This window comes from Pseudomonas arsenicoxydans (genome assembly GCF_006438915.1).
GTDB classification, from domain to species: Bacteria; Pseudomonadota; Gammaproteobacteria; order Pseudomonadales; family Pseudomonadaceae; genus Aquipseudomonas; species Aquipseudomonas arsenicoxydans_A.
The window spans coordinates 395016-452686 of the sequence record NZ_RCZE01000005.1 but is presented as its reverse complement, the minus strand read 5'-3'; the positions used below and the strand labels follow the sequence as shown (position 1 = coordinate 452686).

Genomic DNA, 57671 nt, shown 5'->3' with positions numbered 1-57671 from the left:
CGCCATTCTGGCAGACGCGGCGGCAATGGCCGGATGCTGAGGTGGCCCATGCCGAAGCGGATTTCGCAGCGTTGAGGATTGAGCGGGCGCCGGTGCTGCGGGATGGTTTCGTGGATGAGGCCGAAGTGGTGATCACGACGGATCAGCCGTTGGGCATCTGGCATGTGCAAGGGGTTGAGGTGGCGCCGTTGGTGCGGCGGTTGCGTACTGAGCTGGCTGAGCAGGTGCTGGCGGGGTTGACGGTGGAGCAGGGGCGGGTGGTTCGGGGTTGGTTGTTGGCCCAGGGTTTCAAACCCTGAAATCTATAGTGGCTGGTCTGGAGCCTTCGCGAGCAAGCCCGCTCCCACATTGGTTCTGTGGCGATCACAAATCAAATGTGGGAGCGGGCTTGCTCGCGAAGGCGACCTAAAAAGCGCCGCAAATCAGAGCTTGATCAATACCGACTTCAACTCGGTGTAATGCTCAATCGCCGCATACCCCATCTCCCGCCCAACCCCCGACATCTTGTACCCACCAAACGGCAGCGCCGGGTCCAGGGCGCTGTGGCAGTTTACCCACACCGACCCCGATTTGATCCGCGGAATCATCCGGTGCACCGCCGCCAGATCATTCGACCAGATACTTGCCCCGAGCCCATAAGGACTGTCATTGGCCATGCGCAACGCATCGGCCTCGTCATCGAACGGAATCGCCACCAGCACCGGACCAAAAATCTCTTCCTGCACCAGCGAATGCTTCTGATCGACGTCGACAATCACGGTTGGCTTGACGAAAAAGCCCGGGCCGAATTGCTCGCCACCGCAGGCGATGGTCGCGCCACTTTCCCGGCCCTTTTCGATATACCCGTACACCCGTTCCTGCTGCCGCGCCGAAATCAACGGCCCCATCTCGACGCTCGGGTCCAGGCCGTTGCCGAGTTTCATGGCGTTGGCGATGCCCGCAATATCCGCCACCACATTGTCGAAATGCTTGCGCTGCACATACAGCCGCGAACCTGCGCAGCAGACCTGGCCCTGGTTGAAGAAAATCGCGCTGGCAGCTCCAGCGGCGGCGCTCGGCAGGTCGGCGTCGGCCATGACGATGGTCGGTGATTTTCCGCCCAGTTCCAGAGTCACGCGGGTCATGGAGTCCATGGCGATCTTGCCGATCTGCTTGCCCACGGCGGTCGAGCCGGTGAAGGTCAGCTTGTCCACCAGCGGGTTGTGCGTCAGGGCGGAACCGGCGGTGATGCCGGTGCCGGTGACCACGTTGAACACGCCCTCGGGGTACCCGGCTTCCAGCACCAGTTCAGCGAGTTTCAGCGCGGTCAGCGGGGTTTCGTCCGCCGGTTTGAGCACCACCGTGCAACCGGTGGCGAGGGCCGGGCCGAGCTTCCAGCAGGCCAGCAACAGCGGGAAGTTCCAGGCGACGATGGCGCCGACCACGCCCACCGCTTCGCGACGGATGAAGCTGTGGAACTGATCGTTGGGCATCAATGGCAACGACACCTCAACGCTGGAGCCTTCGATCTTGGTCGCCCAACCGGCCATGTAGCGCAGGAAATCGATGGCCAGTTGCACGTCCATCACCTGCGCCACCACCGCGCTTTTACCGTTGTTCAGGCATTCCAGTTGCGCCAGCAGCTCGGCATCGCGCTGCATCAGGTCGGCGAGTTTCCACAACAGATTCTGCCGTTCGCGCGGGCGGGTGCGGGTCCAGGCCGAATCATCGAAGGCCTGACGCGCCGCCAGCACCGCGCGGTCGACATCCTCGGGCGTGGCTCGTGGCACCACGCACAACACTTCACCGGTGGCCGGGTTGTGCAGGGGCATGGTCTGGCCATCGGCGGCCTCGACCCAGTCACCGCCAATGAGCATGCGCGGGGCGCGCTGGATAAAGGCGGAAGTGGCAGGAAGCACTTTAGGGAGCGACATGGCGAAGCCTCTTATTGTTCGTGAGAACAGGGCTTTCGCAATGGCTGTGCCAAGTCGCCGCAAGGTCCGGCGAGCCATTGACTGGCCGGGGTTCGCCTGACGAAAAAGACGGGTGGCTGGAGTGATTCTTTCGCAAATTGCGACACCCTCTGAGACGACGAGCACTCCGATTGCGACCTTGAGACCTCTCGTGTTGCGCACTAGGACTTTCAGGCTCTGTAGGTGCAATGACGGAACATTTCCCCGGCCACACACACAGTGATGCTTGCCACTTTTAATCCGCTTGCTGGCAATCGGTGAACCACGATTTCTCACTCGCCTCCCTGTGCCGTCAATCGTCGAGCGAAGAGCTGTTCCCGCCGGGCATCTATGCTTGTCTCAAACTGCAACACCTGTCGCGATATTAGACGCAGGCGCTCTCTTTCAAAGGCTGTTCCAGGCCCTTGATTGCACGCAACTGATTGATAAAAAACAACATCGGTAAGCTGGCACGCTCCGTGTATTGCTCATCGCAGACGTTTCTCTTGCCTCCGTCAGCGGATCAAAGCCGGCGGCAGAAACCATAAAAACGATAAGCCACAACAATAAGAACGCACCGTGCGAGGTTCGACGTTGATGAAGAGAAAACTCCGATCAGGCCTGAGCGCCAGCCTGCTGGCCGTGGCCGCTTGCGTGGCGCTGCATTCGCCCGACAGCCTGGCAGCCCGCGACGCCCAGACCATCCTCAAGGAAACGTGTCAGGGCTGTCACACCCCTGAAGCCAATAACACCCTCAGTCGCATCAGCCACCAGCGCAAGACCCCGGAAGGCTGGCTGATGAGCATCGCCCGGATGCAAACCATGCACGGTTTGCAGATCAGCGATGACGACCGCCGCACCCTCGTCAAGTACCTGGCCGACACCCAGGGCCTGGCCCCAAGCGAGACCGATGGCGTGCGCTATGCGCTGGAGCGCCGACTCAATACCGTCGAGAAATTCGACGACCAGACCAGCCAGATGTGTGGCCGCTGCCACTCCGGTGCGCGGGTCGCCCTGCAACGGCGTCCGGCCGAGGAATGGGAACGCCTGGTGAACTTCCACCTCGGCCAATGGCCGTCCCTCGAATACCAGGCCCTGGCCCGCGACCGCGACTGGTTCGACATCGCCCGCAAAGACATGGTGCCGCTGCTGGCCAAACGTTATCCGCTGGACAATCCTGCGTGGAAAAAATGGCAGAGCGCTGCACCGAAAAGCAATGCACTGGTGGGGGATTGGAGTTTCAGCGGCCACTTGCCAGGCAAGGGTGAATTGGCCGGCGTGATGAGCGTCACGGCCGATGGCAGCGACACCTTCAAGGTCAGCGTCAAAGGTGAGTACGCCGATGGCAGCCCTTTCAACGGCGACGGCAGCGCGATTCTCTACACCGGCTACGAATGGCGCGGCAACGTGACCATCGACGGCGTGACCATGCGCCAGGTGTTCGCTGCCCAAGGCAACGCGATGCAGGGCCGGATGTTCGAAGCTGAGCACGACGAGCGCGGTCTGGACTTCGTCGCTGCCAAACAGGGTTCAAGTCGTCTGCTGGCGGTGCAACCGGGATACCTGAAGGCTGGCAGTGAAACGGAAGTGACGCTGATCGGCAGCGGTCTCAGCGGCAAACCGAATTTCGGCAAAGGCGTGGAAGTGGTCGAAATCGTCGAGCAGAGCCCTGAGCGGATCAAGGTCAAACTCAAGGCCGCGGCCAATGCCCAACCCGGCGTGCGCGCGGTCACCGTCGGTACACTGAAAGGCCCGAGTCTGTCGGTCTACAGCAGCATCGCCGAAGTCAAAGTCGTGCCTGAATTCTCGGTGGCGCGAATCGGCGAGGGCGGTGGTTCGACGCCGAAAGTCCAGGGCCGTTTCGACGCCGAAGCCTGGGGCAAGGGCGCTGACGGCAAGCCATATCGCATCGGCGTATTCCCGGCGCAGTGGAAAGTCGAGGCCTTCGATGACCGCGCCAAGGAAGACGAAGACGTCAAGTTCGCCGGCACCATGCAGGCGGACAGCGGCGTGTTCACACCGGGCGATGCCGGGCCGAACCCGCAACGCAAGATGTCCACCAACAATGCCGGCAACCTCAAGGTGATCGCCGCCGTCGACGACGCAGGGAAATCCCTGACCGGCGAGGGTCACATGATCGTCACCGTGCAACGCTGGAACAATCCACCCATTCCATAAGTTGGCTGATCCAAAAAGGCTACAGACACTTTTTCGGAATGATCGCAGGCCCCGTCAAACGGGGTTTGCACAGGAGGTTGCAATGGGCGCTATTTTGAATCTGGTCGAACGAAACCTGCACGAAGTGCACGTCGATGCCGACCGCATGCTGTTTCACATCCCCAGCAGTTCGCTGTTCGCCAGTGATGAGCTGACCGGCACCATCATCGATACCTTGCGCGGCCCCGGCTGTTCGTCGGAGGACCTGATCCAGCGCCTGGCTTCGCGTTTCAACGGCGAGGAAATCACCGAGACCTTGCGTGAGTTGATGTCTCTGGAACTGGTCAGCGACGGCTCGCCACTGACCCCGGACATCGGCACCAAACGGGTGGAGCGCACCGCGATCAATACCGTGGTGCTTAACGTCAACACCGGCTGCAACCTGAGCTGCACCTACTGCTACAAGGAAGACCTCGACAAGCCGTCGGCGGGCAAGAAAATGGACGTCGAAACGGCGGTCGCGTCGGTGGAAATGCTGCTGCGCGAATCCCCGGACGAAGAGCGTTTCACCGTGGTGTTCTTCGGTGGCGAGCCGTTGAGCAACCGCAAGCTGATCGAGTACATGGTCGATTATTGCGAGAAGCGTTTCCGCGAAGCCGGCAAGTTCGTCGAGTTCGTCATGACCACCAACGCCACGCTGCTCACCGAAGAAACCGTGGACTACCTCAATGCCCACCGTTTTGGGCTCTCTGTGAGCATCGACGGGCCGAAAACCGTGCACGACCGCAACCGCATCACCGTGGGCGGGCAGGGCACCTATGACGTGGTGCGACGCAAGGCTGAGATGCTGTTGTCGCGCTACAACAGTCGTCCGGTCGGTGCGCGAGTGACGTTGACCACCGGCGTCACCGACGTCGAAACCATCTGGGATCACCTGTTCAACGAACTGGGTTTTGCCGAAGTCGGCTTTGCCCCGGTGACGTCCGGTGATATCAGCACCTTCAACCTGTCCAGCGACGAGCTGATCGAAGTCTTCGCCAGCATGAAGAGGCTGGGGCGGCGTTACCTGGAAGCAGCGCTGGAACACCGCAACATCGGCTTTTCCAACCTGCACCAGTTGATCACCGACATCCACGAAGGCCACAAAAAAGCCCTGCCGTGCGGCGCGGGCCTGAAGATGCTGGCGGTGGATCACAAGGGCGAACTGAACCTGTGCCACCGTTTTACCGGTTCGAGCCTGCCGACCTTCGGCAACGTGCACAGCGGCGTCAAACAGGTGGAGTTGAACGACTTCCTGTCCCAGCGCCTCGACCGCACCAACACCGGTTGCGAGGACTGCCAGATCCGCAACCTGTGCTCCGGCGGCTGCTACCACGAGAGCTACGCCCGGTACGGCGACCCGACCCACCCGACCTATCACTACTGCGAACTGATGCGTGACTGGGTCGACTTCGGCATCGAGGTCTACACCCGGATCATGGCCCATAACCCTGCGTTTATCAGCAGCTACATCACTCCGCGCAAGGCTCACTGATATGAAACATCTCAAGGCAATCAATAACAAAGCGCTGAAACTGGACGAGGCTGCGGCCGAAAACCGTATCGAAGAAGTGGTGGCGATGAGCTCTGTGGCGGGCTGCGCCTCGACCACCGACCCGGGTTGGGAAATCGATGCGTTCGGCGGGGTGTCGTCGCTGTGCCAGCCAATGGAAGCCGACCTCTATGGCTGCTCCGACCCGTGCTGGTGGCCGGCCCAGGTGCCCGACATGATGAGCACCTACCCGGACTGGAACAAGGATGCCCAGGCGTCCAACGAAAACTGGCGCAACCTCGGCACTGTCTTCCCCAAAGACAAGTGATCAGTTAAGAAGAAGGATTCCAGCATGCACAGCATCAAAGCCTGCGGCCTGGCCGCTTTCGCCGTCCTGAGCGCTTGTTCGCTCACTGTTCTGGCCGATGAAAATGCAGCATTGCAAGACGGTCACGAGTACATGTTGACCACCAACTACCCGAACAACCTGAACGTGATCGACCTGGCCACCGACACGTTGTTCAAGACCTGCAAGATGCCCGACGCCTTCGGCCCCGGCACCGTGCAACTGTCGCCGGACCGCAAGACCGCCTACGTGTTGAACAACCACTACGCTGATGTCTACGGCGTCGAACTGGACAATTGCAAACAGGTGTTCCACGCCAGCATCACCCAAAAACCGGGCGAGAAGGCGAAGTCGATGTTCGCCTTCACCCTCAGCCACGATGGCAAGGAACTGTTTGCCATCGCCAACCCGACATTGATGCTCAATGACCGCTACGAAGTGCAGCAGCCGCGGCTCGATGTGTACAAGACAGACGCCGCTATGGACGCCAAACCGGTACGCAGTTTCCCGGCGCCGCGGCAGCTGACCATCATGCAGAGTGGCGATGACGGCACGTTGTACGTGGCCGGGGCAGACGTCTACAAGGTCAATGTGAACACCGGCAAGTTCGACGTGCTGATCCCCAGCCGTCACTGGAAACGCCCGAACTACAGCGCGCCCGACGTGCTCTACGTGTGGAACCAGCAGACGTATCGCCATGATTTCTCGCTGCTCTACACCGCCGCGAAATTCAAGGACAAGAAGCAGGACCCGTTGACCGCCGAATACCTCTACGGGCTGTTCAGCATTGACCTGAAAACCGGCAAGACCGAAACCACCGACTTCGGCCCATTGACGGAAATCTACTTCAGCGGCATGCGCTCGCCGAAGGACCCGAACCTGATGTTCGGGGTGCTCAACCGCTTGGCCAAGTACGACATCAAGGAAAAGAAAATGCTTCAGGCGGCGACGCTGGATCATTCCTACTACTGCATTTCCTTCAACAAGGACGGCAGCAAGATCTACCTGGCCGGGACGTTTAACGACGTGGCGATTTTTGATGCCGACAGCTTGAAGCAGATTGGCAGCATCAAAATGCCGGGTGGGGATATGGCGATTACTACGGCGCAGGTGTTTGTCCGGTAATCATTTTTGCCTGATCTGACGCCTTCGCGAGCAAGCCCGCTCCCACATTTGATCGCATTCCATCTGGAGGAATTCGGTTTAATGTGGGAGCGGGCTTGCTCGCGAAGGGGCCCTCAAAGATCACAGAGCCATCAAGCCCCAGGCACCGGACACCCCACATCCCCTTCCGGGCACTTCAGATAATTCCTGAACGTCTGAACCCGCGCCTTGGTCAAGTCAGTGGTGCAGCCGCTGTAGACCAACGGATACACACTGCCCCCTTCCACCCCCGACGCCGAAAACTTGCACTCGGCATCCCGAAATGCAACCCACGCCCGTTGCGCGCCCACCAACAACTTCTTCCTGTCGGGTTCAGCTTTCAGACGTGTGGTGATTTGCTGGTACAGCGCATTCAACTCCTTGTCCGCCGCCGCGTTCTGTTGCGCTGCGCACTGGTTCATCGTGGCCTGGTCAGTGGCGTTGTCGCAATCCGCGGCGAATGCCATTGAGGTGAAGAACACTGGCGCCAGCGTCAGGAAAAAGCGTGAGTACATGACGGAAACTCGCTGTGGCAGAGGAAATTGCGGGGCAGTGTAGCGAATCGCCAAGGGCTTGCACCGACAGAACGCGCGTCGCTGCCAGCAACAGACTCGCCCGCAAACCCGAACTTATGCGCACAAATAAGGCCGAATATTCCAGGCATGGTTGATCGCAACAAGCGATTGGTACAATTTTAGGGTTGGTCTTGTGGTTGTTACTGACCTACTGTTCAGTACAGGAGGTGACTTATGAACCCAGCATCAGATCGCATCGAAAGGAAAATCCTGCTCAAGGCGAAGCGTTCGCACGTCTGGCGCGTGCTGGCCAATGCCGAAGCGTTCGGGCAGTGGTTTGGCGTTGCGCTGGAAGGCAAGCGTTTCGTCGCCGGTGAGTGGACTCAGGGGCAGGTCACCTATCCCGGGTATGAGCACTTGCTGTGGAATGTGCTGGTGGAGCGGGTCGAACCAGAGCGGTTGTTTTCGTTTCGCTGGCACCCGTACGCCATCCACCCGGACGTCGACTATTCCCAGGAGCCGACCACGCTGGTCAAATTCGAGCTCGAAGACATGGACAACGGCACACTGCTCAAAGTGTCCGAATCCGGTTTCGATCACATCCCCCAAGCGCGTCGCGAAAAGGCGTTCCGCATGGACAGCCGTGGCTGGGAAGATCAGATGAACAACATCGAACAGTTTCTGACCGAAAGCGCCAAAGCCCACGAGGGTGAAGGTGGTTAAGGCTGAAGTCCCCTGACCTCAAGGTCTCCAGCCTGTAAGCCTGAGGCATCTAAGGGTTTCCGGAGGGGTAGGTATAGCGAATGTCTTACACGCGATGGTAGCTATGTCGTCTTTTGGAAATTGGATCCGACACGTAATCTAGCCCCATCAACTGAAGCACAGGAAGCGCTTCAGGATCACGGATGATCGACCATCAGCAAGGATTGGCTACCGACAGGGAGTCGACAATGGTCTTGGGAAAAACCCGCTTCGGCGGGTTTTTTTTCGCCTGTCGAAAAGTCTGACAGCGCTTAGAGCCTAGATGCTGCCCGTTCGGTGATTTGCGTGCGCAACTCAAGCGAGGCGGCTGCGCGGCGCTGCGCTTCGGCCAGGACACTCGGCGATGCCGTTTCAGGGCTGCCCGACTGGAACGGCGGTGCGGGCGCATATTCCAGCTGCAACTGCACCAACTGCGCCGTGTCCTTATCAAACAGTTCTGCCGCCAGGGCCAGGGCAAAATCGATCCCTGCGGTAATCCCGCCACCGGTCAACAGATTGCCGTCGCGCACCACCCGGTCCTTCACCGGGATCGCGCCCAGTGGCTTGAGCAACTCGTGATAGGCCCAGTGCGTCGTCGCCCGCTTGCCTTTGAGCAACCCCGCGGCGCCGAGCACCAGCGCACCGGTGCAGACCGACGTGACATACCGCGCGGTAGCGGCTTGCCTCTTGATGAACGCCAGCGTTTCTTCATCCTCCATCAACGGCCCGACGCCACCGCCGCCGGGAATGCAGATCACGTCCAGCGCCGGGCAATCGTCGAACGTCATGGTCGGTTTAAGCACCAGGCCAGTGCTCGCGGTAACCGGCACCAGGTCCTTCCAGATCAAATGCACCTTCACGTCCGGCAATGAGGCCAACACATCGTAAGGGCCGGTCAGGTCGAGTTGCTGAACCTGCGGAAACAACAGAAAACCGATCTGCAACGTCATGGCTTATTTCTCCTGAAGTGGGTGGACGTCTTCACTGTAGGCTCGTAGGCTTTGGCGTATCCGCCAATCACCCCACGAATTACGCCAATCATGCCGAAAACCATTCACGTGCTCGCGTTTGCCAATGTGCAACTGCTCGACGTCACCGGGCCTTTGCAGGTTTTCGCCTCGGCCAATGACATTGCCCGCCAAAAAGGCTTGCCGCCACCTTATTCGCCGACGGTGATTGCCAGCGGCGGCGGGGCGGTGATGTCGTCGGCGGGGCTGGCGCTGTTGGCTGAGTCCTTGCCCACAGGTGAAAGTGACACGCTGGTGATTGCCGGTGGCTGGGGTGTTTACGCGGCGGCTGAAGACCCGGCGCTGGTGGCCTGGGTGCGCGAACACGCTGCTTCTTGTCGGCGGGTTTCATCCGTGTGCACCGGGGCGTTTTTGCTGGCGGCCAGCGGTTGGCTCGATGGTCGGCGAGTGGTCACACACTGGACCCGTTGCGAGCAGTTGGCGCAGAAGCATCCTCTTTTGCAGGTCGAGCCCAATCCGATTTTCATCAACGACGGACCGGTCTGGACCTCGGCCGGGGTCACGGCTGGCATCGACCTCGCCCTGGCCATGGTCGAAGAGGACCTCGGGCGCAACATGGCCCTGGAAGTCGCCCAACAACTGGTGGTGTTCCTTAAGCGTCCGGGCGGGCAGTCACAGTTCAGCGTGACGTTGTCTTTGCAGAAGGAAGGCGACCGCTTCGACGACCTTCATGCCTGGATCAGTGAAAATCTGACCAAAGACCTCGGCATTCCCACTCTGGCGTTGCAGGCGGGCATGAGCGAACGCAGCTTCGTGCGCCACTACCGCGCCGACACCGGGCAAACCCCGGCGCGCGCCATTGAGTTGATCCGGGTTGAAACGGCGCGACGCTTGCTCAGCGACACCGGCGTACCGATCAAACGAGTGGCGGTGCAATGCGGATTTGGCAGCGAAGAAACGCTGCGGCGCAATTTTCTAAGGGCCATGGGCGTGACACCGCAGGCTTATCGCGAGCGGTTTTCGGTCAGCGTTGCAGCAGATCCAGTAATGCTTTGAGCGTCGCCTCGGGGGCTTCCTCGGGAATGTTATGACCGACGCCTGCCAGCACACGCCGCTCGTAAGGGCCGGTGAAATGCTCGCTGTCATCATCAATGTCAGGTGCCGGCCCGACGCCATCGTCGGCACCGCACAGGGAGATCGTCGGCACACTGATCGGCGGCTGTTGAGTCAGCGCTTGTTCCATCCATTCCAGCGCCGGATCACCTGGGGCATACATGAAACGGTGGCGGTAAGACTGGATGACCACCTCGACGAAATCCGGATTGTCGAACGCCGGCGCGCTCAATGGGTACAACGCTGGGCCTTTGATCCAGGTCGGTGACCACAGCTTCCAGAGCAATTCACACAAACCTCGGCGATTTTTCGTCAGGCCTTCTACCCCGCGTGGGGTGTGGAAATAGTACTGATACCACAAGCGATGTTCCGTCTCCGGGTCCCGCGGTTCGGTGGAGTGCGGGATGTTCTGCACGTTATAACCATCCCCCGTCACCAGGCAACGCACCCGCTCCGGCCACATCGCCGCGACGATGCACGCTGCACGACCGCCCCAGTCGTAGCCACAGAGGGCGGCTTGCCGGATGGCGAGCTTGTCCATCAAGTCCAGCAAATCCTGGGCGAGAGCGGCCTGTTGGCCGGAGCGCAAGGTGTCGGGGCTGTTGAAGCGTGTCGGGCCGTAACCGCGCAGGTACGGGACGATGACGCGGTAGCCCTCGGCGGCGAGGCCCGGGGCAATTTCGTCGTAGGCGCGCGGGGAGTAGGGGAAACCGTGAAGAAGGATGACGGGATCGCCGGTCGTTGGGCCGTGTTCCTCGTAAGCGATTTTCAGGCTTGGGGTCAGGGAATAGCGGATCAACGCGTCATCGGTCATTCGATACTCCAGTGCGGTTGTTTCGAGCGGCTTGAAGCCTACTTCCCTAAGCTTCCACTTCCGCCACCTGATTAAAGTACTTCGACCGATCCGGCGTAAACGTCACCACCATGCCCGTCCGGGAGCATTCCAACGCCCGCTCTTCAGCCAAATCAACATCCAGATCCTCCCCGCGCAAACCCTGCCACTGCGCTAGGTATTTGAGAGATCCGTATTTTTCGAGTTTTTTCAGGCTGCGGCTGACGCCCCCCTTCCAGCCCAACACCGGTAGCTCCCCGGCAAGGCTGCGTTGGGCGAGGTTGGGGAAACGGGCGCCGCGTTGGCGGCCGATTTCCCAGCATTTGATCAGGCCTTTGTCCGGGCCTTCCCACAGTTCATCGCGGTTCAGGCCGGACCGGAGTGGGGAGTCGATGCTGCGGTGGATGCGCTGGCTCATTCAGGTTCCTTGAATTCGGGTTTTGTTGGACAGCTCCGCTGTACCCGTTGTTGCTGGATGTTAGGGGGGGATGTAACGACTGGCAACAAGGTATTTCGGGCCGTAGGAATGGGGTGTGCTGGGATGAAGAGGGAATGTTTGTTTAATTTTTGTAGGAGGTTTTGCCCAAGTGCCCACAAATGCTCGCCAGCGTTGGGTTGGTATGTCTTGGGAGTGTGTTTAAGCCTCTTGTGGGTAAGCTTCCTTCCTACAAGCGGCAGTGCAAAACGGGAAATTTCTGACAGGCTTTGTCGGTAAATGGTCCTGTGGCTGATGGCCTGCTCGCGAAGGCGCCGCCTCGGTCTCAAGGCTGCCAAAAACCCTTCTCCCCACTCAATTTCCGATCGAGAAAACTCGCCGCGCTGATCAGCGCCAAATGCGTCAATGCTTGCGGCGTGTTCCCCAGATGTCGTGCATGACTGTCCAGCTCTTCGGCATACAGCCCCAGCGGGTTGGCATACCTCAACAACTGTTCAAACTCCAGATGGGCTTTTTCCACCTGACCGGCCCGCGCCAGGCATTCGACGTACCAGAACGAACACGCTGCAAAGGCGCCTTCGGTGCCGTCGAGGCCGTCGATACGGCTGTCGTCGTTGCGATAGCGGTAGACCATGCCGTCGCGCACCAGGGTTTTTTCGATGGCCTGGAGGGTGGCGAGCCAGCGCGGGTCCTTGGCGCTGACGAAGCGCACCAGCGGCATCAGCAACATCGAGCCGTCGAGGGCGGTACCGCCGATGTGCTGGACGAAATGGCCGCGTTCTTCGTTCCAGAAATTTTCCCAGATGTCGGCGTAGATGGCCTGGCGCATCTGGTCCCAACGGGCGAACGGGGCGGGCAGTGAGCGTTTCGAGGCGAGGCGAATGGCGCGGTCCAGTGCGACCCAGCACATCAGTCGCGAGTGCAGGAAGTGATGCTGCTCGCCACGCATTTCCCAGATGCCGACGTCTTTCTGTTGCCAGGTTTCACACACCTGATCGACCACGTCCACGGTGTGTTTCCAGCCTTCATGGGAGATGGCCTCGCCATACTTGTTGACCAGGTAGACCGCGTCCATCAGCTCGCCGAAGATGTCGAGCTGGACCTGATCGCAGGCGCCGTTGCCGATGCGCACAGGCGTCGCGCCGCCATGTCCGGACAGGTGCGACAGTTCGATTTCCGGCAGTTCCTGGCGACCGTCCATGGCATAGAGAATGTTGAGTTTCATCGACTTGCCATGACAGTCGCTGACCCGACCGCGCAGCCAGCGCATGTAATCGTTGGCTTCCTGGACAAACCCCAGGCGCATGAACGCGTAGACGGTAAACGACGCGTCGCGAATCCAGGTGTAGCGATAATCCCAATTGCGTTCGCCGCCCGGTGTTTCCGGCAGGCCAAACGTGGCGGCGGCGAGAATGGCGCCGTGTTTGCGCGAGGTCAGGAGCTTCAGGGCGAGCGCCGAGCGGTTGACCATTTCCCGCCAGCGACCGCGATAGTTGGACTGACCGATCCAGTCGCGCCAGAACTTCAGGGTGCGCTCCAGGCACAGGTCGGCGGCACCTCCCTTGAAGCGCGGGTCGTCGAGTCCACCGAGCAGGAACTGCGCACTCTCATCTTGCTTCAGGGTGAATTCGGCCACCGCTGCATCGCCATCAACTCGCATTACCTGATCCGATGACAGACGCATGGACGGTTGATCGGCGGCCTCGAACGTCACGTCTTTTTTGTCCATCCGCGCACGGGTGCTGGCGCGAGCGTAGTCATGACGCACGGCGCAGCGCATGTGAAACGTCGCCTCACCGCTGACCACCCGGACCCTTCGCATTAACAGCGGTAGATCGTCTTCGGTGTCGCCGATGGGTAGCAGGTCGGTGATTTCGACCACCGCGCGATCACTGAGCCAGCGGGTTTGCAGCACGTTGGTGTCTGGCAGGTAAATCTGCTCACGGCGAGCATCGGGCAAGTCCGGCGCCAATTGGAAGATACCGGCCTCGGGTGTATCCAGCAGGGAGCAGAAAATCGACGGGCTGTCGAATTCCGGCCAGCAGAAAAAGTCCACGCTGCCCTTGTCGTTGACCAGGGCTGCGCTGCGCATGTCGCCGATGATGCCGTGGGCGTCGATGGCGCTTTGTTGTTCGGGATGAAGATCAGCCATTGCCGCGAAACTCCGGATAGAGGCTCATGCCGCCGTCGATGAACAGGGTGGTGCCGACGATGTAGTCGGAAGCATCTGAGGCGAGAAATACCACCGCGTTGGCGATGTCTTCGACGTCGCCGATACGGCCATAAGGAATCAGTTTGAGCAGTTCTTCAGCGGCCGCCCCTTCGGTGGCCGCCCGATTGATCGCCGTGCGAATCGCCCCCGGTGCGATGCCGTTGATGCGAATGCGCTGGTGGCTGACTTCCTGGGCGAGGGTTTGCATCAGCATGTCCACGCCGCCCTTGGACGCGGCGTAATTGACGTGACCGGCCCAGGGAATGCGCTGGTGCACTGAACTCATGTGGATGATTTTGCCGGCAGCACGGGACACGCCTTCGCGAACGCCTTGCCGGTTGAAAATACGCAGCGCGGCGCGAGCGCAGAGGAACTGGCCGGTGAGGTTGACGTCAATGACCCGGTTCCAGTCATCGAGGCTCATGTCCACCGCGTTGGCGTCTTTTTGCAGGCCGGAATTGGCGACCAGAATGTCCAGTGAACCAAAGGCATCGAGGGTTTGCGCGAACAGCCGTTCGACGTCTGCTTCTTTGGAGACATCGGCGCCGATGGCGATGGCGCGGCCGCCTTCTGCATTAATCTGCCCGGCCAATTCTTCGGCCGGAGCAGGCTGGGAGTTGTAGTTGATCACCACGGCGGCCCCGGCAGCAGCCAAGGCTTTGGCGGCACCGGCGCCGATGCCGGAGCTGGCGCCGGTGATCAAGGCGACTTGGCGGGCGAGAGAGATTTGCATGTAGGTTAGCGCCTTGCGGTGAGGGCCTAACTAGCTGACCGGTTTGAGCGCTCTAGAGTTCATTTGCTGGAATGATGTGGGTGATGGTTGTGGCCCCTTCGCGAGCAAGCTCCCACACAGGGGTTGCGTCGTTCACACATCCAGCGTGGGAGCGAGCCTGCTCGCGAAGGGGCCTTCACATTCAACCAACAATTCCCCGCTTTCCCCTCAATCAGCCTTATGGCAATTTGCAGACCCCTGTCGAGACCCGCAAGCCATGGCCAATCCTTACCGCGCTCTGTTCAAAGCTCCCGGCAGCCGAGCCTTCGTGCTGGCCGGCATGATCGCGCGCATGCCGATTTCCATGACCGGCATCGGCCTGATCACCATGCTCGCGCAATTGCAGGGTGGCTATGGACTGGCCGGTGCCGTGGCGGCGACGTTTGCTCTGGCCACGGCCTTTTGCGCCCCACAGGTCTCGCGGTTGGTCGACCGCTATGGGCAACGTCGGATCTTGCCGATCTCGGCGTTGATCGGTGGCGGGGCGTTGTTGCTGGTGTTGCTGTGCGCCCGTTTGCAGGCGCCGCACTGGACGCTGTTCGTGTTCGCCGCGCTGGCCGGTTGCATGCCGAGCATGTCGGCCATGGTGAGGGCGCGTTGGACCGAGGTCTATCGCGGCCAGCCTGAACTGCAAACCGCCTATGCCCTGGAGTCGGTGCTGGACGAGGTTTGCTTTATCGTAGGGCCACCGTTGTCCGTGGGTTTGTGCGTGGTGGCGTTCCCCGAGGCCGGGCCGCTCGCGGCGTTGTTGATGCTGGCGATCGGCGTCACAGCGTTCGTCCTGCAACGCGACACCGAGCCAGCCATTCATCCCTATGAAGAACACCATCTAGGCTCGATCATTCGTTCTGTCGAGATCCAGGTGTTGATGCTGTTGATGGTCGCCATGGGCACCATTGTTGGCGTGGTCGATGTGGTCAGCGTGGCCTTCGCCCAGCAGCAGGGCCAACCGGCGGCGGCGAGTATTGTGTTGTCGGTGTATGCGATTGGTTCCTGCATGGCCGGGCTGGCGTTCGGGGCCTTGCGCTCTAAGGTGCCGTTGCCGCGATTGTTCCTGTACGGCGGGGTGGCGACGGCGGTGACGACGCTGCCGTTGTTGCTGGCGAGCAACATTCTCGGGTTGTCGTTGGCGGTGTTCGTGGCCGGGCTGTTTTTTGCGCCGACCTTGATTGTCGCCATGGCCCTGGTTGAGCGCATTGTGCCGCCGGCCAAGCTGACGGAAGGCCTGACCTGGCTGGTCACCGGGCTGAGTATTGGCGTGGCGATTGGCGCGGCCAGTTCGGGGTGGCTGGTGGATGCGTTCGGGGCACGCAGCGGGTTTTGGGTGGCGATAGCGGCAGGCCTGGTGGTCCTCGTTTCTGCCGTCCAAAGCTTCCGCCATTTGAAATAAAGCCCCCCCTGTAGGAGCTGAGCTTGCTCGCGAGCTCAGCTCCTACAGGGGATGTGTACGACTAATTCCCGGCGGCACTCATCCGTTCTCTTGATAGACAACTTTTCGAGGTAAGCCCGGTGACCCAGCTGACATTGCTGTGCCTGCCCTATTCAGGCGCGAGCGCCATGGTTTACAGCCGCTGGCGGCGCAAACTGCCGGAGTGGCTCACACTGCAACCGGTGGAACTGCCCGGCCGTGGCGCGCGCTTTGGCGAACCGTTGCACACCGACATGCGGCGCCTGGCGCTGCAACTCGCGCATGAACACATCACCACACTGAAAACCCCTTACGCGATATTCGGCCATAGCCTGGGCGCCTTGCTCGCCTGTGAAATGGCCCATGCGTTGCGCTCGCTCGGTTGCCCGGAGCCGGTGGCGCTGTTCGCTTCAGGCACCGCCGCGCCGACGATGCGCGCTGATTATGATCGAGGTTTTGCCGAGCCGAAAACCGATGCCGAGCTGATCGAGCAACTGCGTACGCTCAACGGCACCAGCGAGGAAGTGTTGGCTAACAAAGAGCTGATGAGCCTGACGCTACCGGTCCTGCGGGCGGACTTCCTGCTGTGCGGACGCTTCGAACCACAGCAGCGCCCCTTGCTCAAATGCCCGGTGCACGTGCTCGGCGGCAAGGCTGATCGCGCCACCACTGAACAGCTGATCGGCTGGAGCAAGGAAACCCTCGGCAGTTTTTCCGTGGACATGCTCAGTGGTGGTCACTTCTTCATTCATGAGCACGAGGCCAAGGTGCTGCGGGTGATCAAGGATCAGCTCGACATCCACCAACGCCGCCACGCCATGGCCGCCAGCGCTTGACGCACTCTCAAATTACCCGCGAACCCTGTGGGAGCGGGCTTGCTCGCGAATGCGGTTTAACATTCAACATTGATGTTGGCTGACCCACCGCATTCGCGAGCAAGCCCGCTCCCACAATTGGATTTTTGGCATCCTCAGACTCCGCGTTCTATCTCCTTCCTGATACTTGTTCTCATTCGTTAATTTTTCCGGTGTGCATTCGTTTTATAGGGACGACGTGCCTTTGTGCTTCCCGCCACTGATCCGGATGCTTAGAAATGAATGCTGAAGACTCCTTGAAACTTGCTCGCCGGTTTATCGGGTTGCCCCTGGAAAAGCGCCAGATGTTCCTTGCGGCCTTGCACAAGGAGGGCGTTGATTTCGCCCGTTTCCCCATCCCGGCCGACACCTGCGCCGAGGATCGCCAGGCGTTGTCCTACGCTCAGCAACGCATGTGGTTTCTCTGGCAACTGGACCCGCACAGCGGCGCGTACAACCTGCCGGGCGCTGTGCGCCTGACCGGGCATTTGAATCTGCCCGCGCTGGAGCACGCATTCGCCAGCCTCGTTGAGCGTCACGAAACCCTGCGCACTGTGTTCCAGCGCCAGGCCGACGACAGCTTGCTGCAAGTGCCGACCAGCGCGCCGCTGGTCATCGATCAGGTGGATTTCAGCGCGCTCCCGGTCACGGAGCGCGAACTCGCGGTTGCGCAAGCGGCCGAGCAGCAATCGGTACTGCCGTTCGATCTGTCAGTCGGCCCTTTGCTGCGCGTCACCCTGCTCAAACTCGCCGATCAGGAACACGTGCTGCTGCTGACCCTGCACCACATCGTGTCCGACGGCTGGTCGATGAACGTGCTGATCGACGAATTCATCCGCTGCTACGACGCGTTCGACGCGGGCGCACAACCGCAACTCGCGCCATTGCCGATCCAGTACAGCGACTACGCCCTGTGGCAGCGCCGCTGGCTGGAAGCGGGTGAGCAGGCGCGCCAACTCGACTACTGGCAAGCACAACTGGGCAACGAACACCCGGTGCTGGAACTGCCCACCGACCACCCGCGCCCGGCAATGCCGAGCTATCGCGGCACTCGCTACGAATTTGCCATCGACGCACAACTGGCCGAACAACTGCGCGCCACCGCGCAGAAACACAACATCACCCTGTTCATGCTGTTGCTCGGCGCCTTCAACGCGCTGCTGCATCGCTACACCGGGCAGACCGACATCCGCGTCGGCGTGCCGATTGCCAACCGCAATCGCGCCGAGATCGAAGGCCTGATCGGCTTCTTCGTCAACACCCAGGTGCTGCGCACGCAACTCGACGGCCAGACCCGCGTCGACGACTTGCTGCGCGCCATCAAGGAAACCGCCCTCGGTGCCCAGGCCCATCAGGATTTGCCGTTCGAACGTCTGGTCGAAGCGCTGAAACTGGAACGCAGCCTCAGCCACACGCCGCTGTTCCAGGTGATGTACAACCACCAACCGCACGTCGCGGACATTGCCACGGTTAGCACGGCGTCCGGCCTGGCGCTGGGCGTGATCGAGTGGGAAGGGCGAACCACGCAGTTCGACCTGACCCTCGACACTTATGACCTCAACACCAATGAAAAGCGCGGCAAGCTGCATGCGGCGCTGACCTACGCCAACGACCTGTTCGACGCCGACACCATCACGCGCATGGCGCAGCACTGGACGCGTCTGCTGCACGGCATGGTCAGCGATCCGACGCAGTGCATCAGCGATTTGCCGCTGCTGGAAAGCGCGGAATACCAGCGCATCGTGCATGACTGGAATCACGCCGACGAAAGCTACCCGCAAGACCTGTGCGTTCATGAACTGATCAGCCAGCAAGTCGCGGTCAGTCCGAATGCATTGGCCGTGACTTGCGGTGCAACGCAGCTGACTTACGCAGAACTCGACGTCCAGGCCAATCGCCTGGCGCACAAACTGATCGAAATGGGCGTTGGCCCGGAAGTCCGCGTCGGCGTAGCGATGCAGCGCTCGGAAAACCTGCTGGTGGCCTTGCTCGCGGTACTCAAGGCCGGCGGCGCCTACGTGCCGCTGGACCCGGATTACCCGGCCGAACGCGTCGCTTACATGCTCGAAGACAGCCGCGCCTTGGTGTTGCTGACTGAGCAATCGTTCGCCGTGACATTGACCGTGACAGCCGACACGCAGGTGTTGCTGCTGGACGCCATGTCATGGGCCGAATACCCGGAAAACGCCCCGAAAACGGGCGTCACGCCGGACAACCTCGCCTATGTGATCTACACATCCGGCTCCACCGGCAAACCCAAAGGCGTGGCCATCGCCCATCGCAACGTGCTGGCGCTGATCGACTGGTCGGCATCGGTCTACAGCCGCGAAGACATTCAAGGCGTGCTGGCCTCGACCTCGGTGTGCTTCGACCTGTCGGTGTGGGAACTGTTCGTGACCCTGGCCAACGGCGGTTCGCTGATCATCGCCCGCAACGCCCTGGAATTGCCGCAACTGCCGGCGCGGGATCAGGTGCGCCTGATCAATACGGTACCGTCCGCGATCAATGCGTTGCAGCGCGACGGGCAGATCCCGCCCAGTGTGCGCATCATCAACCTCGCCGGGGAACCGTTGAAACAGAGCCTGGTTGATGCGTTGTATCAGCAGCCGAACGTCGAACATGTCTACGACCTGTATGGCCCGTCGGAAGACACCACTTATTCGACCTGGACCCGCCGCGAGGCCGGTGGCCACGCAAACATCGGTCGTGCGCTCAAACACACCGCCAGCTATTTGCTGGATGCCGACCTGCAACCGGTGCCGCAAGGCGTCTCTGCCGAGCTGTACTTGAGCGGCGCGGGCATCACCCGCGGTTACCTGGCGCGGCCGGGCATGACCGCCGAAAAGTATGTGCCGAACCCGTTCGCCAGCAACGGTGAACGCTTGTATCGCACCGGCGACCTGACCCGCTATCAGGCCGACGGCACGCTGCAATACGTCGGGCGCATCGACCATCAGGTCAAGGTCCGTGGCTTTCGCATAGAACTGGGTGAAATCGAAGCGCGGCTGTTGCAGCAGGACGCGGTGCGCGAACTGGCGGTGCTGGCGCAGGACGGGGTCAGCGGCCAGCAATTGGTGGCTTACATCGTGCCGCACGATCCCGCGTTGCTGAGCGATATCGACGCTCAAGCGACTCAGCGTGAAACGCTGAAAGCTGCACTGCGCCTGCATTTGCCGGACTACATGGTGCCGGCGTTCCTGCTGTTCCTCGATCACCTGCCGCTGACCCCCAATGGCAAACTCGACCGTAAAGCCTTGCCGGCGGTTGACGGTTCACAGCAACAACGCGACCACGTTGCGCCACGTAGCGCACTGGAAAAAGCCCTCGCCGCGATCTGGCAGGACGTACTGGCCGTCGACAACGTCGGTCTGGAAGACAACTTCTTCGAACTGGGCGGCGATTCCATCGTGTCCATGCAAGTGGTCAGCCGCGCGCGTCAGGCCGGGATCGTGTTGAGCCCCAAGGATCTGTTCCAGCACCAGACCATTCGCAGCCTCGCCCAAGCAGCCCGCAGCGGCGAACAGGTGTTGATCGATCAAGCTCCGGCAGTGGGCGCGGTGGCGTTGGCGCCGGTGCAACAGTGGTTTTTCGAACAGCCTATCCCGGAGCGCCAGCACTGGAACCAGTCGCTGCTGCTGGTGCCGCGCGAGTTGTTGAACGCCGGGGCGCTGGGCCGTGCCCTTGAGCAATTGCTGAGCCACCACGACAGCTTGCGCCTGCGTTATCAGCAGACCGCTGATGGCTGGCAGCAAACCTACGCCGCGCCGACCACCGAGTCGGTGCTGTGGCAGCGTCAGGCGCACTCCGTCGACGAGCTCAGCGCTTTTTGTGACGAAGCCCAGCGCAGCCTCGATCTGCACAATGGCCCGCTGATGCGCGCGCTGCTGGTGGCGATGGCTGACGGTACACAACGCCTGTTGCTGGTGATTCATCACCTGGCGGTGGACGGTGTTTCCTGGCGCGTGCTGCTGGAGGACCTTCAGCAGTTCTACAGCGGCGGCAAGGTGTTGTTGACTAAAACCAGCAGTTATCAGCGCTGGGTCGCTCGTCTGCAAAACCATCTTCCGGCCTTTGAAAACAGCCTCGGTTATTGGCTGACCCAACTGAACAACGCACCGAATGATCTGCCCTGCGACCGCCCGAACGGCGCGCTGGAAAACCGCTTCGAACACAAAATCGAACTCAAGCTCAACGCCGAGCACACCCGCAAACTGCTGCAACACGCCCCGGCGGCCTATCGCACCCAGGTCAACGATCTGCTGCTGACCGCACTGGCGCGCGCGGTTTGCCGCTGGAGCGGGCAGGGCAGCGCGCTGATTCAGCTCGAAGGGCATGGCCGCGAAGATCTGTTCGACGACATCGACCTGACCCGCACCGTGGGTTGGTTCACCAGCCTGTTCCCGGTCAATCTGATGGCCTCGAGCGATCTCGGCGCATCGATCAAAACCATCAAGGAACACCTGCGCGGCGTGCCGGACAAGGGCCTCGGTTACGGCGCATTGCGTTACCTCGGCGACCCGGCGATGAGCGCCGAACTCGCCGCATTGCCGCAACCACGCATTACCTTCAACTACCTGGGGCAGTTCGACCGTCAGTTTGACGACGCCGCGATGTTCGTGCCGTCCAACGAAGGTAATGGCGTGGCGCAGGATCCGTCGGCGCCGCTGGGTAACTGGCTGATCGTCGAAGGCCAGGTCTACGGCGGCGAGTTGTCGCTGAGCTGGGGTTTCAGCCGCGAGATGTTCGACACCGCGACCATCCAGGGTCTGGCGGACGACTACGCGCAGGAGCTGACGGCGCTGATCGAACACTGCTGCGCCGTTGAAGTGCCGCAAGCCACGCCGTCGGACTTCCCGCTGGCGCGCATCAGCCAGACGCAACTCCACACATTGCCGGTCGCAAACCTTGAAGACCTGTATCCGCTGTCGCCGATGCAACAGGGCATGCTGTTCCACACGCTCTACGAACCGCAGGTCGGCGCCTACATCAGTCAGTTGCGCCTGGACATTCAAGGCCTTGATCCGCAGCGATTCGCTCAGGCCTGGCAAACCGCGCTGGAGCGTCACGACATCCTGCGCAGCAGCTTCCACTGGCAAGGCCTCGACACCGCGCATCAGGCGATTGTCCGTCAGGTGGCGTTGCCGCTCGAGGTGCTGGAAGCGACCGACACCGATGCGCTGGCCGATGCCGAACGCGCCCACGGTTTCGAATTGAGTAGTGCGCCGCTGTTCCGCTTGAAGCTGGTTCGTACCGACATTGACGCCTGGCACCTGATCTACACCAGCCACCACATTTTGATGGACGGCTGGAGCAACGCGCAGTTGCTGGCCGAAGTGATCCAGCATTACGCCACCGGGCAATCGCTGCTGGCACCGACCGGGCAATACCGCGATTATTTGGGTTGGTTGCAGCAGCAATCGGCCGTCGCTGGCGAGCAGTTCTGGAAAGCCGCGCTGGCGCCGCTGCAAGCGCCCACCTTGCTCGCCGAAGCCTTGCGTCCGCCCGTGGGCGCCGAGGGCAGCGAAGCGTATCGAGTCGCCCTCGACCGCCGCGCCACCCAGCGTCTGGCCGAGTTCGCCCGGCAACAGAAAGTCACCCTCAACACCGTGCTGCAAGCGGCGTGGAGCCTGTTGCTGCACCGCTACACCGGTCAGGATTGCGTGGTGTTCGGGGCCACCGTCGCGGGTCGTTCGGCGCCGCTGCCGGGGATCGAAGAACAACTCGGGCTGTTCATCAACACGCTGCCGCTAGTCTGCGCGATGAAGCCTGCGCAAACCGTCAGCCAATGGCTGGGCGAGTTGCAAGGGTTGAACCTGGCCATGCGCGAGTTCGAGCATGTGCCGCTTTATGACATTCAGGGCTGGGCAGGGCAGCAGGGCGCGGCGCTGTTCGACAGCCTGCTGGTGTTCGAAAACTTCCCGGTCGCCGAAGCGCTGAAGCAGGGCGCACCGGCCGGGTTGTCGTTCGGCAACCTGCACAACCACGAGCGCACGCATTATCCACTGACCCTCGGCATCGAACTGGGCGAAGGTTTGAACATGGACTTCAGCTACGACGCGGCCCGGTTCAGTGCGGCGCAGATCGCTGAGTTGGCGGCCAACCTGCAGCATCTGCTGATGCAGTTGATGGCGCTGCCGGACGCGGCGTTGGGCGCGCTGGAATTGCTCGACGTCGATGGCAAAAATGCGCTGCTCGCGCTCAGCCAGCCGATCCCGGCTCAGTTATCCACAACCCTGTTGGTCCACGAACAAATCGCTGCTCAGGCCGCCGCCACTCCGCAAGCGCAGGCATTACAGGTTGACGGCCAGTCCCTGAGCTACGCGCAGCTGAACACCCAGGCCAATCGCCTGGCCCATCGCCTGATTGAAAACGGTGCCGGCCCAGGCTCACGTGTCGGGCTGGCGCTGCACCGTGGGCCGCACTTGATCGTCAGCCTGCTGGCGGTGCTGAAAAGCGGCGCGGCGTATGTACCGCTGGACCCGAACTACCCGGCCGAACGCCTGGCTTACATGATCGACGACAGCCGCCTCGACGTGCTGCTGTGTGAATCTGGTCTGCTGGACAATGCACAAGGCGTGCACCGTCTCAGCCTCGACGACAGCGCTGGTTTTCCTGAACACGATCCGCAAAACCATGCGATTGCCGAAGACCTGGCCTACATCATCTACACCTCCGGCTCCACCGGCCAACCCAAGGGCGTGGCCATCGCCCACGCCGCGTTGCGCGAGTTCTGCCAATCCGCTGCTGAATACTCGATGCTGTCTGCAAAAGACCGTGTATTGCAGTTCGCGACCTTCAGTTTCGACGGCTTCGTTGAACAGTGCTTCCCGGCGTTGTGCGTCGGCGCGGCGTTGATCATGCGCGGCGATGCGCTGTGGGACGCCGGGCGACTGGCCGCTGAAATCGTCGAGCAAGGCGTGACCGTGGCGGACTTGCCGGCGGCCTATTGGTATTTGCTCGCCCGCGAATGTGCTAGTGGCGTCATAAGCAATCTCGGTGATTTGCGCCAGGTGCATGTCGGCGGCGAAGCGATGTCGGTCGAAGGTTTGCGCTTGTGGCATCAGGCCGGATTGAGCCATGTGCGCCTGCTCAATACCTATGGCCCGACCGAAGCGACGGTGGTGTCCAGCGTGCATGAATGCCGTCTCGAGGATGCCAGCGATGCGTTTGGCATCCCGATTGGTCGCGCCATCGCCGGCCGTGCGTTGTATGTGCTGGATGCGTCCGGTCAGTTGCTGCCCAACGGTGGCGTCGGTGAACTGTGCATCGGCGCACCGGCCTGCCTCGCGCAAAGCTACTTCGATCGCCCGGCGCTGACCGCCGAACGTTTCCTGCCGGACCCGTTCGCCCGTGAGCCAGGCGCGCGGCTGTACCGCAGCGGCGATCTGGCGCGCTACAACGCTGATGGCCGTCTGGAATACGTCGGCCGTATCGACCATCAAGTGAAGATTCGCGGTTTCCGCATTGAAATGGGCGAGATCGAAGCCTGCCTGCAAGCCCGCGAGGACGTGCGCGAAGCGGCAGTCATCGCTCAGGACGGCGTGCAACTGGTGGCGTATGTCGTGGCCAGTGATGCGCTGGTTTCTGAAACTGACTATCTGGAAGGCCTCAAGGCGGTTCTGCGTCAGTCGTTGCCGGAATACATGGTGCCCAGCCATCTGATCCTGCTGGCCAGATTGCCGCTCAACAACAACGGCAAACTGGATCGCAGAGCCTTGCCCCGCGTTGAAGCCCGCGACACACAACGTGACTTCGTGGCCCCGGCCCAAGGGCTGGAAACGCAATTGGCGCTGATCTGGCAGGACGTATTGCAGGTGGAGCAGGTTGGCCGCAACGACAACTTCTTTGCACTGGGCGGTCACTCGTTGCTGGTGCTTCAGGTGATCTCGCGGGTGCGTCAGCAACTGCACCTCGAACTGTCGGTGAGCAGCCTGTTCTCAGCCGCGACGCTGGCGGAATTTGCCGAGCGTGCGGCGCTGGCGAACGTCAGCGACCAACCGATCCTGCAACCTGCGCCAGCCGATCAACCGCCGATGCTGTCATACGCCCAGCAGCGCCAATGGATTCTCTGGCAGCTGGCCCCGCACAGCCCGGCCTACAACATTCCCGCTGCGCTGCGCCCCAAGGGCTCGCTCAATCTCGATGCCCTGGACAAAGTCTTCGCGCAATTGCAGGCCCGTCACCAAACCCTGCGCACCACCTTCGAACAGGACGGTCAGCAGGCGCGTCCGGTGCTGCATGAGACGCTGGCGCTGCAATTGGAACAGCGCACGCTCGATCAATCGTCGGTCGACAGCGCGGTGGCGCAAGAAATCGCCCGGCCGTTCGACCTGCGCAACGGTCCGCTGTGGCGCGTCTTGCTGCTGCAAGTGAACACCGACGAACACGTGCTGGTACTGACCGTGCACCACATCGCCGCCGATGGCTGGTCGATGCAGGTCATGGTGGATGAGTTCAGCACGTTGTATCAGGCGGCCGTCGACGGCCACGGTGCCGATCTGGCCAGCCTGCCGGTGAACTACAGCGACTACGCCCGCTGGCAGCGCGACTGGCTCGAAGCCGGCGAGGGCGCGCGGCAACTGGCATGGTGGAGCGAACAACTGGCTGGCAGCCAGACTCCGCTGGAGTTGCCGAGTGAACTGACCCGTCCGGCCCGTCGCTCTGAGCGCGGCGCCAGCCTGATGCTGAACGTTGATCGCGAGTTGCTGGCCGGTTTGCGCCAACGTGCCCAGGAACATCACGTCACGTTGTTCATGCTGTTGCTGGCGAGTTTCCAGACCTTGCTATATCGCCAGAGCGGGCAGTCGAGCATCAGCGTCGGCGTGCCCAGCGCCGGGCGTTCGCGCATTGAAACCGAAGGCCTGATCGGCTTTTTCATCAACACCCAGGTGCTGCGTACACAGATCGACGGGCAGCAGCCGTTCAGTGCGTTGCTGCAACAGGTCAAACAGGTCGCCCTGGATGCGCAAGCCCATCAGGACGTGCCGTTCGAGCAATTGGTCGACGCCTTGCAACCGGACCGCAGCCTCAATCACAGCCCGTTGTTCCAGGTGCTCTACAACCATCAGCAGCAAATGGGCGCGAGTGTCGAGCGCAGCGTGGCCGGTTTGCAGGTTGAGCGTCTGCACTGGCAGCAGCAGACCACCCAGTTTGATCTGGTACTCGATACCCAGGAGCAGGGCGAAGCGCTCGATGCCAGCCTGACTTACGCCACGGATCTGTACGACGAAGCGTCGATGCAGCGCCTCGCCGAGCAGTGGCTGAACCTGTTGTGCGCGGTGGCCAACGATCCACAGCAACGCGTCGCCGAATTGCCGCTGCTGCGCGCGCCGCAATCTGACGCGTTGATCCAGCACTGGAACCCGGCATTCGCGGCGCAACCCTTGTCGCCGACCTTGCACCAGATGTTCGAAGCTCAGGCTGCGCAACAGCCGAACGCCGTTGCACTGGTCTGCGCAGGCGAGCAACTGACCTACGCCGCGCTCAACGGCCAGGCCAATCGACTGGCATACAAACTGCGAGAGCAGGGCGTCGGCCCGGAAGTGCGCGTCGGCATCGCCACTGAGCGGGCAATACCGCTGGTGGTCGGCTTGCTGGCGATTCTCAAGGCCGGCGGCGCCTACGTGCCGCTCGATCCGCACTACCCGGCCGAGCGCCTGAGCTACATGATCGAAGACAGCGGCATCACGCTGCTGTTGACCCAACAACATTTGATCGACGGTTTGCCCTCACTCGATGGCGTGCAGGTGCTGAGCCTGGAATCGCTGGAGCATGAAGCCTTCAGCGACGAAAACCTGCCGGCGCTGGCGACCCCGGACAACCTCGCGTACGTGATCTACACCTCCGGCTCCACGGGGCGGCCGAAAGGCGCATTGCTCAGCCATGCCAACGTCGGGCGTCTGCTGACCGCCACCACCGCCGAGTTCAACTTCGGCCCGCACGATGTCTGGACGCTGTTCCATTCCTACGCCTTCGACTTCTCGGTGTGGGAGCTGTTTGGCGCGCTGTGCACCGGCGGACGCCTGGTGATCGCGCCGCAGGACATCAGCCGCGAACCGCAAGCGTTTCACCGCTTGCTCTGCGATGAAGGCGTGACGGTGCTGAACCAGACCCCGAGCGCGTTCCGCCAACTGTTGCCGATTGCCTGCGCCAGCCCTCGCAGCTTGGCCCTGCGTCAGGTGATCTTCGGCGGTGAGGCCCTCGACGTCGCGAGCCTGCGACTCTGGTTCGAACGCTTCGGCGACCAGCAAACCACCCTGGTCAACATGTATGGCATCACCGAAACCACGGTGCACGTGACCTACCGCGCGATTCGTCTGGCTGACCTGGACGGCAAGGCCCAGAGCCCGATTGGCCTGCCGATCCGCGACCTGCGCTGGTACTTGCTCGACAGCCAGCTACGGCCAGTCCCGGTGGGTGTCGCGGGTGAGTTGTACATCGCGGGTGCCGGTCTGGCGCGCGGTTATCACGGGCGTTTCGGGCTGACCGCCGAGCGCTTTGTGCCAAGCCCGTTCGATGCCTCGCAGCGGCTCTATCGCAGCGGCGACCTGGCGCGCCAGCGTGGCGATGGCAGCATCGACTACCTCGGCCGCATCGACCAGCAAGTGAAGATTCGCGGTTTCCGCATCGAACTCGGCGAAATCGAAGCGGCGCTGCTGGCCCAACCGGGCGTGCGTCAAGCGGTCTTAAACGTCCACAACGGCGACGGCGGACCGCAGTTGTGCGCCTACGTCGTGGCCGAGCACACCCCGCACGACCCGATCGCCTGGCGTGATCATCTGCGCACTGCGCTCAAGGTCGATCTGCCGGATTACATGGTGCCGAGCCATTGGTTGCTGCTCGACGCCTTGCCACTGACCGGCAACGGCAAGCTCGACCGCAAGGCCTTGCCAGTGCCGGATGCCGAGGACTGGCAGCGCCCGTTCGAAGCCCCCGAAGGCGCCCTCGAACAGCAACTGTCGGCGATCTGGGCCGACGTGTTGGGCGTGGCGCAGATCGGCCGGCGCGACAACTTCTTTGAATTGGGCGGGCACTCGCTGCTCGCCGCCCAGGCCAGTGCCCGTGTGGAACTGGAACTGGGCATCGAGCTGCCGCTGCGCGCGCTGTTCGAATCCACCGACCTGCAGGCTTATGCCGCCATGGCCGGGCAACACGCCCCGGCTGACAACGATGCACGTCTTGATGCGCTTGAGTCGCTTCTCGACGAGATGGAGATCAACTGATGGAACACACCACTGCCCAGCGTATCGCCAGCCGTTTCGCCGGCCTGCCTGCCGACAAGCGCCGCGAGTTTCTGAGCCGCATGCAAGAGCAGGGCGTGAGCTTCGGCCAACTGCCGATCCCGCCGGCTGCCGAGGCGCAAACCCGCTTCGAACTGTCGTACGCGCAGCAGCGCCAATGGTTCCTCTGGCAGCTTGATCCGCACAGTTCTGCGTACAACATCCCGGCGTCGTTGCGCTTGCACGGGCGGCTGAATCTCGCGGCGTTGCAGCAGAGTTTTGACGTGTTGCTGGAGCGCCATCAAAGCCTGCGCAGCCAGTTTGTCGAGGATGACGGTCAAGTCGTTAAGACGCTGGCCGAGTTCACATCGCTGGCGATCGAACACATCGATCTGCGCGGCGAACCTCAGAAACATCGCCTCGATCTCGCGCTGAAAAGCGTCGAACAGGACATCGCTCGCCCATTTGATCTACAGCACGGGCCGCTGTTGCGGGTCAGCCTGTTGCAACTGGATGCCGAAGATCACGTGCTGTTGCTGACGCTGCACCACATCGTCACCGATGGCTGGTCGATGGGTGTGTTGGTGGAGGAATTCTCCCGGCTCTACGCCGCGCATTGCCAAGGGCAAAATGCAGCGCTGGAGCCGCTGCCGATCCAGTATTCCGATTACGCGCTGTGGCAACGTCGCTGGATGGAAGCGGGTGAACTGGAGCGTCAGCTCAATTGGTGGCGCAACACGCTGGGCAGCGAACAACCGCTGCTGGAATTGCCGACCGATCGCCCACGTCCGGCACAACCGAGCCAGCGCGGCGCGCGTCTGGATCTCGCCCTCGATGCAACCCTGGCCAGCGGCCTGATGACCTTGGCCAAACAGCGCGGCGTCACGCCGTTCATGTTGTTGCTGGCGAGCTTCCAGGCTTTGCTCTTTCGCTACAGCGGTCAGTCCGACGTGCGCGTCGGCGTGCCGATTGCCAACCGTAACCGCGCAGAAACCCGTGGCCTGATCGGCTTCTTCGTCAACACTCAAGTGATGCGCGCGGAACTGGACGGACGTCTGCCGTTCAGCCAATTGCTCGACCAGACCCGCACCGCCTCGCTGGACGCCCAAGACTATCAGGACGTGCCGTTCGAGCGTTTGGTGCAAGCGCTGCAAGGTGAGCGCAGCCTCAGCCACAGCCCGCTGTTCCAGGTGATGTTCAACCACCAGCAAGCCAAACCGGCAGCGGTCAGCGGCTTGCTCGCCGGGCTGCGTGTCGAAGCGCTCAACGCCACGGCGCACACCACCCAATTCGACCTGCAACTGGACACGCAGGAGGAGGGCGACCAACTGTTCGCCAGCCTGACGTATGCCACCGATCTGTTCGACGCCGAGCGCATCAAGGATTTGGCCCGTCATTGGCGCAACCTGTTGGCCGGCGTGCTGGCAAACCCGCAATGCCCACTCGCCGAGTTGCCGCTGCTGGACGCCGACGAGCGTCTGCGCATCCTCGATGACCTCAACGACACCGCTCAGGCCTATCCGGGCGAAGTCTGCGTACAACGCCATTTCGAAGAACGTGTGGCTGAAAACGCTGCGGCGACGGCGCTGGTGTTTCAGGGCCAGACCCTGAGTTACGCCGAACTGAACCTGCGCGCCAACCGCCTGGCCCATCATCTACGCGCTCAGGGGGTCGGCCCGGAGGTCATCGTCGGGATTGCCTGCGAGCGTTCGTTTGAAATGGTTGTCGGCCTGATGGCGATTCTCAAGGCCGGTGGCGCGTATGTGCCGCTGGACCCGGAGTACCCGATTGATCGTCTGAGCTACATGATCGAGGACAGCGGCATTTCGCTGTTGCTGACTCAGGAACACTTGCTAGCGCAACTGCCGACCCCGAACAACGTGCGCACTTTGTGCCTGCATGCCGAGGCCGATTGGCTGAGCGACTTGCCAGGTTCCGATTTGCCCAACCTCGCTGTCGCCGAAAACCTCGCCTACGTGATCTACACCTCCGGTTCCACCGGCAAACCCAAAGGCGCAGGCAACCGCCATGTGGCGTTGCATAACCGTCTGGAGTGGATGCAGCAAGCGTACAACCTGCTGCCAACCGACCGCGTGCTGCAAAAAACACCGTTCAGTTTCGACGTGTCAGTGTGGGAGTTTTTCTGGCCGTTGATGAAAGGCGCCACGCTGGTGATTGCCGCACCGGGCGAGCATCGCGATCCGCAACGCCTCGCTGCGTTGATCGTCGAGCAGGCGATCACCACGCTGCACTTCGTGCCGTCGATGCTCTCCGCGTTCATCAGCGCCGACGAATCATTGGCCTGTACCTCGCTGACACGGATCATTTGCAGCGGTGAAGCGCTGCCGATGGAGCTGCAACGCCAGACCTTGCGCAGCCTGCCGCAAGCCAATCTCTACAACCTCTATGGCCCGACCGAAGCGGCCATCGACGTGACCCATTGGGCCTGCGTGGAAGTAGGCCGCGACAGCGTGCCGATTGGTCGCCCGATCGCCAACCTGCATACCTGCATCCTCGACAGCGAACTGCAACCGTTGCCGCTGGGCGCGGTGGGCGAGTTGTACCTCGGTGGCGTCGGCCTGGCGCGCGGTTATCACCGTCGTGGCGCGCTGACCGCCGAGCGTTTTGTGGTTGATCCATTCGGCAGCGGCGAGCGCCTGTACCGCACCGGCGACCTGGCGCGTTATCGCGCGGACGGCGCCATCGATTACTGCGGCCGCATCGACCATCAAGTGAAGATTCGCGGTTTGCGCATCGAACTGGGCGAAATCGAAGCGCGCCTGCAAGAGCATGCTGACGTGCAGGAAGCCGTGGTGCTGGCCCTCGACGGTCCGAGCGGCAAGCAATTGGTCGCGTACCTCGTGCCGCAGGATCGCGCACTGCTGGAGGCCACTGCCGAGCAACAAGGCGCCTGGCGCGAAACCCTGAAAAGCCATCTGCTCGCCTGCCTGCCGGATTACATGGTGCCGGCGCAGACCGTGCTGATCGAACACATGCCCCTGAGCCCCAACGGCAAACTCGAGCGCAAACGCCTGCCCGCGCCCACCGCGCAAGTCAGCCAACGCGCCTTCGAAGCGCCGCACAGCGCGCACGAACAGGTGCTGGCGCAGATCTGGCAGGACGTGTTGGGCGTGGAACAGGTCGGGCGTCAGGACAACTTCTTCGAACTGGGTGGCGACTCGATCATCTCGATTCAAGTGGTCAGCCGCGCGCGCCGTGCAGGCCTGAGCCTGCAACCGCGTGACCTGTTCCAGCAGCAGACCTTGCAAGCGCTGGCCGCTGTGGTCAAAGAGCAAGCCGCACCGCTGGCGCAACAAGGGCCGGTGGACGGGGTGCAAACACTCACGCCGATCCAGCGCTGGTTTTTCGCCGAACCCATCCCGCAACGCGCGCACTGGAACCAGGCCGTGTTGCTGACGCCGCGCGAAACCCTCGAATTGCCGCGCCTGCAAGCCGTGCTGCAACGCCTGCTCAAGCAACACGATGCGCTGCGTTTGCGCTTCAGTCAGGTCGACGGCCAATGGTCGGCGCGTTATGTCGGGGCCGACAGCGCCGATGTGATCGACATGCTCTGGACCGCTCGCGTGGCCAGCGATGCTTCGCTGGAATCGGTGTGCGATGAAGCGCAACGCAGCCTCAGTTTGCAAGACGGTCCATTGCTGCGCGTGGCGTTGATCGCCCAAGCCGATGGCTCCCAGCGTTTGCTCTTGGTGATCCACCACTTGGCGGTGGACGGTGTGTCCTGGCGGGTGTTACTCGAAGATTTGCAGGCCGCCTACCTTGGGCAAGCGCTGCCGCCAAAGACCAGCGCTTTCCAGGCATGGGCCGAGAAACTCGACGCCTACGCACGCTCCGAAGCCGCCACCGGCGAACTGGCCTGGTGGCAGGCGCAGCTGAGCGTGGCAAATGATTCGTTGCCGGCAGCCAATGCTCACGCCAGTCAGGCCGGGCATCTGCGCCAGGGCGTCAGCATCGGTCTGGACCGTGAGCAGACTCGGCAATTGCTGCAACAGGCGCCCGCGACCTACCGCACGCAAGTCAACGACCTGCTGCTGACCGCCCTGGCCCGCACCCTCAGCCGCTGGACCGGTGACGAATCGGCGTTGATTCAGCTCGAAGGCCATGGCCGCGAAGAACTGTTCGACGACGTCGACCTGACCCGCACCGTTGGCTGGTTCTCCAGCCTGTTCCCGGTGCGCCTGACGCCGACCGCCGACCTGGCGGGTTCGATCAAGGCAATCAAGCAGCAACTGCGCGAGATCCCCGGTAAAGGCATGGGCTATGGCCTGTTGCGCTACATGGGCGATGCGTCGACCCAAGCGGCATTGGCCGCGTTGCCGCAGGCGCGGGTGACGTTCAACTACCTCGGCCAGTTCGACCAGAGCTTCGCCGAGGACGCGTTGTTCACCCCGGCCCGCGAATCCAGCGGTGCCGCGCAATCGGCCGACGCACCGTTGCCGAACTGGCTGTCGGTGGACGGTCAGGTCTATGGCGGTGAGCTTAAACTTGACTGGACCTTCAGCCGCGAATGCTTCGACCTGCGGGAAATCGAAGCGCTGGCTGCAGATTTCCGACATGAATTGCTGGCGCTGATCGCTCATTGCCTGAGCGATGGCGCGGGTGGCGTGACCCCGGCGGACTTCCCGTTGGCGCGCCTGACTCAGGCACAACTCGATGGCCTGCCGGTGCCGCCGGCGCAGATCGAGGACCTGTATCCGCTGTCGCCGATGCAGGCCGGTTTGTTGTTCCATAGCTTGTATGAGGCGGAGTCTGGCGCGTACGTGAACCAGCTCAGCGTCGAAGCCCGTGGCCTCGGTGCCGAACCACTGGGCCGCGCGTGGCAAGCGGTGCTCGACACCCATCCGATCCTGCGCAGCAGTTTCCACTTCCCGGAGGGTTTCGAAGCGCCGGTGCAGTTGGTCCATCGTCATCTGCACTTGCCGATGACCTGCCTCGACTGGCGCGGCCGCAGCGATCAGGCCGAAGCACTGGCGCAACTGGTCAACAGCGAACGCCTGCAACTCGACTCGACCCGGGCGCCGTTGATGCGCTTGACCCTGGTGCGACTCGACGATGACCGCCAGCAACTGATCTACACCCACCATCACTTGTTGCTGGATGGCTGGAGTAACTCGCTGCTGTTGAGCGAAGTCCTGCAGCGGTATGCCGGGCAAGACGTGCAGGCGCCAACCGGGCGTTTTGCCGATTACATCGGCTGGCTGCAACGTCAGGACGCACAGGCCGATGAACTGTTCTGGCGCGAGCAACTGGCCCACCTCGACAACCCGACGCTGTTGGCGCAGAGCCTGGCCCATGGCGGCGGTAAACACCTGTCGACGGCAGCCTTCGGCGACCATCGCCAGACGTTCGATGTTGCCACCAGCCAACGCTTCAGCGAATTCGCCCGCCAACAGAAAGTCACGCTCAACACCTTGGTGCAAGGCGCGTGGGCGCTGCTGTTGCAACGCTACAGCGGCCAGCGCAGCGTGGCGTTCGGTGCGACCGTGGCGGGGCGGCCGGTGGATTTGCCGGGGGCCGAAAGCCAACTCGGGCTGTTCATCAACACCTTGCCGGTGATCAGCACGCCGGATGCGCTTGAAAGTGTCGGCCAGTGGTTGAGCCGTTTGCAGGCGCACAACCTCGAATTGCGTGAGCATGAATTCACCGCATTGGGCGACATTCAGCGCTGGGCCGGACGTGCCGGCGAGCCGCTGTTCGACAGCCTGCTGGTGTTCGAAAACTTCCCGGTGGCCGAAGCGCTGCAACAGGGCGCTCCGGCCGGGTTGAGCTTCACGATCGCGCAGAACCATGAACGCACCAACTTCCCGCTGACCCTGGCGGCCACTGCCGAACGCCAGTTGAGCCTGAACTGGAGCTACCAGTGCAGCCACTTCAGTGGCGAAGCCATTGCCCGCATGAGCGAGCATCTGGCCGCGTTGCTGGCGGCGATGGTCGCCGCACCTCAGTCAGCATTGAGTGAACTTGACCTGCTGACCGCGCCGGAACGTGCGCAGCAATTGGTCGAGTGGAACCCCGCGTTCACCGCCACGGAAAATCCGCTGTGCGTGCACCAATTGATCGAGGCCCAGGCGGTTATTCGCCCGGACGCCACGGCGTTGATCTTCAACGACCTGGAACTGAGCTTCGACCAGCTCAACCGTCGCGCCAACCAACTGGCCCATCGCCTGCGTGCACTGGGCATCGGCCCGGAAGTGCGGGTCGGCCTGGCGATGCAGCGAAAGCCTGCAATGATCATCGGCTTGCTGGCGATCCTCAAGGCCGGCGGCGCTTACGTGCCGCTGGACCCGACGTACCCGGCCGAACGCCTGCGCTACCTGATGGAAGACAGCGGCATTGCGCTGCTGATCAGCCAATCATGGCTGCGTGAAAAACTGCCGTTGCCGCCAGGTCTGCCAGTGCTGGAAGTCGACCGCGAACCGCTGGAATCGATGGCCGAAACCAACCCGCTCAACCTGACCTGCGGCGAAAACCTCGCCTACCTGATTTACACCTCGGGCTCCACCGGGCGGCCGAAAGGCGTCAGCGTGGCCCACGGTCCGCTGGCCATGCATTGCCTGTCGATTGGTGAGTTGTATGGCATGACCCCGGACGACCGCGAGCTGCAATTCGCCTCGATCAGCTTCGACGGCGCCCACGAACGCTGGCTGACACCGCTGGTGTTCGGTTCGGCGGTGATGCCCCGTGACGATGAGTTGTGGAGTGTCGAACGCACCTGCGCCGAGATCGAAAAACACGGCATCACCATCGCCTGCTTCACCCCGAGCTACCTGGCGCAGATCGCCGATTTCATGGGCGAAGCGGGGCGTGATCTGCCGATCCGTTCCTACACCCCGTGCGGTGAGGGCATGGCCAAACATGCCTTCGACGAAGTGCAACAGGTGCTGCAACCGAAACGCCTGATCAACGGTTATGGCCCGACCGAAACGGTGATCACGCCGCTGATCTGGCTGGCGTACCCGGATACCGAATTCGACTCGGCGTTCATGCCGATCGGCCGGCCGGTCGGCAATCGCAGCGCCTACATTCTGGACGGTGGTTTGCAGCCGTTGCCGGTCGGCGTCGCGGGCGAGTTGTACCTGGGCGGCGAGGGCGTCGCCCGTGGTTATCATCAACGACCCGATTTGACGGCTGAACGTTTCGTACCGGATCCGTTCGTACCGGGTGCGCGCTTGTACCGCAGTGGTGACCTCGCGCGGTTCCGTGCCGATGGCGTGGTTGAGTACCTCGGCCGGATCGATCAGCAAGTGAAGATCCGCGGGTTCCGCATCGAACTTGGCGAAATCGAGGCCTGCCTGCTTGAACATGAAGGCGTGCGTGAAGCCATCGTGATCGACCGCGACGGCCCGGTCAGCCGCCAATTGGTCGGTTACGTGGTGCCGCGCGATCCGCTCGCCGATGAGCAGGACCTGCGTGAAGCGCTGACGGCTCATCTGCGCAGCCGCCTGCCGGCGCACATGCTGCCGGCGCATTTGATGTGCCTGGCCGCGTTGCCACTGACGCCGAACGGCAAGCTTGATCGTCAAGGGCTGCCAGCGCCTGAGGCCACTCGGCAGCAGCACGATCATGTCGCCGCCGCGTCGCCGGCCGAAGCGCTGCTGGTGGAGATCTGGCAGGAACTGCTGGGGCTGGAATCGGTGGGCGTCACCGAAAACTTCTTTGAACTGGGCGGGGATTCGATCATCTCGTTGCAAGCGGTGAGCCGTGCCGGGCAGCGCGGATTGGTGTTCAGTCCGAAGCAACTGTTCGAACAACAGACCATCCGCGCGTTGGCCACAGTGGCCAGCAGTCGTGAAGCGAAGTGGGTTGAAGCGCCGACAGTCCCGGCGTTTGCGCTGGTGCCGCACATCGACATTGCCGCCCGTGAAGGCCTGCAAGACTTGTATCCGCTGTCGCCGATGCAGCAAGGCATGTTGTTCCATTGCCTCGATTCACCGGAGCTCAACCCTTACGTCAACCAGTTGAGCGTGGCGGTGGACGGTTTGCAGGTGCCGCGTTTCCGCGCGGCCTGGCAGGCCCTGGTCGAGCGTCACGAAGTGCTGCGTGCAGCGTTCCGCTGGCGTGATGGCTTGGCCGATCCGCTGCAAGCGGTGTTCGCCGACGTTGAGTTGCCGATTGATGAACTCGACTGGCGTGAACGTAGCGACACTGAGCAGGCATTGAAGGACCTGGCGGCAGCGGAACAGGCCAAGGGTTTCGACCTGAGCTGCCCGCCGCTGATGCGTTTCATCCTGGTGCGCCTCGGTGATGACCGTTACCAGATGGTCTGGATTTACCACCACTTGCTGCTGGACGGCTGGAGCGCCTCGCGTCTGTTGGGCGACATGTTGCGCCTGTATCACCACGACACGTTACCGAACCTGACCGGTCGCTACGCCGATTACATCGCCTGGCTGCAACGTCAGGACGGTGCGCAGGCTGAAGGCTTCTGGCGCGAGCGCCTGGCATTGCTCGAAGAACCGACCATTCTGGCCAAGGCGTCCGGTGCTGCTGGCTCTGGTCACGGCGTGATGTACAGCAACCTCGACAGCGAAGCGACGCGCAAACTGCACACCTTTGCCAAGCGTCAACGGGTGACGCTGAACACGTTGATGCAAGGCGCGTGGTTGTTGCTGTTGCAACGCCATAGCGGCCAGCGCAGCGTCGCGTTCGGCGCCACGGTGGCGGGGCGTCCGACCGGGTTGGCCGGGGCGCAAGACATGCTCGGCCTGTTCATCAACACCTTGCCGGTGATCCAGACCCTCGACCCGCAACAGCCGCTGGGCGAGTGGTTGCGCGAGTTGCAGGACTACAACCTGATGGTCCGCGACTACGAACACACGCCGTTGTCGGACATTCAGCGCTGGGCCGGGCAGGGTGGCCAGGGCTTGTTCGACAGCATCATCGTGTTCGAAAACCATCCGGTAGACCGTGCATTGCGCGGGGGCGAGGAAGGTGAATTGCGTTTTGCCGAGGTTGGCAGCGGTGGCGTGACCAACTTCCCGATGGACTTGATGGTCAGTGCCAACGAAGAAGGCCTGGAAGTCGAATACCTGTTCCTGCGGGACCGCTTCAGTGACGTGGAAGTAGAGCGAATTCGTGCGCAGCTTGAAGGGTTGCTGCGTGCGTTGCCGGAGGACGCGACGTGTCTGCTCGGCAACATTGGCCTGCCTGAATCGCGCATCAGCCTGCCGCAAGCGTCGACCGACAGCGCCGATGTGCTGCATGCGTTCAATCAGCACGTACAGACGCAGCCGCAGAAAATCGCCTTGATCTGTGAGGATCGGCAAGTCAGCTACGCCGAGCTTGAGGCGCAGGCGAATGGGCTGGCGCAACAATTGATCGACCGGGGCATCGGCGCGGAAAGTCTGGTGGCGGTAGCGTTGCCGCGTTCCGAGCGCACCATCGTGGCGTTCCTCGCGGTGCTGAAAGCGGGGGCGGCTTACCTGCCTTTGGACCTGGCCTACCCGGCCGAACGCCTGACTTATATGTTGAGCGATTCGGCCGCCAGTCTGTTGCTCTGTGACAGTGATCTGGGCGAACGGCTGCCGTTGGCGGATAGCCCGCCACGCCTGCTGCTCGATCAGTTGTGCATCGCCGATAACGTGGCGTGCCCGGTTTCCAATCCGTTGCCGGGGCATCTGGCGTACCTGATCTACACCTCCGGCTCCACCGGCCAACCGAAAAGCGTGGCCGTAGAACGCGGGCCGATTGCCCGGCATTGCCGCGGCATCATCGAACTCTACGAACTGGCACCGCGCAGCCGTGAGTTGCACTTCATGTCGTTCGCCTTCGACGGGGCTCAGGAACGTTGGCTGAGTGTGCTGTTGGCCGGCGGCAGTCTGGTGATTCGCGAGGACAATGTGTGGACCCCGGAACAGACCCTGGACGTGCTGCATCGTCATGCCGTTACCGTCGCCTGCTTCCCGCCGGCGTACCTGCAGCAGATGGCCGAAGTCGCCGAACATCTAGGCAATCCGCCAGCGGTCGAGGTGTATTGCTTTGGTGGTGACGCGGTACCGGACGCCAGTTTCGAGCAGGTCAAACGCGCCTTGCGTGCGCAGCGTCTGGTCAATGGCTACGGCCCGACTGAAACCGTGGTCACGCCGCTGTTGTGGCGTGCCGAGGCCAGCGAAACCTGCGACGCGGCGTACGCGCCGATTGGACGCGGCGTGGCCGGGCGTGGTGTGTACGTGCTGGATGCCGACCTCAATCCGTTGCCGGTCGGCGTCAGCGGCGAGCTGTATTTGGGCGGCGAATGCCTGGCGCGCGGTTACCACCAGCGTCCGGGCATGAGCGCCGAGCGTTTCATCCCCGATCCGTTCGACGCCGGTGGTCGCATGTACCGCACCGGCGACTTGGTGCGCCAGCGTGAGTGCGGGTTGATCGACTATTTGGGGCGGCTCGACCAGCAAGTGAAGATCCGTGGTTTCCGTATCGAACCGGGCGAGATCGAAGCGCGTCTGCGTGAGTGTGTTGGTGTACAGGATGCTGCCGTGGTGGTCCACGACACGCCGACCGGCAAGCAATTGGTCGGTTACGTGGTGGCGGTCGGCGCAGTCGGTCTGGATCGTCGCGTGAAGTCTGAACTGCAAGCGCAACTGCCGGATTACATGGTGCCGGCGCGGATCATGGTGCTGGAACGTTTCCCGCTGTCGGCCAACGGCAAGCTGGATCGTCGCGCACTGCCAACGCCGGAATGGGCGTTTGGCGGCTATCGTGCGCCGCGCAACGCCCTGGAAACGGCGCTGACCGCGATCTGGCAAGAGGTGCTTGGCGTGCCGCAAGTGGGCATCGACGACAACTTCTTTGAACTCGGCGGCGATTCGTTGCAGGTGCTGAAAGTGATTTCGCGGGTGCGCAGCCAGCCACAATTGGGCTTCGAATTGAAGCTGCGGGATCTGATGCAGAAACCGTGCATCGCTGAGCTCAGTGGTTATCAGGCTGCCGAACCGGCCTCTGCGCCGGACCCCTTGCTGGCGCTGAATGCGCGAATCCCGAATGTGCCGGCATTGTTTTGCCTGCACGCCGGTTTCGGCACGGTGTTCGACTACGAGCCGCTGGCGCGACGTCTGGAAGGACGGCGCACGGTGTATGGCGTGCAATGCCGCATGTTGCTTGATCCGCAGTGGCAGGACGAATCACTGCTGGCCATGGCGCAAGCCTATGCGCAGCGGATTCGCGGCCAGCAGGTCAAGGGCCCGTATTACTTGCTGGGATGGTCGTTGGGCGGTGCGTTGACGCAACTGGTCGCACACGAACTGGAATCCCAGGGTGAAACGGTTGCGTTTGCCGGGCTGGTAGACAGTTATGTGGCGGGCACCGCAGAGGCGGGGGACTGGCGTGAGGATCTGGGCGACTTCCTGACGTTTGTGCTCGGGTTGCCGGCCGATGAGGCGCAGGCATTGATCGCGCTGAAAGCCGCTGACTTGAATGAACGCGAAGGTTCCAGCGCGGTGATCGAGGCGGCCCTGCACGGCTCCAATGAAAAAGCTGCATTGGGCGCGGGGGAACTCACGCAGATTTTCGCGACGGGTTCACGCCTCAAGCAACTGGCGCTGGCGCATCGGCAACTGCCGGCGATTCAGGCTTCGGCGCATCGCTGGTGGGTAGCCGAGCGCGACGATGAGCGCCGGGTGTTCGAGGCGCAGGTCGGCAGCCACGGCGTAGATCGCCTGTTGGCCGGCGGGCATTACGAACTGCTGCGCGGTGACGAGTTGCTTGATGAGCTGGAAGACCTGCTGGAACACCGTTTGACCCTTGCTTGAAGCAACGACGATAAACCTGTGGCGAGGGAGCTTGCTCCCGCTGGACTGCGCAGCAGTCCCCGTCTTTTTGGCTGACGAGGGGGCCGCTTCGCGACCCAGCGGGAGCAAGCTCCCTCGCCACAGGGGTTCGCTGGTTTCCAGTTTTGTGTAGTGCCCGATTAATGTTCTCTTTGTGTGAAGGATTCATCCCATGGCCGTATTGCCAGAACTTGAAGCATTTCTCGAACTCGCCGAGTTCGGCCGGATGACCGGCAAAAGCCGCGCGATGCATGAGCAATCGCCGCAACAGGCGCGGATCGATTTTGAAGCGTCGTCGGGGTTTCTCGATGTGCCGCTGGACACCGTGGTCTGTGAAAATTTCACCATTGCTGCCCGCTACGGTCATAGCCTGTCGGCAAGGGTGTATCGCGACGGGCAAGCGGTCGAGGGCTTGCAACCGGTCGTGTTGTATTTTCATGGCGGCGGCTATGTGGTCGGCAGCCTCGATTCCCATGACGCACTGTGCCGGCGACTGGCCTCGCAGGGTGGTTTTGCGTTGCTGGCGGTGGATTATCGACTGGCACCGGAATGGCGTTTCCCGACGCCGGTGCAGGACGCTTGCGACGCCGCCAACTGGCTTGTGCGTGAAGGCGCGGCACGAGGGCTGGATGCCAATCGGGTGGCATTGGTTGGTGACAGCGTGGGCGCGACATTGGCCACGGTGCTGTCGATCATGGCGGTGCGTGAGCCTGAGGAATTGGCGCTGAAACCCAAGGCGCAGGTGTTGTTGTACCCGGTGACGGATGCGACGACCCAGCGTGCATCCCATCGGGATTTCGCAGAGGGTTATCTGCTGGAAACGCCGACGCTGGATTGGTTCTATGCGCATTACGGGCGCACACCGCAGGACCTCGCGGACTGGCGCTGCTCGCCATTGCTGGTGGCGGATTTATCCGGTGTGGCCCCGGCGCTGGTGTACCTGGCCGGGTATGATCCGCTGCATGACGAAGGGCTGGCCTATGCCGAACGGTTGCGCGCGGCGGGGAATGAGGTGACGTTGCTCGAGCAGCCCGGGATGACCCATGACTTTATGCGCATGGCGGGATTGTTGGGGGAGGTTGAGGGGATTCACGCTGAAGTGGCGGGGTGGGTGCGTTCGCGGGTGTGAAATGACCTGAAAAAAAACCGCCATGCCTGGATCAGGGGTGACGGTTTTTTTGTGCCTGGCCGGAGGGAACTATGGTGGAGCCACTATCGCCTTCGCGAGCAAGCCCGCTCCCACATTCGGCCCCACTCTCATATGAGAAATCGGTCGAATGTGGGAGCGGGCTTGCTCGCGAAGGCGGCCTGACATCCAACACAAATACCCCAGAAAAAAAATACCCGCACCTCACGGCACGGGTATTTTTCATTTCAGCTCACCCCTCAGAAATCATACTTGGCCATGATCTGCAGGTTACGCGGCTCGCCGGAGAACGTCGTACCGAAGTTGCCCAGGCCAGACATGTACTTCTTGTCGAAGACGTTGTTGGCATTGGCGGTGAAGCTCAGGTGCTCGTCGTACTGATAGCGGGTCATCAGGTCGACGAGGGTGTAGCCGCCTTGCTTGAGCAGGGTGCTGCCGCCTTCGCCGTTACCCACGTTCGGGCTGAAGCTCTGGCCGTAGAACGCGCTCTGCCAGCTGACGCCGCCACCGACGGTGAACTGGTCCAGCGCGCCCGGCAGGCGGTAGGTGGTGAAGGTGCGCACGACGTGTTCCGGTTTGCTGGAGGCCAGCGGGAAACCGTAGATACGTTGCTCGTCCTTGTCGCGGGTGCGGGCGTAGGTGTAGCCGGCCGACAGGTTCCAGCCCTCGGCCAGCTCGCCAGCCAGTTCCATTTCCACGCCTTTGGTGGTGGCGCCGGAGATGGCTTCATAGACGTCTCGACCGGTGCCGACGTCGGTTGTGACGTACTGGGCAACGTTGTCCTGATTGATCTGGAACAAGGCAAAGGTGGCGTTGAGTTTGCCTTCGAAGTAAGCCGCTTTCAGGCCCGTCTCGTAGCTGTCGCCTTCAACCGGATCGAGGGTCGAACCGCTTGCGTCCAGGTAGATTTGTGGCTGGTAGATCTTGGTGTAGCTGGCATACACCGAGTACGTATCGTTCAGGTCATAGACCACACCGGCGTACGGCGTGACAACGCCATGTTCCTTGTAGCTGGCATGGGTGTCGGTCAGGGTTGCCCCCGGATAGTACGAGTAATCTTCGTTGTACTTGAAGGTGCTCAAACGGCCGCCGAGGATGAACGACAGGTCGTCGGTCGGGCGCAGGCGCGTGGCCATGTAGATACCGTTCTGGCTTTGGGTGCGTTCGTACTTGCCGTTTTTCGGGAACTCCTGTTTCGGCAGGTGGCCGTTCCAGTCGAAGATGCTGCCTGGCACCCGTTCGAACGCGCTGGTGTCGTAGGTCGCACCGGTCTGGCGCGAGTGGGCCGCCATGAAACCGGCGACCAGTTCATGCTCGCGACCACCCAGCGAGAACGGACCGGAGATGTTCACGTCACCGGAGTTCTGCACGCGATGACCTTCCCAGCGACCCCAGTACAGGAAGTTGCCTTCGCCCGTGACAGGGTCTGCGGAGCCACCGCTGGCCGAGGCCAGTTGGGTGTCGTGATCGGTGGTTTTCTGGTCGAAGCTGGCCTTGAATTTCCAGCCATTGGCCAGCGCTTGTTCAAGCGACGCGAAGTAAGTCGTGCTGTCGAAATCGCGGCGGCTCCAGTTGGCACCCGGGTTGAAGCTGCGCGAGAAGTCGGTACGGCTGCCGTCGGTGAAGTACGGGGCGTTGCCGGTCCAGGTACTGCCGCGTGGAGTGACACTGGAGTTGTCGATACCAAATGTCAGCAAGGTATCGTCCGTCAGATCGGCTTCGAGGATGCCGTAGAAGATGTCTTTTTTCTGGCTGTAGTGGTCGATGTACGAGTCTTTGTCCTGGTAGGCGCCGACGAAGCGACCCCGTACGTTGCCGGTATCGGTCAGCGAACCGGAGATGTCGCCTTCGGTGCGGTAATTGTCCCAGGAACCGGCGGTGGCGCTGACCGAGGCCTTGAATTCCTTGGTCGGTTTTTTGCGGATCAGGTTGACGGTGGCAGACGGGTCGCCCGCGCCGGTCATCAGGCCGGTAGCGCCTTTGACGACTTCGATGCGGTCGAGGCTGGCCGCGTCGTCGCCGTTGTTCGGGTTTTCACCGTACACGCCGTCGTAGGGAATGTTGACGCCGTCGTACTGGAAGTTGGTGATGGCAAAGCCACGGGCGGAAAACTCGGTGCGGTCACTGTCGTACTTCTGCATCGTCACGCCGGGGGTGTTGCGCAAGGCGTCAGACACGCTCTGTACGCCGCGATCGTCCATCTGCTGACGCGTCACCACGGTGACCGATTGCGGGGTTTCACGAAGGGTCAGCGGCAGCCCGGTCGCGGAGGTGGTGGCGCCGGTGGTGTACGAGCCGGTGTCTTCCGTGGTCAGGCCCAGGGCCTGGCCGGAAATGGTCGTCGCGCCCAGTTGCAGGCTCGAACCGCCACCGGACATCAGGGTCACGGTGTTGCCGTTGATCTGGAACGAAATGCCGGTGCCTTGCAGCAGAGTCTTCAGAGCGTCAGACGGTTCCAGCGAACCGGACACTGCACGGGACTTGATGCCAGCCACCTGGTCCGGGCTGTAAAGGATCTGCAGATTGGTCTGCATGCCGAGTTCGGTCAGCGCATTGGAAAGCGGCTGGACGGCAATATTCACTTTTACAGGTGCAGCATTGGCCATCGAGCTCCCCAGCAAGGTGGCGGTCAGCAATACGCTTTTAAACAGGGTGCGATGCAAAGTCGGTCGCTGGACGGCCAGCGCGAGAGGTGTGCGGCGTGGTTGAGGTCGCATTACTTACCTGAGCTCCTGAAAAGTCTTGTGCAAAGTTATTGTTAATAAGAATGATTATTAAGACGCGGCGTGGACGTAAAACCGGAAAGAAACCTGAGAAATAAATTTCAGAAAGATGAAATGAGAGGATATTTTGCGGTTCTGTGGCGAGGGAGCTTGCTCCCGCTGGGACGCGAAGCGGCCCCGATCTTTACCCAAAAAGAAGGGCCTGCTGCGCAGTCCAGCGGGAGCAAGCTCCCTCGCCACAAGGGTTGGTTCAGCTTCGGTTTTTGCTGTCAGGCAGGGGCCAGTTCGGTGACCACCCGGCCGCTTTCCATGCGCACCAGTTGATCGGCGACGTCGAAATAACGGTCATCGTGGGAAATCACGATGATGGTCTTGCCCAGGCGTTTGAGGTCCGGCAGTAGCTCGGTGTAGAAGATCCGGCGGAAGGTCGGGTCCTGATCCGCCGCCCATTCATCGAACACCAGCACCGGACGTTCCTCCAGCCACGCATTGACCAGCGCCAGGCGTTTGCGCTGGCCGGTAGAGAGGTCGGTGGTGGTGAAGTTGCCGTCCTTGACGCTGACCTTGTGCGCGATCTCCAGCCGTTGCAGGTATTGGTTGGCGTCTTCGGGGATGTACGTATCACCCTGAACCACATCATCGAACAGGTAGTAGTCGGCGAAAATCGTGGTGAACAGCTGGCGATAGTCATCGCGATTCTGCGCGTCGATGGCCTCGCCGTTGACGCTGATCGCGCCCTGCTGCGGCGTGTACAGGCCCAGCAGCAACTTGATCAGCGTGGTCTTGCCGCAGCCGTTCTCGCCGACGATAAAGGTGATGTCGCCTTGCTTGATCGTCAGGTTGACCGGCCCGAGCTGGAACGGCGCCGCACCTTCAACGGCCGGGAAAGCGAAACGCACATCGGCCAGTTTCAGTTCGTCCACAGCCTGTTTGACCTGGCCCTGATCGCTCAACAGCAGATGCGGTTCAGGGGTGGAAAACTGTTCGGACAGCTCGGCAATGCGGCGGAATGCGATCTGCGCACGGCTGACAATCGGCAGGGTGCTGATCAAATGTTCCAGCGGGCCTTTCATGTACAGCAGCACCAACACGAAACCGCTCATCACGGTTTTATCGGCGCTCGGCCAGAAGGTTTGCAGCGCCAGTGCCAGACCGATCACCACGAAAAACAGCATCGAGCCAAAGGTCTTGGCGATCACGAACGTGTTGATCGAACGCACCTGGGTGTTGCAGATGAATTCGGCGGTGGCCTTGATGCCCGAGACAAACATGCGCTGGCGGCGCGGACGATGGATGCGCAGTTCCTTGGCGCCTTCGGCAATCGCGTTGTAGTGCTTTTGCAATTCGTCTTCGGCGTCACGAGCGGCCATGAAACCTTGCACGCCTTTGCTCTGGGCGTAGGCCTGAATCGCCGTGCCGATCAGGATAGCGGCCACCATGATCAGGAACATCGGCCACGACAGGATGGCCAGGTAACCCATGCAACCGAGGGTCACGGTCACGGAAATCGCCAGCGGGGCGAAGGCGAAAGCGAAGTCGCTGATGGTGTCGACGTCGTGGGTCAGCACCGGGATCAGCCGATGGCTGCGGTAGCGCTCGATCTGCTCGATGGGTGCCGACAGGACTTTTTCGCCCAACTGTTTACGCAGCTTGGCGATGATGTGCTGGCCAACGTAGTTGGTGCCGATGTCGGAGCAGATCGAACTCAACAGCGCCAGCAGGCACAGGCCGGCGAACAGCGCGACCACGCCCTGGGTCAGGCCGGTGTCCGAATGCAGGGCGTTGTTGATGGTCGCCAGTAAGACCGTGACGCTCAGGCCGCCGACCATGCCCAGGAAAATGGACGCAGCGACGATCAGCCGAAAGGGTTTCAACAGGGCGAACAATTCGCCGATGGCGCCACGGGGAGGCTGGGTCATGGAGGACGGTTCCTTGGGTGGAAAGGCAGATACCCAGTAGAACGTCTGATCGAGGGCTTAATTTAGCCGGGTGCCGACTGGTGGTGCTGCGCGATGGCGGTCTACCAATAAATGGCTATGTCGACGGATAGTCCGTCTTCGCGAGCAAGCCCGCTCCCACATTCGACCCCACTCTCATATGAGAACTCGGTCTAATGTGGGAGCGGGCTTGCTCGCGAAGAACGATTACGCGGTGAGTCTGAATAACTTAGAGATCCCGCACCACGCGGAAACCCATCCAGTCTCCGCGCTCTTGCGGGTACTGGCTATTGCGGTTGCCCGAGCGTGAAAACACCGGCGCTTCACCCCAGTCATTGCCGCGAATGCGCACGGCTTCGCAGTTGGCCTCTACCCACGCGCTGCCATCGGCAGGCGCACCGACGTAGTCCGGGTGTTCGCAGTCTTCGACCCATTCATAAACGTTGCCATGCATGTCATACATGCCAAACGCGTTCGGCGGGTAGCTGCCAACGGGCGAACTGTAGCTGTAACCGTCCGCCGGGCCGTAGGTGTTGGCGTGCCTGGCGATGCTGTATTCCTTGCCCTCATCGAAGGGGAAAGGGAACGCGCCCTTGGTGCCACCCCGAGCGGCGTATTCCCGTTGGGCTTCGCTGACCATGTGGTAGTTCTGCCCGGTTTTTTTCGACAACCAGGCGACGTAATTCTTCACGTCATCGAAGTTCATGCACACCGCAGGCTGGCGCGGTGTCTGCGGATAACGTGGTTTGCTGGCCACGCACTCGCGGCCCGGCCGGGTATCGCCATTGGCAATGATCACGCCGCTCTCGCGCAAGTAGCTGTCCCATTCACCGGCGGTGACCTGGAAGCGGCTCATGGCGAACGGTTTGGCGAAGGTCACGTCGTGCATCGGGCCTTCGTCGGGCTCGCGGCCGACTTCATCGTCCGGTGTGCCCATGCTGAAGGTGCCGGCGGGCAGTACCACCATTTCCGGGCAGTCGCGGCAGTCCTTGAATACCTTGCCGGGGAGCGGCGGGGTGGCGGCCTGGGCGCCTCCGATCATAAGTGCGGTCAGGGCCAGGGCCTTGAACGGCAGAGTCAATTGATCTCGGTTCATGAGTCATCTCGAGTAAAGAGAAATCGGGGTGTCACGCTTAAAGGGCGACGAATCATTGTGGCGAGGGAGCTTGCTCCCGCTGGCCTGCGCAGCAGGCCCTTTCTTTTGGGACCGCTACGCGGCCCACCGGGAGCAAGCTCCCTCGCCACAGAGGGCATAAGCGTCATGCGGTTTTGTTCAGCAGGGTCATGAAGCGGTCGATCTGCTCTTCGGTGTTGAGCAAGCCAGGCGCAATACGGATCACCGGGCCGACATCGCGCTCCACCGAGTCGCAGACCACGCGGTTTTCCATCAACCGGGCGGCGACTTGTTCGCAGTCGCGGTCCTTGATGCGGAAGAAGGTGAAGCCGGCGGACAGGTCAGGGCTCTTTGGCGTGACCAGTTCGATCCGCGGGTTTTCCAGCAAGCGGGTTTTCGCATAGGTATTGAGCGCATGAATCCGCGCCTGCACCTCGGCCTTGCCCAGCTCCAGATGCAACTTGAACGCCTCGTCCAGCGCCCAGCGGTGTTCAAAGCTGTGATAGCCGCCGGGGGTCATGATCGTCGAGAAGGTGGTGGCTTCGGAGAAGGTCGGAATGGTCGGCGTCACGTCCTTGAGCTCGGCGGATCGGGCGCAAATGATCCCGGTGCCGCGCGGGCCGAACATCCATTTATGAGTGCCGGCGATAAAGAAGTCGCAGTGCATGTCGGGGAAGTCGAGGTCTTCGACGCCAAAACCGTGCACGCCGTCGACCACATACAGAATGCGGTCCTTGTCGTCGCGATTGCGGTTCTGTTCGTCCACCAGTTTGCCAATCTCACCGATCGGCAATTTCACGCCACTGCCGGATTGCACCCAGGTCATGCCGAGCACGCGGGTGTGCAGGCGGATGCCTTTGGCAATGGAACCGAGTACTTCGTCGACGGACACGTCGCGGCTATTCTCGAACAACTTGAGCTTGCGCACCTGGACCCCGTCCTTTTGCTGACGGTAATCCAGCGCATAGTTCGTGGCGTAATGTTCGTGCTCGGTGGTGAGGATTTCCTGATCCGGACGCACATGAATGCCGCTGTAGATCAGCGACAAGCCTTCGGTGGTGTTGCCGGTGAGGGCGATCTGCTCGGGTTTGGCCTTGAGGTAACGCCCGGCCCAGACGCGCACGTCCTGTTCGCGTTTTTCCGTTTCGCCGAGGTCCCAGTCCATCGCCCGACCAGGGTTGCGGTCGAGGTTGGCGCGGTGCCGCTCGATGGCCTCGCGCACCGGTCGCGGGTGCGATGTCACCAGAAAGTTGGCGAAGTGCAAATAGTCCGGGTCCTGATCGAAAAGTTGGCGCAAATGCGCCCACTTGTCCTTGGGCAGCGGCTGCGCCGTGGCAGCCCGTGCAGGCACTATCACAGCGCTGCTCAGGGGCAGGCCGGCCGCGAGAATCCCGGCCTGCTTGAGGAATGAACGACGGTTGGTCATCAGCAAGGTTCGCTTTTGCAAAGGGGATTCAGTTGTTCGCCACCGGCCGGGAAGACTTCTGCACCTGGTCCCAGACCCGCAGGAAATTGCCGCCCCACAGTTTGGCGATATCGGCCTCGCTGTAGCCGCGACTGATCAGTTCGGCCGTGACGTTGCGCGCTTCGCTGACATCCTTCCAGCCCTCGAGGCCACCGCCGTCGTTGAAGTCGGAGCTGATACCGACATGATCGATGCCGATTTTCTTCACCGCGTAATCAATCGCGTCGCCGTAGTCCTTGAGCGTGGCTTTCGGTTCTTCGTCGACAATTGCGTAGAGCTGGCTGGCGTATTCGCCGAAGCGCTGCGCGGACCAGACGGTGATCACCGGGTCGCCAGGCATCAGCGCCATCTCCAGGCCTTGCAGCGGTTGCAGGTCGAAGCGGGCGCGCAGGGCATTGAGTTTGTCCTGGGTGGTTTGGCTCAAGGGGCGGATGTAGGTCGGGAAACCGACGATCTGCACCACGCCGCCGCTGTTCTTGATCAGCTGCATTTCCGGGTCGCTGAGGTTGCGCGGAATGTCCACCAGCGCACGCGGCGCTGAGTGCGAAGCGACCATCGGTGTGCGGCTCAGTTGCGCGACTTGTTCCAGGGCTTTGGTCGACATCTGCGAGACATCGATGATCACGCCGAGGTCGTTGAGGCGGTGCACGGCTTGTTTGCCGATGTCCGACAGACCGCCGAGGGCATCGCGCGAATCATTGAAAAACGGCAGCGGGCGCGACGAGTCGGCCCAGGCGTTGTTGCCCACGTAACTGAAACCGAACATGCGCATGCCACGGGCGGCCCACTTGTCCAGAGCGTTGAGGTCGTTGCCCAGCGGGTAGGCGTTGAGCATGCTCATGAACACTGCGAACTTGCCTTCGCCGTGCAAGCGCCGGAAGTCGTCGGGGGTGTAGGCGATGGCGACCTGGTTGGGGAAATCGCGAACCATGGCGCTGATGATTTTATAGCGGGTTTCCTGCTCGAACCGGGCTTCGTCGACGAAACCGGCGGTGGGGCGGTGCGGGGCGTTGGCGCCGTTCCAGATTTCCGGCCAGCCGAAGATAGTCAGGGCCGCGCCGGACAGGCGTCCGCGTCCGGTTTTGACCAGGTCGAACTGGCCGCTGCCATCCTTGTCGGCTTCATTGCCGGCGGTGCCGAAGTCGAGGGGCACGGTGACGTGGCTGTCGAAGGAGAGGATACGCGTTTGCAGTTCATCGGCCTGCTGCATGACTTTGACCGGGTAGCCGGGGTTGTCTTTGAACCAATGATCCCAGACGGCATAGCCGGCACCGGCGCTGATGGCCAGCGCCAGGGGCAGGCAGAGGTACAACGCCTTTTTTGAACGGGGTGTTTTCATGTTCATCTCAGTCAGGTTCGTTGCCCCGGTGTGGGGGGCTTTGCTATCTGGGATGGACGAGTGGTTGATCCGATAATTTAGGTGAATCTGCCGGCCTCTTCGCGAGCAAGCCCGCTCCCACATTGGATCGAGGTATACGCAGATCAAATGTGGGAGCGGGCTTGCTCGCGAAGCTTCTAAATTTTCGGAGGGGGAAAACGTTCTAGCTTGGATAAAGCCTGCTTCATGGCTGACACAGGTAGGGCAATGACGATTTCTCGACGAGGGTTCATAGCAGGCCTGGCGCTGACCGGTGCTGCCGTGCCTGCGGCTTTTTATGGGCATCGCGAATGGACGAAAGCGGATCCGACGATCACCCCCGGCGAAGCGTCTTTTGATGTGGCGGATGTCGCCGGCCAGCGGTTGGCGGATACGCTGCGGGGCGTCTGGCAGATTCGTTTTGAAGGGCGTGATGCCGGGATTGAAGGTTTGCCTCGCGACGGTCTGGAAGTGTTTCTGGACGTCGGCCACAAAGGGCGCGGCTTGATCGGATTTCTCGACACGGCCGAGCGTTTGCGTTCCAACGAGACACCGCGCTATCGGGTGCTGGGCGATCTGGCCGAGGCCAAAGCGGCGCAATTGAGTTGGCGACTGGTCAGTGCCGACGTGGCCAACGGCACCCCCGATTACGAATTCAGCATGACCCTGGACGAAGTCTGGGCCGGGTTCGGCAACGCCGGCAGCGGCAGCCTCAGCGGTCGCGTATTGAACCTCGATCGACCGCTGATGATGACCGCGCAGGACAACCGCTTCATCGCGGTCAAACGCATCTTCCCCGAAGCCCGCGAGCGTGCCGGGCTGAATGCGCCGCTGCTGGCCTGGCTGATTTCCCCCGAGCACCGGCTGTTTCACCAGCTCTGGCATGCCTCGCGGGACAAATGGCACACCCTTGCCGAAGACAAACGCAATGCCCTGCGTGGCCTCGGCTGGCAACCGGGGCCGCGTGACAAGGAGCGCGATGCTCGCGGTGCGCGCAAGGATCGCAACGGCTCGGGCGTGGATTTTTTCTTCATGCACCGGCACATGCTCGGCACGGCGCGGTCGATGCAGGACCTGCCGTCGTGGCAGCACTTTCCGTTGCCGCAACCGGAACTGGTCCGTGACCGCATCGGCTTCGCCCAGTACTGCGACAACCACGACGGCAGGGCGCTGCCGCCGACCTGGCTGGCTGATGACGATGCCGAATACTCGCAGTGGGTCAGTGACATCAAGACCGCCGAGACTTATCACAGCAACTTCCAGGTCTGGGAGTCGCGCTACCGCGACCCGCGTTACCTGTCGAAGCTGACCTTGGGGCAGTTCGGTTCAGAGGTTGAATTGGGCCTACACGACTGGCTGCACATGCGCTGGGCTTCGGTGCCGCGTGATCCGTCCAATGGCCATCCGGTACCGTTCGCCCGGGATCCATCAGATTTTTCCGCACGCTGGTTTGCGCCGGAAAACGACTTCCTCGGTGACCCGTTTTCGTCCCATGTGAACCCGGTGTTCTGGCATTTCCATGGCTGGATCGATGATCGACTGGAAGACTGGTTTCGTGCGCACGAGCGCTTTCACCCGGGGCAGGTGAGTCGGCTGGAGGTCAATGGCGTGGCGTGGTTTGCCCCGGGGCGTTGGGTGGAAGTCGATGATCCGTGGCTCGGGCCGAGCACCCACGGCTGCAGCACCACGCCGGGGTTGCAGGCGGGCAAGTCAGTGGAAATGGACCCGGAAACCATGAAGATGGCGCTGCGGATAACCTTTGGCGAGGATGAGAAGAAGCTCGCTGACTTGTTCCGCAAGGTGCCGCAGCGGCCCTGGTATGCGCGGCATTTGAAGGCTAAACCGGTTATCAGTTAATCAGTCAGACCGCGTTATCGTTCTTCGCGAGCAAGCCCGCTCCCACATTCGACCGAGTTCTCACATGAGAATGGGGTCAAATGTGGGAGCGGGCTTGCTCGCGAAGGCGGCCGAACAGACACCGCCATCAAAAAACCTGCCACCCCCCACCCAACGCCTTGTACAGCGCAATACTCGCCTGCAACCGCGACAACCGCAGCTGCACATTCAAATCCTGCGCCGCATACAACGTGCGTTGCGTCTCCAGCACCGTCAGCCAATCCTCGGCGCCGGCCTGATAGCGACTCTGCGCAATGTCGAACGCGGTCTGCGCCTGCTTCAGTTCTTCACCTTGCCAGTGCCGCTGTTCATCCAGCCCGCGAATGCTGTTCAGCGCTTGTTCGACGTCGGCGAAACCGTTAATGATCGCTCCACGGTAATTCTCCAACAGCTCTTCCTGACGGGCCGTGGCCTTGTCGCGCGCGGCACCCAAGCGTCCGTTGTTGAACACTGGCGCAAGCAGCCCGGCGGTGAGGTTATAGAACGGACTGCGCAGAATGTCCGACGCGCGATCCGCGCCCGAACCGATTTCGGCGCTCAACGTCACGGTCGGCAACATCGCCGCGCGGGCCACGGTGACATCCGCCTGCGCCGCCGCCAGTTGCGCCTCGGCACGGGCAATGTCCGGTCGACGGCTCATCAGTTCGCTGGGCAGGCCGGCGCCAATGGTCGGCCATGACAGCTGATCAAAGTTTTCCTGACCCAATGCCAACGCCTGAACCGGTCGGCCGAGCAGGGCGGCAAGGTTGATCGACGCGTCCTGCGCCTGTTGCTGCACCAGCGGCAATTGCCGTTGTTGCGCGGCGACCAGGCTTTTCTGCTGCGCCAATTCCAGCGCCGTCGCCGAGCCTGAATCAAAGCGCGTCTGCACCAGCTTCAACACGTTCTGCGCATTCGCCAGGTTCAACTCGGCGATGCGGCTCTGTTCGCGCAGGGACAGGGTTTGCGCGTAGCCGCTGGCAACACTGCTGAGCAGCGTCAGTTCCACCGTCGCCTGATCGAACTGGCTGGCCTGCAAGGCAAATTGCGCGCTGTCGCGGGAAGCACGTTGGCCGCCCCAGAAATCGATTTCGTAGCTGGCGCTGAGGTTGGCGTTGAAATAGTCCACGGCGCTGTTATCGCTGTCGGCATCCAATTGGCTGTAGCCATTGCCGCGCATCAGTTTTTGGCGATTGGCATTTACCCCCGCCGTAACTTCCGGCAGCTGCGAACCGCCGGCCACCACTGTTTCGGCCTGGGCCTGACGCACCCGGGCGATGGCCGCGGCCAGATCGAAACTGCCGACTCGCGCCTGGTCGATCAATCGGTCCAGTTGCGGGCTGCCGAACTGCGTCCACCATTGCGGGTTGCTGCGCACGGCGTCTTGCGTGTGCGGCGATTGCCAGGAAACGGGCGGCACGATACCGGCGTCCGGGCGCTGGGCGGGTGTGCCGCAAGCGCCGAGCAACAGGCAGAGCGTCAACAGACTGAGTGGCGGCTTCATGGAGAAATCATTCACTGGTAAGGGCCGTGACCGGGTCGAGTCGGGCAGCTTTGCGGGCCGGCATGAAGCCGAAGACAACACCGGTGACCAGGGCGCAACCAAAGGCGCCGAGCACCGCTATCAAGGAGAATGCGACAGCGACTTCGCTGAGAATCAACACACCGCCGACGATCAGCGCCAAAGCGATCCCGGCCAGCCCGCCGACCACCGAGAGCATCACTGCCTCGGTCAAAAACTGCCGGAGGATGTCGCGCTGCCGGGCCCCGGTAGCCATGCGGATACCGATCTCGCGGGTACGTTCGCGCACGGTCATCAACATGATGTTCATCACACCGATGCCGCCCACCAGCAAGGAAATGGCTGCAATCGAGCCTAGCATCAGTGACAGGGTATTTTGCGTGCGTGCTTCGGCCTGGATCATCGCCGCGTTGTTGGTCAGTTCGAAATCCTTCTTGCCGTTGTGCAGGCGCAGCATCAATTGTTCGATGGCGATTTCGGTTTCCTTGACCTTGCGCGCATCGGCGGCGGCGATGGCCACGTATTCCGGGTTGTGCGTGCCGAATAGCCGGACGCTGGCGGCGGAGTAGGGGATGGCGATGCGGTCGTCGCTGTCGGAATCGCCGGAACTGGCGCCTTTTTCCGCGAGCACCCCGACCACCTGGAAGGGCACGTTTTCGATCAGGATGTATTGGCCGATGGGGTCCGCGACATCCTTGAGTAACTTGGTTCGCACTTTGTGGCCGATCACCGCGACCGCTGCGGCGTTTCGCTCATCGGCCTCGGTGAAGTAGCTGCCTTCGACCACCGGCCAGTTGAAGATCGCCGGGAAGTTAGTGTCGTTGCCGCCGACGTAACTCAAGTGGTCGAGGTTGCCGAAACGCACCCCGGCTTCCTGACCGTTGACCGGCATAATCCGCATCACTTGCGGCAGGCTGGCCACCGCCGCGACGTCGTCGAGGGTGACGATGCCTGGCGCGGTGCGCGGGTTCGGCGCCGAACCGCTGAGGTAAATGATGTTCGAACCGAAGGCGCCCATTTGCGCCATGACCTGGCGCTTGCTGCCTTCGCCGACGGCGAGCATCACCACTACCGACGCCACGCCGATGATGATCCCGAGCAGCGTCAGCGCGGTGCGGAAGCGGTTGATCCACATCACCCGCCACGCCGCTTGCACCGCATCGATCAGTTCGCCTTTCCACGCGCCGGTGGCTTCGGCGCCTTCGCTCAGACGCTTGCGCAAATCCACGGCTTGCAACGCGCCGGGATTGGCTGAGGTCTGGGCTTGAGGGTTGTCGCGGGCGCTGTCGCTGATGATGAGGCCGTCGCGGATTTCGATGATGCGCTTGGCCCGGGCCGCGACTTCGCGGTCATGGGTGATCAGGATCACCACGTGACCCTGGCTCGCCAGTTCATCGAGCAGGGTCATGACCTCGGCGCCGCTGTGGCTGTCGAGGGCACCGGTGGGCTCATCGGCGAGGATGATGTGGCCGCCGTTCATCAAGGCGCGGGCGATGGACACCCGTTGTTGCTGGCCGCCGGAGAGTTGATGCGGACGGTTGCCGGTGCGCGAGGCCAGACCGAGACGGTCGAGCAGGGCGGCGGCGCGGGCATGGCGTTCGGCGGCCGGTAAACCTGCGTAAATGGCCGGCATCTCGACGTTTTCCTGGGCCGAGCCGGACGGGATCAGGTGATAACCCTGGAACACAAAACCGAAGGCTTCGCGGCGCAGCCAGGCCAGTTCATCACTGCCGAGCCCGGCGACGTTTTCCCCGGCGAAGCGGTATTCGCCCGATGTCGGGCGGTCGAGGCAGCCGAGGATGTTCATCAGCGTCGACTTTCCGGACCCGGAGGCGCCGACAATCGCCACGAACTCCCCGGCATGGATCTGCAAGTCGATGCCGCGCAACACATGCACTTCGGGGGAGTCGCCGCCGCCGTAGGCTTTGCGAATGCCTTGCAGGTCGATCAGAGGCGTCTGCATTCAGCCGCCACTCCCGTCGGCCGGGCCGATCAGCAGGTGATCGCCTTCGCGCAGGCCATCGAGGATCTGCACCCGCAGGCGATCACTGATGCCGGTGCGCACCTCGCGCTGCTCGATGCTGCCATTTTTTGCCACGACTTGTGCGGTCTGGGTGTCTGGTTCCGCTCCACCCTGCAACGCGGCGATGGGCGCGGTGAGCACATTTTTTGCCTGGTCGGACACGAAAAACACCTGCGTCGTCATCTCGGCCATCAGCGCGTTGTCGGCGTTATCGACGTCGAGCAACACGGTGTACAGCACCACACGGGCACTGCCGCTTTTGCTCGAACTGGCCGGGCTGCCGCCGCCCTGACTGGTCTGGTCGAGTGGCTTGGGCGGTACGGGCAGGATCTGCCGCACCGTGCTGCTCCAACGGCGACTGTCACCACTGAGGGTGGTGAACCAGGCGTTCATGCCGGGTTTGACGTGGCCGATGTCGGCTTCCGAAACTTCGGCCCACACGGTCATCGGCGACAATTTGGCGATACGCAGAATCAGCGGTGTTTGCTGCTGCGCGTTCAGCGTCTGGCCGACCCGGGCGTCGAGGGCGACGACTGTTCCGGACATGGGCGCATAGATTCGCGTGTAACCCAGTTCAGCCTGATCGCTGCGCAGGCTGGCTTCGGCCTGACGGATCTGCGCCTGGAACATGTCGATACGCGCCTGCGTGGCGCGCCGTTCAGCCTGGGCGGTTTGCACGTCTTCTTCACGGGTGGCGCCGCCGGCCTTGAGGTTCTGCTGGCGCTGGTATTTCTGCCGCGCGAGTTCGTGCAGGGCCCGTTGCTCCTGGAGCTGCGCCTTGAGGTTTTCGATGGAGAAACGTCCGGCGTCGAGTTTGGCCTGTTGCGTGGACGGGTCGATTTCCACCAGCAACTGACCTTCCTTGACCACGTCACCGACCTCCACGTGAATCTTGTGGATCTGCCCGGAGGCCTGGGCACCGACGTCGACATACCGCCGGGGTTGCAGGGTGCCCAACGCGGTGACGCTGCTTTCGATGTCGCCCCGGCTGACGGCCACGGTGGCGAACCTGTCGCGACCGGGCGGAATGATTTGCCAGGCGGCGACGGCGATTACGGGGATCAGGCTAAGTGCTACAAGCAGGGCGCGTCGGGTGTGTCGGGGACGTTTCATGCAGGGTTCCGGCCAATGGGTATCGGCCCGTCGTTCAACCTGCGCGCAGCTAACAGCGACAGTCGACAGAGACGGGGAGCTGTCCTGTAAACGAGGAGTGGTGCGTGGAATTTAGGTGCGGACACACAGGGTTACACCTGTAGCTCATGACTATTTGTGCGGCAAGGACAAGCAGTACTTTAAATCTATATGAGAATTACTATAAATTACGCACCTCGAACTGCCACTATCGTGCCACTGCCTATTTCGGCCGTAGACGAGGGGGCTCAAGGACAGACACCGCACCCGTGCGGCCGGGAGTCATGTTGGAAAACTACTATCGCGAGCTGGTGTGTTTCCTGAACGCCAAGCTAGGCAACCGACAGGTGGCCGAAGATGTGGTGCATGACGCGTATGTGCGGGTGCTGGAGCGTTCCAGCGACACGCCCATCGAGCAGCCCCGGGCGTTTCTGTATCGCACCGCCCTCAATCTGGTGATCGACGACCATCGGCGCAATGCCCTGCGTCAGGTCGAGTCGCTGGACGTGCTCGACACCGAAGAGCGCTACTTCACGCCATCCCCGCACAACTGCCTCGATCACGGCCAGCGCCTGCAAATGCTCCAGCGTGCCCTGGCGGAACTGCCACGGCTGTGCCGTGAGAGTTTTCTGTTGCGCAAGATCGAAGGCCTGTCCCACCCGGAGATCGCCGAACAGCTGGGTATTTCTCGGGCCCTGGTGGAAAAGCACATCGTCAATGCGATGAAGCATTGCCGGGTGCGGATGCGCCAGTGGGACGCCCATTGATCCCTGCCGATTAAATTTTATTTCACTGTCCTCGTTCCTACTCAACAGACGACCTGCTGTCCTGCCCAAGGCCGGTCAGGTCACTTAGGCTTACTCCCCATCTGTTGAGGGGTTCATCCAGAGGACACTGGAAATGACACAGGCAATTGCATCGCCCATCGTTCACGACCTGATCGGCGTCGGTTTCGGCCCTTCGAACCTGGCGCTGGCCATCGCTCTGCAAGAGCGCGGGCCAAGCCAGGGCGAGCTGGATGTTCTGTTTCTCGACAAGCAGGCGGACTACCGCTGGCACGGCAACACCCTGGTGACCCAGAGCGAACTGCAGATTTCGTTCCTCAAGGACTTGGTGACGCTGCGCAATCCAACCAGCCCGTATTCCTTCGTCAACTACCTCAAGCACCACAGTCGCCTGGTGGACTTCATCAACCTCGGCACCTTTTATCCGTGCCGCATGGAGTACAACGACTACCTGCGCTGGGTCGCCGCGCAATTTGAAACCCAGAGCCGATACGGCGAAGAAGTGCTGACCATCGAGCCGGTGCTGCACAGCCAACAGGTCGAAGCGCTGCGGGTGATCTCTCGCGATGCCCAAGGCCAGCAGCACGTGCGCACCACCCGTTCAGTGGTGGTCAGCGCGGGTGGTACGCCG

General features: G+C 61.9%; 29 protein-coding genes and 2 pseudogenes (2 of these 31 cut by a window edge). 16 read left to right on the top strand and 15 right to left on the bottom strand.

What is annotated here, in order from left to right:
* On the top strand, nucleotides 1–299 hold the 3' end of the coding sequence (gene qhpG, locus EAH78_RS13490; RefSeq protein WP_140667965.1) for a flavin-dependent monooxygenase QhpG. 991 nt of this gene lie to the left of the window's left edge; 299 of the gene's 1290 nt are visible here — the last part of the coding sequence; its start codon lies beyond the left edge, outside the window; the stop codon is at nucleotides 297–299.
* Nucleotides 300–422: 123 nt separating this feature from the next.
* Here the strand turns inward: qhpG and EAH78_RS13485 are convergent, their stop codons facing one another.
* The gene (locus EAH78_RS13485) at nucleotides 423–1913 is read right to left on the bottom strand and encodes an aldehyde dehydrogenase family protein (RefSeq protein WP_140667964.1); all 1491 of its coding nucleotides are present in this window, start codon (nucleotides 1911–1913) and stop codon (nucleotides 423–425) included.
* A 615-nt stretch (nucleotides 1914–2528) separates the two neighbouring features.
* On the opposite strand from EAH78_RS13485, the gene peaA reads away from it, so the two are divergent.
* From peaA to peaD, 4 genes are all read left to right on the top strand, one after another.
* On the top strand, nucleotides 2529–4109 hold the full coding sequence (peaA, locus tag EAH78_RS13480; RefSeq protein WP_140667963.1) for a quinohemoprotein amine dehydrogenase subunit alpha: 1581 nt from the start codon (nucleotides 2529–2531) through the stop codon (nucleotides 4107–4109).
* An 82-nt stretch (nucleotides 4110–4191) separates the two neighbouring features.
* Nucleotides 4192–5622 (top strand): quinohemoprotein amine dehydrogenase maturation protein, encoded by a 1431-nt coding sequence (gene peaB, locus EAH78_RS13475; RefSeq protein WP_010458403.1) that lies wholly within the window; start codon nucleotides 4192–4194, stop codon nucleotides 5620–5622.
* Between the two features lies 1 nt (nucleotide 5623).
* Nucleotides 5624–5947: a quinohemoprotein amine dehydrogenase subunit gamma gene (gene qhpC, locus EAH78_RS13470; protein ID WP_008145336.1), complete on the top strand. Its 324-nt coding sequence runs from the start codon at nucleotides 5624–5626 to the stop codon at nucleotides 5945–5947.
* A gap of 24 nt (nucleotides 5948–5971) precedes the next feature.
* Nucleotides 5972–7090 (top strand): quinohemoprotein amine dehydrogenase subunit beta, encoded by a 1119-nt coding sequence (peaD, locus tag EAH78_RS13465; RefSeq protein ID WP_140667962.1) that lies wholly within the window; start codon nucleotides 5972–5974, stop codon nucleotides 7088–7090.
* A gap of 131 nt (nucleotides 7091–7221) precedes the next feature.
* On the opposite strand, the gene EAH78_RS13460 is transcribed toward peaD, so the two are convergent.
* Nucleotides 7222–7623 (bottom strand): lysozyme inhibitor LprI family protein, encoded by a 402-nt coding sequence (locus EAH78_RS13460; protein ID WP_140667961.1) that lies wholly within the window; start codon nucleotides 7621–7623, stop codon nucleotides 7222–7224.
* 234 nt (nucleotides 7624–7857) lie between these two features.
* Here EAH78_RS13460 and EAH78_RS13455 point away from each other — a divergent pair, with 234 nt between their 5' ends.
* Nucleotides 7858–8346 (top strand): SRPBCC family protein, encoded by a 489-nt coding sequence (locus tag EAH78_RS13455; protein ID WP_140667960.1) that lies wholly within the window; start codon nucleotides 7858–7860, stop codon nucleotides 8344–8346.
* Between the two features lie 290 nt (nucleotides 8347–8636).
* On the opposite strand, the gene inhA is transcribed toward EAH78_RS13455, so the two are convergent.
* Complete coding sequence (inhA, locus tag EAH78_RS13450) at nucleotides 8637–9314, bottom strand: isonitrile hydratase (RefSeq protein ID WP_140667959.1); 678 nt, start codon at nucleotides 9312–9314, stop codon at nucleotides 8637–8639.
* A 90-nt stretch (nucleotides 9315–9404) separates the two neighbouring features.
* Between inhA and EAH78_RS13445 the strand changes: the two genes are divergently transcribed.
* Entirely contained in the window at nucleotides 9405–10388 is a 984-nt protein-coding gene (locus EAH78_RS13445) for a GlxA family transcriptional regulator (protein WP_140667958.1), read from the top strand.
* Here EAH78_RS13445 and EAH78_RS13440 read toward each other — a convergent pair.
* The 4 genes from EAH78_RS13440 to EAH78_RS13425 all read right to left on the bottom strand — a co-directional run bounded on the left by EAH78_RS13440 (nucleotide 10357) and on the right by EAH78_RS13425 (nucleotide 14658).
* Entirely contained in the window at nucleotides 10357–11259 is a 903-nt protein-coding gene (locus EAH78_RS13440; protein ID WP_140667957.1) for an alpha/beta fold hydrolase, read from the bottom strand. The genes EAH78_RS13445 and EAH78_RS13440 overlap by 32 nt on opposite strands.
* Before the next feature lie 46 nt (nucleotides 11260–11305).
* Nucleotides 11306–11695, bottom strand: a complete 390-nt coding sequence (locus EAH78_RS13435; protein WP_140667956.1) for a hypothetical protein — start codon at nucleotides 11693–11695, stop codon at nucleotides 11306–11308.
* Nucleotides 11696–12038: 343 nt separating this feature from the next.
* Nucleotides 12039–13865 carry a glycoside hydrolase family 15 protein gene (locus tag EAH78_RS13430; RefSeq protein ID WP_140667955.1) on the bottom strand — a complete coding sequence of 609 codons (1827 nt, stop codon included), beginning with the start codon at nucleotides 13863–13865 and terminating at the stop codon, nucleotides 12039–12041.
* Entirely contained in the window at nucleotides 13858–14658 is an 801-nt protein-coding gene (locus EAH78_RS13425) for a glucose 1-dehydrogenase (RefSeq protein ID WP_140667954.1), read from the bottom strand. The genes EAH78_RS13430 and EAH78_RS13425 overlap by 8 nt, the downstream gene beginning before the upstream one ends.
* Nucleotides 14659–14914: 256 nt before the next feature.
* Between EAH78_RS13425 and EAH78_RS13420 the strand changes: the two genes are divergently transcribed.
* The 6 genes and pseudogenes from EAH78_RS13420 to EAH78_RS13400 all read left to right on the top strand — a co-directional run bounded on the left by EAH78_RS13420 (nucleotide 14915) and on the right by EAH78_RS13400 (nucleotide 41090).
* Entirely contained in the window at nucleotides 14915–16087 is a 1173-nt protein-coding gene (locus EAH78_RS13420; protein ID WP_140667953.1) for an MFS transporter, read from the top strand.
* Between the two features lie 119 nt (nucleotides 16088–16206).
* On the top strand, nucleotides 16207–16941 hold the full coding sequence (locus EAH78_RS13415; RefSeq protein ID WP_140667952.1) for a thioesterase II family protein: 735 nt from the start codon (nucleotides 16207–16209) through the stop codon (nucleotides 16939–16941).
* Nucleotides 16942–17198: 257 nt separating this feature from the next.
* A pseudogene (locus tag EAH78_RS13410) lies at nucleotides 17199–26243 on the top strand (amino acid adenylation domain-containing protein); the annotation flags it as partial.
* A 111-nt stretch (nucleotides 26244–26354) separates the two neighbouring features.
* A pseudogene (locus EAH78_RS33325) lies at nucleotides 26355–28094 on the top strand (amino acid adenylation domain-containing protein); the annotation flags it as partial.
* Nucleotides 28095–28180: 86 nt separating this feature from the next.
* Complete coding sequence (locus tag EAH78_RS13405; RefSeq protein WP_140667950.1) at nucleotides 28181–39943, top strand: non-ribosomal peptide synthetase; 11763 nt, start codon at nucleotides 28181–28183, stop codon at nucleotides 39941–39943.
* 190 nt (nucleotides 39944–40133) lie between these two features.
* The gene (locus tag EAH78_RS13400) at nucleotides 40134–41090 is read left to right on the top strand and encodes an alpha/beta hydrolase (RefSeq protein ID WP_140667949.1); all 957 of its coding nucleotides are present in this window, start codon (nucleotides 40134–40136) and stop codon (nucleotides 41088–41090) included.
* Between the two features lie 257 nt (nucleotides 41091–41347).
* On the opposite strand, the gene EAH78_RS13390 is transcribed toward EAH78_RS13400, so the two are convergent.
* The 5 genes from EAH78_RS13390 to pvdM all read right to left on the bottom strand — a co-directional run bounded on the left by EAH78_RS13390 (nucleotide 41348) and on the right by pvdM (nucleotide 49686).
* Nucleotides 41348–43825, bottom strand: a complete 2478-nt coding sequence (locus EAH78_RS13390) for a TonB-dependent siderophore receptor (RefSeq protein WP_140667947.1) — start codon at nucleotides 43823–43825, stop codon at nucleotides 41348–41350.
* 275 nt (nucleotides 43826–44100) lie between these two features.
* Nucleotides 44101–45750, bottom strand: a complete 1650-nt coding sequence (locus EAH78_RS13380) for a cyclic peptide export ABC transporter (protein WP_140667945.1) — start codon at nucleotides 45748–45750, stop codon at nucleotides 44101–44103.
* A gap of 247 nt (nucleotides 45751–45997) precedes the next feature.
* On the bottom strand, nucleotides 45998–46864 hold the full coding sequence (locus tag EAH78_RS13375) for a formylglycine-generating enzyme family protein (RefSeq protein ID WP_140667944.1): 867 nt from the start codon (nucleotides 46862–46864) through the stop codon (nucleotides 45998–46000).
* Between the two features lie 163 nt (nucleotides 46865–47027).
* Complete coding sequence (locus EAH78_RS13370; RefSeq protein WP_140667943.1) at nucleotides 47028–48308, bottom strand: aminotransferase class V-fold PLP-dependent enzyme; 1281 nt, start codon at nucleotides 48306–48308, stop codon at nucleotides 47028–47030.
* 28 nt (nucleotides 48309–48336) lie between these two features.
* Complete coding sequence (gene pvdM, locus EAH78_RS13365; RefSeq protein WP_140667942.1) at nucleotides 48337–49686, bottom strand: pyoverdine-tailoring dipeptidase-like protein PvdM; 1350 nt, start codon at nucleotides 49684–49686, stop codon at nucleotides 48337–48339.
* A 246-nt stretch (nucleotides 49687–49932) separates the two neighbouring features.
* On the opposite strand from pvdM, the gene EAH78_RS13360 reads away from it, so the two are divergent.
* Nucleotides 49933–51561, top strand: a complete 1629-nt coding sequence (locus EAH78_RS13360; protein ID WP_140667941.1) for a PvdJ/PvdD/PvdP-like protein — start codon at nucleotides 49933–49935, stop codon at nucleotides 51559–51561.
* 127 nt (nucleotides 51562–51688) lie between these two features.
* Here the strand turns inward: EAH78_RS13360 and EAH78_RS13355 are convergent, their stop codons facing one another.
* Genes EAH78_RS13355 through EAH78_RS13345 form a run of 3 tightly spaced genes read right to left on the bottom strand, consistent with a single transcriptional unit; the run spans nucleotide 51689 to nucleotide 56237 of the window.
* On the bottom strand, nucleotides 51689–53083 hold the full coding sequence (locus EAH78_RS13355; protein WP_140667940.1) for an efflux transporter outer membrane subunit: 1395 nt from the start codon (nucleotides 53081–53083) through the stop codon (nucleotides 51689–51691).
* Between the two features lie 7 nt (nucleotides 53084–53090).
* A complete protein-coding gene (locus EAH78_RS13350; protein ID WP_140667939.1) occupies nucleotides 53091–55064 on the bottom strand; it encodes a MacB family efflux pump subunit in 1974 nt (657 codons plus the stop codon).
* Nucleotides 55065–56237: an efflux RND transporter periplasmic adaptor subunit gene (locus EAH78_RS13345; protein ID WP_140667938.1), complete on the bottom strand. Its 1173-nt coding sequence runs from the start codon at nucleotides 56235–56237 to the stop codon at nucleotides 55065–55067. It abuts the gene before it with no gap.
* Nucleotides 56238–56539: 302 nt separating this feature from the next.
* On the opposite strand from EAH78_RS13345, the gene EAH78_RS13340 reads away from it, so the two are divergent.
* A complete protein-coding gene (locus EAH78_RS13340; protein ID WP_027925489.1) occupies nucleotides 56540–57022 on the top strand; it encodes a sigma-70 family RNA polymerase sigma factor in 483 nt (160 codons plus the stop codon).
* 133 nt (nucleotides 57023–57155) lie between these two features.
* Nucleotides 57156–57671, top strand: partial view of a lysine N(6)-hydroxylase/L-ornithine N(5)-oxygenase family protein gene (locus EAH78_RS13335; RefSeq protein ID WP_140667937.1) — the 5' end (the start) only. It continues 822 nt past the right edge of the window; 516 of the gene's 1338 nt are visible here — the first part of the coding sequence; it begins with the start codon at nucleotides 57156–57158; its stop codon lies off the right edge, out of view.

Bases quoted from the DNA above. Each gene is read 5' to 3' on its own strand.
- EAH78_RS13485 (WP_140667964.1), bottom strand. From the start codon at position 1,913: ATGTCGCTCCCTAAAGTGCTTCCTGCCACTTCCGCCTTTATCCAGCGC.
- peaA (WP_140667963.1), top strand. From the start codon at position 2,529: ATGAAGAGAAAACTCCGATCAGGCCTGAGCGCCAGCCTGCTGGCCGTG.
- peaB (WP_010458403.1), top strand. From the start codon at position 4,192: ATGGGCGCTATTTTGAATCTGGTCGAACGAAACCTGCACGAAGTGCAC.
- qhpC (WP_008145336.1), top strand. From the start codon at position 5,624: ATGAAACATCTCAAGGCAATCAATAACAAAGCGCTGAAACTGGACGAG.
- peaD (WP_140667962.1), top strand. From the start codon at position 5,972: ATGCACAGCATCAAAGCCTGCGGCCTGGCCGCTTTCGCCGTCCTGAGC.
- EAH78_RS13460 (WP_140667961.1), bottom strand. From the start codon at position 7,623: ATGTACTCACGCTTTTTCCTGACGCTGGCGCCAGTGTTCTTCACCTCA.
- EAH78_RS13455 (WP_140667960.1), top strand. From the start codon at position 7,858: ATGAACCCAGCATCAGATCGCATCGAAAGGAAAATCCTGCTCAAGGCG.
- inhA (WP_140667959.1), bottom strand. From the start codon at position 9,314: ATGACGTTGCAGATCGGTTTTCTGTTGTTTCCGCAGGTTCAGCAACTC.
- EAH78_RS13445 (WP_140667958.1), top strand. From the start codon at position 9,405: ATGCCGAAAACCATTCACGTGCTCGCGTTTGCCAATGTGCAACTGCTC.
- EAH78_RS13440 (WP_140667957.1), bottom strand. From the start codon at position 11,259: ATGACCGATGACGCGTTGATCCGCTATTCCCTGACCCCAAGCCTGAAA.
- EAH78_RS13435 (WP_140667956.1), bottom strand. From the start codon at position 11,695: ATGAGCCAGCGCATCCACCGCAGCATCGACTCCCCACTCCGGTCCGGC.
- EAH78_RS13430 (WP_140667955.1), bottom strand. From the start codon at position 13,865: ATGGCTGATCTTCATCCCGAACAACAAAGCGCCATCGACGCCCACGGC.
- EAH78_RS13425 (WP_140667954.1), bottom strand. From the start codon at position 14,658: ATGCAAATCTCTCTCGCCCGCCAAGTCGCCTTGATCACCGGCGCCAGC.
- EAH78_RS13420 (WP_140667953.1), top strand. From the start codon at position 14,915: ATGGCCAATCCTTACCGCGCTCTGTTCAAAGCTCCCGGCAGCCGAGCC.
- EAH78_RS13405 (WP_140667950.1), top strand. From the start codon at position 28,181: ATGGAACACACCACTGCCCAGCGTATCGCCAGCCGTTTCGCCGGCCTG.
- EAH78_RS13400 (WP_140667949.1), top strand. From the start codon at position 40,134: ATGGCCGTATTGCCAGAACTTGAAGCATTTCTCGAACTCGCCGAGTTC.
- EAH78_RS13390 (WP_140667947.1), bottom strand. From the start codon at position 43,825: ATGCGACCTCAACCACGCCGCACACCTCTCGCGCTGGCCGTCCAGCGA.
- EAH78_RS13380 (WP_140667945.1), bottom strand. From the start codon at position 45,750: ATGACCCAGCCTCCCCGTGGCGCCATCGGCGAATTGTTCGCCCTGTTG.
- EAH78_RS13375 (WP_140667944.1), bottom strand. From the start codon at position 46,864: ATGAACCGAGATCAATTGACTCTGCCGTTCAAGGCCCTGGCCCTGACC.
- EAH78_RS13370 (WP_140667943.1), bottom strand. From the start codon at position 48,308: ATGACCAACCGTCGTTCATTCCTCAAGCAGGCCGGGATTCTCGCGGCC.
- pvdM (WP_140667942.1), bottom strand. From the start codon at position 49,686: ATGAAAACACCCCGTTCAAAAAAGGCGTTGTACCTCTGCCTGCCCCTG.
- EAH78_RS13360 (WP_140667941.1), top strand. From the start codon at position 49,933: ATGACGATTTCTCGACGAGGGTTCATAGCAGGCCTGGCGCTGACCGGT.
- EAH78_RS13355 (WP_140667940.1), bottom strand. From the start codon at position 53,083: ATGAAGCCGCCACTCAGTCTGTTGACGCTCTGCCTGTTGCTCGGCGCT.
- EAH78_RS13350 (WP_140667939.1), bottom strand. From the start codon at position 55,064: ATGCAGACGCCTCTGATCGACCTGCAAGGCATTCGCAAAGCCTACGGC.
- EAH78_RS13345 (WP_140667938.1), bottom strand. From the start codon at position 56,237: ATGAAACGTCCCCGACACACCCGACGCGCCCTGCTTGTAGCACTTAGC.
- EAH78_RS13340 (WP_027925489.1), top strand. From the start codon at position 56,540: ATGTTGGAAAACTACTATCGCGAGCTGGTGTGTTTCCTGAACGCCAAG.